We start from the raw sequence: 57,671 nt of genomic DNA, 5'->3' as shown, positions 1-57,671 counted from the left end.
AAATGAGCAACTTGCTAGTAGAGACACAAGCTACCACGGAACGAGTAGCCAACCCTGACGTTTCCGAGCCATTGAAAAAGCTCCAATACGTATTATTTGAGCTAATGGGCGTAGTGGATCATCGAAGCGAAGAAGGCAAACGTCTCGTGTTGCAATATGTGGTCATCAATCAAAGTCTATTAACTGTGCAATTACATAAACGCTATGAACTGCTGCCGGAAATCCGTGAACAGGTAGAGCAGCTTCTGGAAGCGTGGAGTAGCGCTCGTCAAAATCAGCGACGCCAGCGTTTTACGACGGATGTGCTGTGAAATGTTATACAATGAGAGATTTTGCTCTAACCGCGCGAAAGTACAGTAGAACCGAGCGAAAGTCTGCTCGCACCGCGCGAAAGTCTTGTTGAACCGAGCCAAACCTACATCAGACCGAGCCAAACCCAGCCCACACCGCTCCAAACATCAACTTTGAAACGATCAGAAGTAAAGAAGCTGTCCATAGAAGAAAGTCATTATTCATTGATTTTCTGGACAGTTACTTCATTATGGTGTCATCTCCCTTTATAAACAGGCGGACGCTTTTCTGCAAAAGCAGTAAGTGCCTCGATCCGATCTTCGGTAGGTAATGTCATTTCATACGCCTTTCGCTCGATCGCAAGCCCTGTCTGCAAGTCCGTATTCATCCCGTGCTTGATAGCGAATTTCGCTTGCTGAATGGCAACAGGTCCATTTACCAAAAATGAATTCACAAACGCTTCTACAGTTTCCATTAATTGGTCAGTGGGGGCTATTTGTGTTAATAAACCATACTGTAGGGCTTCCTCTGCCGTGAGTCGTTTTGCTGTTAAAATCAATTCTAACGCTTTCGCTTCTCCAATTAGCCGAGGCAACCGCTGCGTACCACCAGCGCCCGGAATAATAGCGAGCCCTGTTTCTGTTAGCCCCATTACTGCATGGTCTGCCGCAATCCGGAAGTCGCAAGCTAATGCAAGTTCCAATCCACCGCCAAATGCAAAGCCGTTGACAGCTGCGATTGTTGGCTGCGGTAGATGATCGATCATTGTGAAGACATCACCGATTTTGTTCAAATTACGCCTGACTTTTGCTTCTGTCAGCAGTTTTCGCTCCTTCAGATCAGCCCCCACACTAAAAGCACGGTCTCCACTCCCCGTAAAAATGACGGCACGAATGTCAGAATCAATTCGTATGGCCTCCACCACTTGTCCGAGTTCGGTCAACATTTTGTAGTTGAATGCGTTCATCGCGTCCGGTCGATTTAAGGTGATGTACGCGATCGCATTCTTTTGTTCATAATGAATTTCCTGCATCTTCAAAACCCCTTTCTGTTTTGGATGGACTATTTACAAGATAGCATGATTGGTAGTGGGATTACAGGATGAAAGATGAAAGAACCGAGCGTAACCCGTGACAAACGAGCGAAAGCTGCTCCTGACCGATCCATACCCACATCGAACCGATCCAAACCCACATCGAACCGATCCATACCTATTCCAAACCGATCCAAACTAACATTGCACCGAGCGTATACCTCAAAGAACCGCTCCAAAACAAATTTCTACCGAGCGAAAAACTCCTCTTCCGTCACCAAAACCAATCCACCTTACTCCAATTCACAGATGCCAACTCAACTAATTTCAGGTAGAATAGGAAACAGGAGTTGATCATGTGAAAACAGCGATTGTGACAGATAGTACGGCGTATGTGCCGGATGATATAAAAGAAGAACTTGGAATTCACACCATCCCTTTAGTGGTGACGATTGAAGGCAAAGCGTTTGCAGAAGAAGTGGATTTGACGACGGACGCATTCTATGAATTGGTGCGCGGAAAAGGCCCACTTCCGAAGACCTCTCAACCAGCCATCGGTGACTTCGAAGCATTATACGAACAGCTCAAGCAAGATTACGATGCGATTATTTCGATTCATCTATCAAGTGGTATTAGCGGCACGTATATGGGTGCGGTTCAGGCTGGTGAGATGGTAGAAGGAATCGACGTGATTCCGTTTGATTCCGAAATTTCTGCTTGCCCTCAAGGTTTCTACGTCATGCGGGCAGCGCAAATGGCAAATGAAGGTGCAGAGCCGGACGCCATTATAGAAGAATTAACTAAAATGAAAAAGACATTGAAGGCGTATTTCATGGTGGACGACCTCTCACATCTGCAACGTGGCGGTCGACTTTCCGGTGCGCAAGCGATTGTTGGCGGTTTGCTGCAAGTGAAGCCGATCTTACACTTCGAAGATAAAGTCATCGTGCCGTTTGAAAAAATTCGCACAACGAAAAAAGCAATGAAACGTATCGCGGATTTATTGGCGGAAGATGCGAAAGACCAGTTGCTCGATGCAGCGGTCATTCATGCGAATCGCTATGAAGAAGCGATAGAATGGAAAGAAATACTTGAGAAAAAACATCCGAACGTCGATTTCACGGTTAGCCATTTCGGCCCGGTCATCGGCACGCACCTCGGCGAAGGGGCCATGGGACTCGGCTGGGTGAAACGGCGCGGAACGTAAGGGAGGAATCTTATGGCCGTTTACGAAGAAATTCAGCAATTCTTGGCAGGCCGTATTTGGCTGCGTCATGTAATGCCGTTTCCAACAGAAAAGATCGACGAAGCCATTGATCAGGGATGGATTCAGACGATGAAAGGTGTTATTGAAAAGCCTACTTGGCACGGAAAACAGTATCAATGCAACCGTTGTCTAAATGAGAATCCATCACCATTCACAATATTCCAATGTGCGCAATGTGAAACAACGTGCGCATACTGTCGTAACTGCCTTAAAATGGGGCGTGTTTCTAGTTGCTCAGAACTACTTGTTTGGACAGGACAAGCGCCTGCCTATCCGACAGACCACCGCATGAACTGGCAAGGGAATTTGACACCGTCACAGGAGAAAGCAACAAACGAACTACTCGATAGTACAAAGCAAGGCATTTCCCATTTACTCTATGCAGTTTGCGGTTCGGGTAAGACAGAGATGTTGTTTCAACCAATTCATTACTTACTGAATGAAGGTAAACGGGTTTGTCTGGCGGCACCGCGAGTGGATGTCATTCTCGAACTTTTGCCGCGTCTACAAGCGGCATTTCCTGACACTGTAATCGAGGCGCTATACGGAGGGGCTGAAGTCGAACGTTTCGATGCACAGCTCATTCTTGCGACGACCCATCAACTATACCGTTTCCACGAAGCATTCGACGCAATCTTCGTAGATGAAGCGGATGCATTCCCATACACTGCAGACGAAACACTGCAACGAGCCGTGAAAAAAGCGGTAAAGCCAAGCGCGCCGATTCATTTCGTCACCGCCACGCCTTCTGCGCAACTACTCGCGATGAATAAAAAGCAAGGCAATATTTCCATCCTTGCGAGGCGTTATCACGGCAAGCCACTGCCCGAGCCACGTAACGAGACACTTTGGAATTATGAAAAGCAACTGAAAAAGAAACGCATACCTAAGAAACTATTGCAGTGGACGAAAGAACGTCTAGAAAATCAACAACCATTCCTGATCTTTTTCCATCAGATCGAGCTAATGGAAATCGCAGAACCGCTATTTCAGCAGCTAGACGAACGGATTTGCGCTGTCCACGCGGAGCACGCCGATCGGAAAGAGCGCGTGCAAATGTTGAGGAAGAAAGAGATCCCCGGGCTACTCACCACGACCATCTTGGAGCGCGGCATTACGATCCCGAACGTGCAAGTGGCGGTTGTCGGTGCAGAGCAAACTATTTTCAATAAAGGTGCTCTAATTCAGATCGGGGGCAGAGTGGGGCGCTCCGTTCCCCATACTGCTGGGGATTTCGTGCTGTTCCATCAAGGCATCACGAACGCAATGGACGAAGCAAAACGCGAAATCCGCAAGCTCAACAAGCAGGAGATTCTCCAATGAACGGCTGTTTATTATGCGAGAAACCGCTTGACGACCAGCCGACATGGCAACAGTTTCTTGGCATTTCGAAGTCGTCACCTGTCTGTCCACCTTGTCTAGCATTGTTTGAAAGAATCGACAGTACGGTAGAGGACGAATGGGTCGATTCCATTCATTCGCTGTATGCATATAATGAACAAGCACGCGAATTTCTGCATCAGTTTAAATTTCTGCAAGACATAGCATTAGCGCAAGTATTTGCGAGTGACTTACGAAATGTACTAAAGAATTCAAAAAAGATTATCGTGCCGATCCCAATGCACCCAGCGAATAAAGCAAAACGGACCTTTGCGCAAGTAGATGCATTGCTTGATGCAGCAGGCATTCCGTACGAACAACTCCTTCACAAAACGACTGAATCTGTGATGGGTGAAAAAACACGAGCTGAACGCCTCGCAATGACTGAATTATTTGAAGTGAAAGCCGATATACCTAGTAATGAGGCCATTTATGTGCTCGTTGATGATATCTATACGACTGGCACCACATTGCGACATGCCGCTCGGACACTAAAGCAAGCGGGAGCAGTGCGTGTGGAGGCAGTCACCTTATTTAGACCTACAGGAAAGAAGTGATGAACTATGGCGGAACTGAAACATTGTCCGACATGCGGAGAATTTTTTAATTATACAGGCGTCCGAGAAGTCTGTGCCAAGTGTCAGATGGATGAAGAAAAAATGTATGAAACAGTCTATCGATTCTTGCGTAAGCGCGAAAACCGTGCCGCAAATATTGACCGAATCGTCGAGGCAACAGGCGTGTCCGAAAGCTTACTGCATCGTTGGGTGCGCAAAGGAAGACTACAGCCCGCGTTATTCCCTAACCTTGGTTATCCATGCGATAAGTGTGGCGCGCTAACGAATACTGGGAAACTGTGTGCGAAATGTACGGACGAGATCAAACAGGAATTGAACACGCATGATGCGGCGGTCGAATTGCGAGAAGCATTAAAAGAACGCGATCGCGCAACTTATTATTCACAATCAGACCGCAAACGTTAAGTTAGCATAATATTTATCGTTGAGTTATTATGCCCTTATCAAGGGAATACGATAGTTGGTCGTTGTGGAAGGCAACCTAAGTTCGCCGCGTCCTGCGGCAACGGTTGCATGACTCACTTCGTGTGAGCCCGCGGCAAAGTTCACTCCAGGAAGATCAACGTTACTGATCCGCTTCCCATATCTTTTACTTACAAGCTAAAAACGAGCAGATCGTACTGCTCGTTTTTTCGTCCGAAAGACTCTAAACGTTTTTAAGAATCTGCCGAAATAAAGAGTAGTACCTATATAAAGTGTCAATACGAAAGGAGCGAGACCTATGAAAGTAGAGAGATTTAATACACCCGCGGTTAATCCATACCGCAATCAGCAAATGAAAGTCGATCAAGCGAAACAATCCAATCCGTTCAAGACAGATAAGCTAGAAATTTCATCGGAAGCGAAAAAGCTATCCGCTACGACTCCGATCGAAACGGAACGCCAGCAACGCGTCCAACAACTAAAATCACAAGTGCAGTCCGGCGACTATCAAGTAGACGCTAAGAAACTCGCTTCGAACATGCTATCTTATTTCAACAAGTTGTAATAGAAAGTAGGAAGATCCATGTCCATTGAACCGATTTTAACAACGCTCAATCACCTAGAAAAACTGCATATGAGCCTGCTCCGTCTTGCAAGCGACAAGACCGCACTGCTGAAAAGTGGAGATATCAACGGGATTGACCAACTGTTGAAAGAGGAGCAAGCCCATCTAGCGGCCATTGTGCAAATGGACCAACAACGCGTAAATACAGTGAAGCAGTATTTGACTGAACAAGGACGTCCAGTCCCTGCTGAACCAACAATGACGCAATTAATTGAACTGACCAACGAACCGGACAAACAACAGTTAGCAGAGGCGAAGGACCGTCTCCTGCATGCGATTCATGAGTTGAAACAGCAAAACGAACTCAACCAGCAAATGACCTATCAATCTCTTCAATTTGTGAATCTATCGCTGGACATGGTCCGTCCGCGTCCGGAAACCGTCAACTATTCAAAAAACGAAGTACAGGGTCAGTCGAACGGAGCGAAACCAAAGCTCTCCTCATTCGACTCCCAAGCCTAAGGAGGACACAACATGCGCTCGACATTTATGGGTTTAGAAACAAGCAAACGCGGATTGTACACACAGCAATCCGCTCTTTATACGACAGGACATAATATTAGTAATGCGAATACACTGGGATATTCAAGACAACGGGTGAATATGCAGGCTACTTCTGGATTTCCGGGGGTAGGTATTAATGCAGGGACGATGCCGGGGTTCCTCGGAACTGGTGTTGAGGCTGGGTCTATTCAGCGGATTCGGGATGGGTTTGTGGATAAGCAATATCGTGATGAGTCGAATAAGCTTGGTTATTGGGAATCTCAGACAAAAGCTATCTCTCAAATGGAAGATGTATTAGCGGAGCCATCTAAGTATGGACTTCAGCAATCGTTAAGCGACTTTTGGCAGGCGTTGCAGACGCTTGCAACAAACCCTGAGAATGGGGGAGCTAGAGCGGTTGTCGTTGAACGAGGTGTGGCAGTAGCAGACTCATTCAAATATATTCATAAATCACTATCTGAAATTAAAAACAATATAGGAACGGAAATAGACGTTTCTGCTACAAATATTAACTCCATTCTCAAGCAAATTGGTGAACTAAACCGCCAAATATCTGAAGTTGAACCGAACGGCTACTTACCGAACGATTTATATGATGCCCGTGACGGCTTACTGGATCAGCTAGCAACTTATGTGCCTATCGAAGTCAGTTATGAAAAGACTGGCGGACGTGCACTTGCAATTGCCGAAGGTACTGTGACAGTGAAAATCAAGACGAATGGTGAACCTATTACGGTAGTGCAGAAAAAAGAATTTGCAACAGTGTCTGTGGATGGTGTTGTTGACGGGGAATTTCCTGATCCGATAACAGGATTTACATTTAGTGGCGGTCCGGTCGCAGCAGGAACTGGTCAACTAACTGTTGCAAACATGCAGTCAAGTGGAGAATTGAAATCTCTTGTCGACTCCTATGGCTTTCAAGATGCAGACGGTAATGTCAAAGGACTTTATCCTGACATGCTCAAAAAGTTGGATAAGATGGCAGAAGAGTTTGCTAAGGAGTTCAATAAAGTTCATAAGGGAGATCCGAATGGTACTCCACCATCATATGCGACTGATTTAGAGGGGAAACAAGGAGAAGACTTTTTTGTTTCAAGTGGTGGGATTATTAGTGCAAGTGATATTCAAGTAAATATCAATATTGTAAAAAACCCTAACAAGGTAGCAGCATCATCTTCTGCACCATATGACCCGGCAGACCCAACAACCAATCCGGAAGTGGGAAATGGGGACAATGCCAAAAAATTAGGGGATGCCCTTTTCAATAAACTGGACGGCTTAGGCGGCTCAAGTGTACAAGGTTTCTACGCTCAGACTATTGGAGAGCTCGGAGTAAAAGGTGAACAAGCTATCAAAATGACGGAAAACTCTATGACGCTTTTAGGAGCCGTTTCTAACCGTCGAGACTCTATCAGTTCTGTTTCACTTGATGAAGAAATGACCGATATGATTCGTTTCCAGCAAGCATACAATGCATCTGCTCGTATGGTCACTGTGATGGATGAAACACTCGATAAAATCATCAACGGCATGGGCGTCGTCGGTAGATAATGAAGGAGGAATTACGATAATGCGTGTAACACAATCAATGTTATCCAATAATATGCTGCGTAACTTATCTAGTAGCTATAATAAAATGGGGAAACTGCAAGAACAGCTAAGCTCCGGGAAAAAAGTGAACCGTCCATCCGATGATCCAGTGGTTGTCATGAAAAGTCTTGGTTATGGTATGACTGTTGACAAAGTTGCACAATTCCAGAAGAACTTAGGAGAAGTGAATAACTGGCTAGATAGTTCGGATGATGCGTTAGATGGTGTAGGACAAGTACTACACCGTGCGAAGGAACTTGCGACGAACGCTGCGAATAGTGGTGCGATGACAAAAGAAGATCGAGATAAAATCAAGATTGAGCTTGAGGAAATGCAAAAACAGCTTCAAGACTTGGCAAACACGAAAGTTGGGGATAAGTATATTTTTAGTGGGAATATGACAGATAAGCCGTTGTACAATAAAGAGACCGATGAATATGAAGTTGGCGATTCGTTTAAAAAAGATGTTGAGATTGAAGTGTTCGATGGCGTAAGTTTGCGTGTCAACACGAAAGCTGCGGACACATTTAAAGCAATCGATGATATCTTTAAAGATATCAACGCAAAGGTAAATGATGAGTTCGAGGATAATGTAGATTTTGGTCAGGCGATTTCGAATATCGACAAATTAATGGATAGAGTGCTTACTAGTAGAGCAGATATTGGTGCCCGTTCGAATCGTGCAGAACTGATGGATAACCGTCTACAAGTGCAAGAAGGAGCAGCAAAGAAGCAACGGTCTGAAAACGAAGACATCGACTATGAAAAAGTTATCACAGAAATGATCACATCTGAATCGATTCACCGTGCATCTCTTTCAGTTGGCGCTAGAATTATTCAGCCTTCATTGGTCGACTTTTTAAGATGATAATAGGTGACAAGCACAGTGCAGGTCGTGTTTGTCGCTTTTTTATACGTAAGAATGGAAGGTGAATGATTTGAACATTCCACAGCTTCAAATTCAAACAACACCCGCAAAGCTTGGATTGCAGATTGATAAACCAGTACAAGAAATCGAACAGCCTAAAGCCACGCAGACTATAGAACAGCCTGCTGCCATACTAGAAATGTCCACCACTCGTCCACAGTTATCATTAGACACAACCGAAAATCGAGCGGATTTAGATTTAAAAAGTACATTGAGACGAAGTGCTGAAAACGCCCAATATGGCCTGCAGAAAGTTCAAGAAGGCACAGCTCGACGTGCGCAAGAAGGTCAGCAACTGATGGAAATTGAAAATGGTGCGACCATCGCGGACATTGTCAAACAGAATACGGATCGTCCGCAAGCTGACATCAACGTTCGATTTGTAGGTGACCGCACCAAGCTGAAAATGAGTTTCAGCGAAGGTTCACTCAACATCAACGTGACACCGCAAAAAGCCTACATTGATACCCAGATCAACCGTCCAATCCATAACTACACACAAGGAAAAGTGACAGGCGTCATGGAGCAGTATAATTCAATCGATATAGACTGGAAAATCTAATCATAACATCATCTCCTTCTCACAAATTTAGACTTCCACCTTCATTCAATGCTATTCTACTAGTAAGAAGTAGAATAGCATTTTGTATATCAAAAGGAGAGAATGGCCATGCAAATCGAAACAAAATTTCACGGCACCATCCAAATCAAACCAACCGAAACATGGTACTTCCCTAAAGGACTCCCAGGATTTGAAGAAGAAACAGAATTTGCCTTACTACCAATCGAAGGCAACGACGCATTCCAAGTGCTACAATCCACAAAACAAGCCAGCATAGCGTTCATTGTAGCCAATCCATACACACTAGTGGATAACTACACATTTGAAATTGATGAACCAACTATTGGCTTGCTTGAAATCACCAAACCAGAAGATATAATGGCACTCGGCATCGTGTCAATGAAGAAACCATTTGAAGATTCAACAATCAATCTTCAAGCACCACTCATCTTTCAACTGCATAATAAAAAAGCAAAACAAATGATCTTAAACGAAAATTGTTTTGATATCAGACACCCAATTGCTAAAGGAGGATACTAATATGCTCGTCCTATCCCGCAAAACAAACGATACTATCCAAATAGCAGATAACGTAGAAATACGCATCCTCGAAATAAAAGGCGAAACTGTGCGAATTGGAATCGAAGCACCAAAGTCAGTGGATATCCTGAGAGGAGAGTTAGTTCAATCCATAACTGAAATCAACACAGAAGCTGTCACGCTTGATACCGACCTATTCACGCAACTAACTAAGAAAGAGTGAGCTAGACTGAAAATTATAGCTTGATAACTTACCGACCTAGCGCCATCAGTTCTTCACATTTAAAAAGAATTGAAAAAAACTTCACAAGAATACTAAACTCTCTAGTTACCCATCCGATATTAGTAGTGTAAGCGGGAGAAAGAGTTCGGCCGGCTCTAGATACCGCAACAAAAAAATCAGGGTCACATGGACGTGAACCCAACAAACACTCAAGGAGGAAAATAAAATGATTATCAATCACAATATCGCAGCACTTAATACACACCGTCAATTGGGAGCAAACAATACACAAGCTTCTAAAAACTTAGAGAAATTATCTTCTGGTTTGAAAATCAACCGTGCTGGAGATGACGCAGCAGGTCTTGCTATCTCTGAGAAAATGCGTGGACAGATTCGTGGGTTAGACATGGCATCTAAAAACTCACAAGATGGTATTTCCCTCATTCAAACTGCAGAGGGTGCTTTAAATGAAACACATTCAATCTTACAACGTATGCGTGAACTTGCGGTACAATCATCTAATGATACGAACACTGGGGATGATCGTGCCGAGATTCAGAAAGAAATGGATCAATTAGGAAAAGAAATTGATCGTATTTCTGAAACTACACAGTTTAACACCAAAAACCTACTAGATGGATCGATGGGGAAAGGTGTAGATGCAGCTGTAGAAAATATTAATACAAACACAGGTTTGAAGGCTGATACAGCAGCTGCAGCATTAGCGACTGCACTAACAGACTCAAATGGTAATAACTTGGGGATAGTTTCAGGGGATACTATTGAAGTATCTTATGTAATTAATGGAGAAACAAAAACTGACACAATTAATGTTACTGCAGCTACTGATCTTGATGATATTTTTGGTGGTGCTGGCACTATTGCTTCAGGTTCCGGTGGTTTAACTCTTACAGCAGCAGCTGCAGGATTTAAAGGTGCTGTAAATGGAGTAACAGTTACTGTTAAAAATAGTGATGGGGATGTAAGAACTGCTGCTACAAATGCACTTTCAAGTTTTAATGAAACTACAGCAGCTGCAGATGTGCGTGCCGATGGACAAGCGACATTCCATATCGGGGCGAATACAAATCAAAATATTCAACTTTCGATTGAAAATATGAGTGCTTCTGCCCTTGGGGTAAAAGATTTGAAAGTTGGAAACCAAGGCCAAGCCAACGTGGCTATGAAAGTTCTTGATGGAGCACTTGCAAAAGTTTCTTCTGAACGATCTAAACTAGGTGCTACACAAAACCGTCTTGAGCATACAATTGCTAACCTTGATACTTCTTCTGAAAACTTGACTGCAGCTGAGTCACGTATTCGTGATGTAGATATGGCTAAAGAGATGATGGACTTCACTAAGAACAACATCTTGACTCAAGCCGCACAAGCTATGCTAGCTCAAGCAAACCAACAACCACAAGGCGTACTTCAATTACTACGTTAATTTGGTTGAAACGCGACCCAAAATTAGGGTCGTGTTTTTTTGGTTCTATAATATTTGTTGGGGTATCCGCACAATTTAGATAAAAAAGACACGTGATCACCGATTTCTTTTATAATTCAATTGTCGAGAAATAAGTATGAGAAAGATGATATATATGAATTTAAACATGAATATTCCCGGATTAAAAGAATGGAGCTTCGAAAAGGTAGAGGCGCTTGAGGGATTATGTACAGAATTATCTTTCCCTACTCCAATATAACGATGGTATCAGGTTCCCATATAATTCAAACTCAATTAGATGACGGAAATCATATATCTACTTTAAACTAATTGACAAACAGATAACCCCTGTTGCCGAATCTTAGCTAAAACTCCACCGCGAACCAAGTAGTAATAAATTGATAAGGGGTAGTATCAACAGCAACTGTTGATACTTGCTGACCAGTCAAATCCGCTTATTTGATGAATAAACTGAAGCCTGGGATCTTAATTCGTCTGTTTGGTTATACATCCATCCCGAAAAGCTTATCGCAAATACAAAAATATTCAAATTTAATCTCAACCATCAATCTTCACACGAATTTACAATAACCTCCAGTAAGCTCTCCCTTCAATATACAGATTCCCTACCGATATAAACTATATAAATATGTTACACTTTACATAAAACTATCAACTGGAGGCGTTCTCCTTGGAACTGATATTTCAACAGCAGACGACCACTTTCGACAATCCAACTGCTGACCATATTATTGAACAAATTAACAACTTACTGGCGAAGGATTATTATTTGAGTCATTTTATCGCAGACGGGATAGAAGTGTATGAAGATCATGAAAATTATCTGAATGAACATGCTGAGAAAATTGAAAAGCTGGAAATCGTTGCGAAGACAGTGAATGAATTCGTAAATGACCTGCTTCTTTCTGCTGAAGAATATACACAGCGAGCAATTCCGGAGTTGGCTCCTTTAGCGGAAGCTTTCTATGACAATCCACAACCTGAAACATGGACAACACTGGATCAGCTGCTTGGCGGACTTCAATGGATCAATGAAATGCTGATGACTATAGGAAAAAGCATGGCAGTTCCATCGAATTGGCAAGGATTTCTTATGGTTTCTGATAAAATGCAGGAAGATATTCAGAGTCTGGCCAAAGCAATAGAGAATGAAGATAATGTATTGATAGGGGACATCATTCAATATGAGCTATTGCTGAACTTTGAGGAATTAGAGAAGGAAATACAGTTGACTATGGACAATGAGGGTTTTCGCCATGATCTTAATTGATAATCGCAATGTGTTGCGTTTAAAAGACCGGGAACTATTGCAACGCCTTTCAAAGTGGGATGACCAGCCAGCGAGTGGAACGGTGTTCTCTGAACCGGCAAAAACAGGGGCACTTACAATAAAAGTGCTGTATGACGACAAGCTTCTCTATTTACAAAGCAAATATGATCCATTAAAGGAAGCACAGCGGTTTGCCGGTAAATTTGACAGTGAGTCCATTAAACATGTGCTTTTTGCAGGCATCGGCACCGGTGCGCATATCCAAGCGTTCATGGAGAAGCACCCTGACACAAAGTTTTCTATTTATGAACCAAACGAAGAAGTACTGCATATGTATCTGTCGAACTTCCGTCTGGATGACCTGCCTATTCGGCAGTTAGAGAAGATTTTCACTGGGACTGATGAAGAAATGGTCATGGCAGATGTCCAGCAAATACTGGCAGAGTCTAATAATGTACTAAAGATTATTACATTGCCAGTATATGAAAAGATTTATGGAGAGCAAATTCAAATTATCTTTCAAAAAGCACTTGAATCAGTGAAAGACAGGCACAGCGCTCTTGCAACGAATGTCGCTTTTCAAAAAAGATGGACCATTAACTCCATAAAAAACTTTCCGACTGTCTTGCAAACACCGAATATCTTGCATGATATTGATCGGAGCGCTTTTAAAGGGAAACCTGCAATCATTGTTGCTGCCGGGCCTTCGTTAAACGAAGAGTTTGAGAATCTGCGGTATATTAAGGAACATGGTCTGGCTTATATCTTTTCGGTTGGCTCTGCAATCAATGCGTTGATTGAGCAGGAGATTTTTCCGGATGCGGCTTGTACGTATGACCCACAAGATATTAACTATCGTGTTATACAAGTAATAAAGGATAAAGAGATTACTGAGATCCCGCTTATCTTTGGCAGCAGTGTAGGATTTGAAACGTTAGAAAACTATCCTGGTGAAATGTTACATATGATCGTCAATCAGGATACTGTCACCCCTACACTTTTGGAGCTTGATGATGAAGAACGACTAGATATTATAAATGATGCGCCTTCTATTGCAGTAATTACATTTCAGTTATTGGCAAAACTTCAAGTTAGTCAAATTATTTTGGTAGGTCAAAACTTGGCGTATATTAATAACCAACATTATGCCCTAGGGATTGATTATGGTTCAGGAAGTAGCATAGTAACTGAAGAGAAATTACAATCAGCGCTCGTTATTAAAGATGTCTATGGGAATGATGTCAAGACAACAGAAGGATTCAATAGAATGCGGACACAATTGGAAATGTATATTTCTCTTTATCCGCAAATTAAAGTATGGAACACGACTAAAGGCGGTGCAGTTATCCATGGTACTCTATTTAAAACGCTCGAAAGTATCATTACAGATGAATTGAAGTCTGATGAATATCAGAAGGGTTGGCAGAATTGTACCAATCAATACAATCTAGAAAATTTAGGACGAAAACTCACAGAGATGGGTATAGAGGCAAATATACTGGAATCGGCTATCAATAAAATATTTTCTACATTAAAGTCCATTAATCAAGAAGTGAACTTAAAGAGGACAGTACAGCTCGAGAAGAAATATCCGCAATTGGACCAGAAAATGAAGGAAGTTAAAAACAATATTTTCTTCAACACATTTGTTGAGCCAATGATTCGGGTACAACAAGAACGTCTATCAAAAAACATTCAAATTGTTAGGTATGAAAAAAATGCAATTAAGAAAGGCGAAGTCATTGTAGAAGAATTCACTATTTTCGTAGCTGAATGTGCTCAAAACTTCAATTTGGCATTTCAACTTTATAAAGAAATGACGGATAAAATAGAGACTATCTTAAAGTGAAAGTAGTGGTTATATGTTACAGGGAAAAACGATACTGATTACAGGTGGTACTGGCTCTTTTGGTAAGAAGTTCATCACAAGGATTCTAGCTGAAGACGTAAAAAAAGTTATCATCTTTAGCAGAGATGAATTAAAGCAATATGAAATGAAACAGGAGTTTACTGATTTCCGGCTTCGTTTTTTTATAGGGGATGTGCGTGATAAAGATCGCCTGTATCGAGCATTCGACGGAGTGGATATCGTCATTCACGCCGCTGCAATGAAGCATGTTGATGCCTGTGAATACAATCCATTTGAAGCAGTGAAGACGAATATACACGGTGCTCAGAATGTCATTGAAGCAGCAATTGACCGCGGTGTCGAGAAGGTCATCGCACTCAGTACAGATAAAGCAGCAAGCCCTGTGAATTTATATGGCGCAACTAAACTTGCTTCAGACAAATTATTTGTCGCGGCAAATTCCTATGTAGGGGAAAAACATACCATGTTCTCGGTCGTACGCTACGGCAATGTAGCAGGCAGCCGGGGAAGCGTCGTGCCTTTCTTCAAGAAAATAAAAAGCACAGGTAAGATACCTATTACTGATCCTCGTATGACAAGGTTTTGGATAACTTTAGAACAAGGTGTTCAATTCGTTTTAGATAACCTGGAACGAATGCAGGGGGGCGAAATCTTTGTTCCTAAGATACCGAGCATGAAGGTTACAGATTTAGCTGAGGCCATTGCGCCTGAGTGTGAGATAGAAATCGTTGGGATTCGTCCAGGTGAAAAATTGCATGAGGCAATGATTATGGAAGATGATGCGCGGCATACGAGAGAGTATGATACGTATTACGTGATCCAGCCGGAATTTTCTTGGTGGACGAACGAGGAGAGACAAAATTCTAAAGAGCTTTCAGATCAGTTTAAATATACGAGTGATACAAATGATGACTGGTTGACTATAGAGGAACTTCGGCAGTTTTCAGAAGAGTTGTGAAGGAGGTTGCAATAATGAAGATTGTAGCTACCATTCAAGCGCGAATGACTTCTACGCGTCTGCCTGGAAAGGTTTTAAAGAAAGTCATGGATAAAACATTATTAGAATATCAACTTGAAAGAGTCTCTAGAAGTCAGTTAATTAATGAAATCATTGTAGCTACAACTACTAATGAAACTGATGATCCCATAGTTAACTTGTGCAAGCAGCTTGGTTATACTACCTACAGAGGATCAGAAGAAGATGTGTTGTCCCGCTATTACGAAGCTGCGATGAATGCGAAAGCAGATGTGGTCGTTAGGTTAACCTCTGACTGTCCATTAATAGACCCAGCAGTTATCGATAAAGTGATTGAGTTGTTTATTGATAACTGTCCAAAGGTGGATTACGTATCGAATACTCTGGAGAGAACGTACCCACGAGGCATGGATACCGAAGTAATGTCTATGAATGCATTAATCAAAGCTTATAGAGAAGCAACGTTGAAGCGAGATCGTGAACATGTTACAGCCTATATTTATTCTAATAAAAATAAATACTCATTGCTCAATCTCAAGAGCCCAGAAGTTCTCTCTCAGTATCGATGGACAGTCGACACTATAGAGGATTTCGAATTAATCCAGCGAATACTCATGAAACTATACCCTTCTAATAATAACTTTTCACAAAAGGATATTATTGATTTGTTAAACAAGCATCGTGAATGGTCGTTAATTAACGCACATATAGAACAAAAAGAAATGTAAGGCGTGATCGTAATGAATATTGTTTTTCGCACAGACGCCTCAATCCAAATAGGAACTGGTCACGTAATGCGGTGCTTAACATTGGCTAAGCAACTACAACGTCACGGAGCAGAAGTGACGTTTATTTGTCGTGACTTAGTCGGTAATATTATCGCTTACTTGCAATCGCAAAAAGTAGAGGTCCTATCATTACCTAGAGCAGAAAACTTTACTAATGATTTAGAATGGATCTCAGAAAATTGGAAGCAGGATGCAATAGACACAGCTTCATTTTTGAAGCAGCTGGGTTGTAAAGTCGATGTATTGGTAGTGGATCATTATTCATTAGATAATAAATGGGAAGAAGAGCTCGATAATTTGGTCAGCTCTGTTTTTGTAATTGATGATTTAGCAAATCGGCATCATACATGTGATTTCCTACTTGATCAAAACTATTACAATAATATGCAAGAACGTTATATTGGTTTAGTGCCAGATGAATGTGTTCTTTTATTAGGACCGGATTATGTACTTTTGCGTGATGAGTTTATAGAAGTTGCTAAAAGGCCAAAAGTCCGCTCGGGAAAAGTGGAGAATTTAATAATATTTTTCGGAGGAACTGATCCGACAGGTGAAACAATCAAGGCGTTAGAGGCAATTCAGGAATTAGATCTGCAGTTTGAGAATATTGACGTGGTAGTAGGGGCATCTAATCTTAATAAAGAAAAAGTCGAAGAATTATGTAAGGTAATACCGAATGCTCAATTTCTCTGTCAGGTGAATAATATGGCAGAATTAATGAGGAAGGCTGATTTAGCTATCGGTGCTGGAGGAGCTACTACTTGGGAGCGATTTTATATGGGATTACCTTCTTTGGTAGTAATAACAGCAGATAACCAAAGAGAAACATCAAGAACTTTGTCAAAAGAAAAAAAAGTTTTTTTATTAGGTGAACATACTAAAGTGAAAGTTTCAGATTATAAAAAAGGAATACTTGACATCTCATTAGGATGCAATTTAAAGGGCGATTCCTTTAAAATATCTTCTAGAAGTAATGAAATTATTAAATTATTTATGGAGGTCGACAATGTATGACTATTCAACTTAGGAAAGTTGAAGAAAAAGATTTGAAAATGATAATGACTTGGAGGATGTTACCAGAGGTAACTAAATATATGTACACTGATCCACAACTATCGATGGATTCACAATTACAATGGTTTGAAAAGATAAATAGGAATTATGAAGAAGAGAAATATTGGATTATACAGTTGGAAAGCGGACAAGATGTTGGATTAATAAGCGTTAATAATATTGATTATAAAAACAAGACAGCAAATTGGGCTTACTATTTAGCAGAGATAGAAGCACGAGGGAAAGGACTTGCAAAAATATTAGAATGTAATTTATACGATTATATTTTTTTTGAACTGAAGATCAATAAAATTTGGTATGAAGTATTAGAATTTAATGAAATGGTAATACGACTTCATGAAAAGTTTGGTGGAAAAATAGAAGGTAAATTTATTGATCATATATATAAAAATGGAGAATTTCATAATGTAATAAGAATGGCTACTTTCAAAAAGGATTGGAAGAAACTTCGCGAAAGAATTAATTATACTAAAATATTATTTTCTTAATATTTATTTGGAGATGTTTAAATGAAAAATAAGCATATTAAAATAGGTAGAGAATTCAAACCCTTTATAATAGCCGAAATGTCAGGTAACCATAACCAGTCTTTAGAACGTGCTCTTCAGATAGTCGAAGCGGCTGCAAAGTCTGGGGCTGATGCGCTGAAAATCCAAACCTACACTGCAGATACCATGACACTTGATATTGAAAATCCTGACTTTCAAATAGATGATGAAAAAAATCTCTGGAATGGTCACAACCTTTATCAGTTGTATCAACAAGCTTATACTCCATGGAAATGGCACAAACCGATATTTGATCGGGCTCGCGAACTGGGAATGATTGCTTTCAGTACGCCTTTTGACGAAACTGCTGTCGATTTTTTGGAAGAGTTAGATGTACCTCTTTATAAGGTAGCTTCATTTGAAAATAATGATATTCCTTTGATAAAAAAAATTGCAGCAACTGGAAAACCAATGATCATTTCTACTGGCATGGCATCTGTAGCTGAATTGGATGAGGCTGTTCGGGCAGCTAAAGAAGAGGGATGTAATGACTTGATTTTACTTAAATGTACAAGTACTTATCCAGCGACTGCTGAAAATACGAATATCTCCACGATTCCGCATATGCGAGAATTATTTAATGTTCAAGTAGGTTTATCTGATCACACTATGGGCACTGGAGTAGCGGTTGCCAGCGTGGCGCTTGGCGCTACTGTAATAGAAAAGCATTTCACATTATCCAGAGCAGATGGCGGTGTGGATTCGGCATTCTCTATGGAGCCAGATGAAATGGCAACGCTGGTTGCAGAAACTGAACGTGCTTGGCAGGCTATGGGGCACGTAACGTACGGAGTCACAGAAGCGGAAAAAGAATCATTAAAATTTAGACGTTCTGTCTATGTTTCAGAAGACATTAAAGCTGGAGATCAGCTAACTACAGATAACATAAGAGTGATACGTCCGGGATACGGATTGGCTCCTAAACATTATAATAGGTTATTAGGGATGAAAGTTTCACAAGATATAGCTGCCGGTACTCCAGTGAGTTGGGAGTTGCTAAATTGATATGAAGAGACGTGAAAATTTTTTATCTTATGGAAAACAATCTATTGATAAAGAGGACATTGAAGCGGTCGTAAGCACTTTACGATCGCCTTTTTTAACACAGGGTCCCAAGGTTGAGGAATTCGAAAAGAGGATTGCAGACTATATGGGTGTAAAATACGCTGTAGCTTTTTCTAATGGAACAGCAGCTTTACATGGGGCATGTCATGCAGCAGGAATTCGCGAAGGCGATGAAGTGATTACTACACCAATTACATTTGCAGCCACATCAAATGCTGTTCTTTATTGTGGCGGCACACCTGTCTTTGCAGATATTGATGAAGTTACATATAATATTGATCCGAAAGAAATCAAGAAAAAGATTACATCAAGAACAAAGGCGATCATACCAGTCGATTTCACCGGCCAGCCTGTAGAAGTTGATGCAATCATGTCAATTGCGAGGGAACATAATCTTATTGTTATTGAGGATGGGGCTCATTCACTAGGAGCTGACTATAAAGGACAGAAAGTCGGTACACAAGCAGATATGACCATGTTCAGTTTTCACCCTGTTAAACCTATAACAACGGGGGAAGGTGGTGTTATAACAACTAATTCGGAAGAGTTTTACGAGAGCCTGAAATTATTTCGTAGCCATGGCATTCAGAAAACGCCTTATTCATTAGAACAAGGTGACTGGTATTATGAAATGACGGATCTAGGCTATAATTATCGTATGAACGATATACAAGCTTCTTTAGGATTATCGCAATTGAATAGGTTAGACGGCTTTATAGAGCGACGCAGAGAAATAGCTGCTTTATACGATGAGAAGTTGGCTGATATACCTGGCATCATCTTGCCGAAACAGCTTGAAGACACAGATTCTGGATGGCATTTGTATATTATACAGCTGGACGCACGTTTAGTGGAAAAGTCGAGAAAAGAAGTTTTTGATGAAATGCGAGCGTTAAATATTGGAGTGCATGTGCATTATATTCCGGTTTATTGGCATCCTTATTATCAGGAGTTGGGATATGAGAAAGGGATTTGTCCTAAAGCAGAGAAGTGGTATGCGCAAGCGTTGACGTTACCTATATTTGCAGAAATGAAAGATGAAGATGTAGAATACGTAGTAAATGCAATAAACAGCATTATTCACCACTATTGAGCCAGGCATTTAATTTGCTAGGCTTTTTCTTCATTCTCACAAATATAAGCCGATAATAGAATAAGAAAAATAACTTATTAAAATTGGAGATGAGACTGCATGCAGTCACTGCAAAAAAAACTTGAATATTATAAAGAGCTATCAAACCAAATTGAGAAGTCTATCAGTGATAATAATTTAGCTGAAGCGCAGATATTTATTAATGAATATAGTACTGAATTGGATAATAGCTCTGCATATGCTTTTAGATCGATTCTAGCTTTCCAACAAGGAGAACATGATAAAGCAGTTGATATCCTAACTGACGGCATTAAAAAGCATCCGTTTAGCTTCTCGCTTTATTATAATAAAGCGTTTATGACTGCAGCTTTGAAACGTTATGAAGATTCTTTAGAGTGCTATTTTTATGCTGTGAAATACCATGTGAACGATGAAGATAAACAACTAGCCTTAGATGGTATTCAAGAGGTCAGTAAGGCTGCAGTAAAGGCTGGATATACTCCAGCTTTACTGCAAGAGAAACTTAAAGAGTATGAAATTTTATTAACTCAGTTTGATGCCTGTGTGTTTCCTGTCGACTTGAATGGAGTAAGCACAATCAGAAAACCACAACAAGTGGGTAATACTGAAGAGTATATGATTAATATGTATAATGAATTGAAGTATGCAAATATTGATCTACAATCCAGAATGTTATTTAAAAGCGAATTGGTTAAAGGAAGTATCTTATCCAACAAAAAAGAGTGGACGACTAATGGAGCGGTGGTATTTCCAATTTCAAAGATGGAGACCAATGCGACTATTCAAATCAAAGTGAATGGAGAAACATTCAAATTCACAAAAGAACATCTCCCGATTAATCAATATCATTATATTCGAATTACAGAACCGGGTATTATTGAAATATCTTCAGACTCACCAATTTTTGTTGGACATCCTATAGAGTTGGAACCAGAAAAGAAACGAGTAAAATTGGTGATGAAGATATTTGTTGATGGCTTGTCGTATCAATTGTTGCAAGATAAAGGTTTACAAGAAGTTATGCCAAATACATATCAGTTTTTCAAGAATGGATTGATTGCTGAGAATTGCTATACAACAAGTGAGTGGACGCTACCAAGTAAGTCAAGTATCAATACAGGGATGTATGCAACGGAGCATAAAATGCTTCATCCGGAATATTTTTATGAATTTTCATCTGAAAATCAATTGTTGGCAGAGTATTTTAAAAAAGTAGGATATTATTGCACTAATATCTCAACTAACTGGAGAACTACACCTTCCTTAGGTTATTACAGAGGCTTTGACCGGATGATTTATCAAAACTTCTTAGGTGGTATGGATACTAAGGAAGTCATTGGAGAAGTTTTGGAACATTTAATGACATTTGGGAGTCAGAATAATTTTATGACAATCTCTTTAATGGATTTGCACAATGCTCCAGATGAGATTGAAAATCACTTATATAGTCAAGTAGGAACAGATATCAAGTTTAGAGTAAATAAAAATAAAAAAGGAACTACTTCAGTTCAGACTGCATACGACGAGAACAAAATTGAAAAGTATCTACGAGAAATTAGCAGGGTAGACCAACTTTTATCTACTTTGTATGATTTTGTGCTGAAAACTTATCCGAATGAAGATTTTTCAATAACCCTTCACTCGGATCATGGTCAGTCTTTTTTGGAAGATGATTTTAATCTATTAAGTGATTTAAGGTTGAAAATACCTTTCATGATGAGAGGAAGAAATATTCCGACAAAGTCTGCGGAAGAGTTGATTGAATCTGTTGATATATTACCTGCAATTTTAAAAAGTAGTGAGCTGCCAGTACCGTCTCAAATAAATGGTAAGCTACCAAAAGCCTTAGGCGGTGTAGAGTGTAGGGAAACTATAATTACACAAATTATCCACCCAAACCAGACCTATAAAGCAAAAGTAAAGAATAAACAAAGTAGTTTTTTTCTTGAGTCGGAAGAAAAAGTTGAAAAAGATCTTACTATTCCTTTAACAAATTATACTACTAAATTAGTTGATAATTTCACAGGCAAAGAACAATCGGAGAGTTATGAAAATCAAGTAGTAGAATATGAAAATATCGTATTTAACAAAGTAAGAAATTTTTTGAAATAAATTATTTACTATAGGGAGAATAATTATGAACGAACAAGGAGCCACAGTCACAAAGAAATATTGGAATACATTTTATAAACAAAATGTGAATTTACCGAAATCGTCATTTTGTTCTAAAGTACAAGAAACTTTAACTTCAGAATCTTTTGTAGTAGACATTGGATGTGGGTCAGCTAGAGATACTTTTGCATTCGCTTCCGGCGGTATAGATGCAATTGGCATAGACGGGTCTGAAGAAGCAATTAATTTAAACAAATCTAAAGCTAAGGAGTTACACTTACCAAGTGAAGTTTCGTTCGTTACTTTAGACTTATGTAAATCAAGCGATTTGAAAAGCTTATTTGAAGAATTAAAAATCCAGGGTCTAGAGAAACGAAAACATTTTGTTTTATATCTTCGATTCTTATTACATGCGGTTGATGATAAAACAGAAAAAACTTTACTAGATACTATCTCAGATGTCTTTCCCCAAGGAACAAGATTTGCAGCTGAATTCCGCACAAAAGAAGATGAACAGCTTAATAAAATATATGACAACCACTATAGACGTTTTGTAGACACTGACCGATTTATACCAGATTTAGAATCTAAAGGTTTTGAAATAAATAGTTTCTTTAAGGGTACAGGATTGTCTATTTACAAAGGAGAAGATCCTTTTTTAGCACGTGTATTTGCTACTAAGCGCTAATGCCGACTATACTGTAATAAAATTACGCGTCTTTTGATTTACCTCATATTGGCAGTCTCCTGTTTAACTCTTCATTTAAGCGATACAGGAATGGGACCACTGCACTGAGCTACTCTACTGCTAATATTTGCGCTATATAACGGCGGATAAAACTAAGCGAAGGTACCATGTCCCCACACAATTAATTTAGCAAGTGAAAAAGTTGTTACATGAATTGGATGAAAACTTAGTAAGCCTAGAATTGGGAAAAGCGCACCTTTAGGGTACGCTCTTTTCTATTTTAGGCTTACAAAAGCTTTAAAGAAATTTTAATTTTTACAACCATTTTTATCACATGTAATCTTTGCACTAGTGTTTTCCCAATGGCTTGCTTTTTCGTTCGTATTAGTACCGCATCCAGTTGTTCCGCCTTTTGTGCCACTATGAACGACCTTCGTGGGGATGTGCTCAACAGCCATATGACATACCTCCTTTCATTTATACTATGAAATTAACAGTTGATAGATTGTATATAACCTAACTAATACCAACGTTAAAATCCCTATCCTATCATTCTTTCAGATTATTGATGACAAAGATAGTATATTATTTGAATTTATAAATTAAATTATACAGCAATTACAAAACTTTTCCAAACTTAAAGATTATGCGTGCTATACGAATAAGTCACTAGCGATGCATAAGCATAGAAATAGTTTTAGCTTGCCTGTACACTACAAATTTAAAACATGCCCCTGAATTGTTTTGTGCTCCGACAACCATAACAAATCACACTCAAAAAGAAAAACCTCTAACGAAACACCCCTCATATATGGTAAACTAATGTGCTTACCATACAAGATAAGAAATTGAGGAATAGATATGTCAAACAACACCATGAAAAAAGGAAGTCTTCTTTCGTTTTTACCGCTCATTGTTTTTGTAACTCTTTTCATCGGCTTAGGGATTGTTACAAAAGATTTTTCCTTCATGCCGCTGAACGTAGCCATTCTCATTGCGGCAGCAGTCGCGCTAGTGATGAATCGAAAGGAGTCTTTTAGCACCAAGGTTGATATTTTCATGAAGAGCGCGGGGCATCCGAATATCCTTTTAATGGCGGTCATCTTTCTTTTGGCAGGTGCTTTTGCAGGTGTCGCCAAGGGAATGGGTGCTGTTGAATCAACGGTTAATCTCGGGTTGTCGTTGTTGCCGGCGAATTTACTTATGGTCGGTTTGTTTATTATTGGCTGCTTCATCTCTATTTCGATGGGGACTTCGATGGGAACGATTGTCGCGTTGGCACCGATCGGAGTGGGTATTGCCAGTCAGACGGATATTCCGGTGGCGCTTGCCATGGCGACGGTTATTGGTGGCGCGATGTTCGGGGATAATTTGTCCATGATTTCGGATACGACGATTGCAGCGGTCCGGACGCAGCATACGAAAATGAAAGATAAGTTTAAAGTGAATTTTTTTATTGTCCTACCGGGTGCGATCTTGACGATGATTCTTCTTGCCATATTAACGCACGGCAATACAGCAGAACTAACTGGCAACTATCCTTACCAATTCGTAAAAATCCTGCCGTATCTGGCTGTTTTAGTCGGTGCACTGGCTGGCACACATGTGTTAATCGTGTTAGCGGGTGGGATTATTTTTGCTGGTGTGATTGGTTTGATGGACGGCTCCTACAACTTGCAAAGCTATCTGCAGGCAATCGCTGACGGTGTTGTCGCGATGGAGGATTTAGCGATGGTGTCGATTTTAATTGGCGGCATCGTTGGGATTATTCAGCATAACGGCGGCATTGATTATTTATTGCGCATGATTACGAGTAAGATTCGAACGAAAAAGGGTGCCGAATTTGGTATTGCAGGTTTAGTGAGTGCAGCGGATATTGCAACCGCGAATAATACCATCGCTATTATTATTACTGGGCCGGTTGTAAAGCATATTGCGGATGAATATGAGATCGATCCCCGCAAGTCGGCTAGTTTGCTCGACACGTTTTCTAGCGTCTGGCAAGGCATTTTGCCATATGGTGTACAAATGCTTGCTGCTGCAGGGCTCGCTGCCATTTCACCGATGAGCATTATCATGTATTCATTTTATCCTGTATTGATGGGAATTTGTTGCGTCATCGCGATTTTGGTTGGTTTTCCGAGGTTTAAAGGGGCGGAGAAATAGAAGTAAGGAGTACGATTTTTTGTTCCAATCCATAAAGTAGGACTGCCAACAGAGCAGTCCTTTTTTGAATGAATTAACTTCTTCTGAGAGCGGCCTATGTTTTCTTATAAAGAATTTTATTACACTGATCAATTTGCTCTTGTAATGGTTTAGAAGCTTTTGTATATAAAACTAGATCAAGTTTTAAAAGAGTGTCTAACTCTCTTTCCATTCGATCTGTTAACTGAAGCCATTCTATTTTAGATAGTCCTGGTGCTTGGACAGCTAAGTCGATATCGGATAAATCGGTATGATCGCCATGAGCACGCGAACCAAATAATAGGATAGACTGTATTACAGGATAATCTTGTGCAATATTGCTGAGCTTGTTAATGAGCATTTCATTCATTTGCATCTAGCTCATTCACATAGTCTTGTTTAAGTTGTTGAAACGTGCTTTTAAATTCTGGAAAGTATTGGTTGATATGTTGTAAAATCTGGCGTGCTATTTCTTCATCATAGGCATAGGAAGTTGTATTTCGATCTTTTAGCATTTGCAACCATGCTTGTTCATTTGTAAGCCATCCCGCCTGATAGGCTTCTTTTAATGTTTCGCGCGGTGTTTTAGTTTCTATCCCTTCCCAGGCTAATAATCTTTTTAATGTTTTCCAATAAATTTCAAATGTGAACTCAAAACGTTGAATAGTTCCATCAACGATCAGACTGTTTCCCTGATCTTCATGCAAAGCCTCTTCTAAGCGATCAAGTGCTCTTTTCAGATTAGCAAAGCTTTGGATTAATTTGCGGGCATTTGGTTCCATTTCGTTTCCCTTCTGACAAAAATAATCATGCTTTCAGTATAACATCAATTATGTAAACGACACCTCAAACAGCACGGTATGCTTCATAAACATATCACCACAACTATTTCCCTGTTATTTAGAAAGTTCCGTAGTGACGCAGTTGAGTGCTGACGGAATCGAACCGAGACTGTCCCCGGATGGTAAATTAATTTCATTTTCAGCTGTATCGAAAGAGAGTCATGATGCAGGACTGTTCATCATGAATGGGGATGGTACAGGAAAAACGGACATCACGAGTAAGATGGATACTGCCAGTTGGCACAATCATAATATTTATCCAGAGTGGTCGCCTGATGGGAACTAAGTTGCTGAAGTGAGTACTTAAAATCTCTACATCCTCCAACATGACAACCCTCACATTCCATGATAGCCTATACATCATACAAGCTATTACAAAGGATGACTGATGATGACTCATTTGATTATTTTCATAGCAGCTAGTATTCTATCTCTCATTATCCTAGTGTTCTTCGTTCGGAAGCTCTACATAAAAGAACTGAAACGAAAAGGCATCTACGATAATTTCTATTTCAAATACCAATCGGTGGAATGCCCGCATGATAAAAAAATTAAGTATTCAGAGACAACATGGAAAGATCATTTCACAGTGAAGCGGGAGATAGGTGGAAGTGTAAAAAAGGGGCTTGTGGAGGTTGGTGTTGCGCGGACGCAGCACCGGCTGTTTTGTGAGGAATGTGGGGAAAAACGATGGTTCGCTCAGGCGAATTCGACAAAAGAGACCTGGCAGTATGTATTGATCATATTGAAGTATATGCTGCTTGCATTACTGGGGTTTGTGGTGTTGGCGAATATTTTTGTGACATTTGGAAAGTGGTGGTTTTAGCTTGTGAACTCATTGGCTTCAATTTTTTACGGGATAAATTTCTTCGTATGTCAAAATAATCCTAAATTATTTTTTGAGCTGGCTTTTATTACGTGTGATACTATGCGAGAGGTTTATCACACAGTATAATTATCCTTTTACGGAATTCATAGAAGTAGTTCATTTATCTAGAATTCTCACTTTCGCCATTCTCCTAATTTTCAGTTTAACATTATTTAAAGAGTGGTTGTGCACGAAACTTGTTTAGACTACCTAACTATTTCAAATTCAATACAACGCAAAAGGACTGCCAGTCGGGCAGTCCTTTTCCATCACTTACACGTTAAACCGTGCAATCGCCAGGTTTAGTTCGTCACTTAAGTCGGTCAATGTTTCAGCGGCATCCGTTACGGACTGGATGGCGCGCTGCTGTTCTTCGGTCGATGCGCTCACTTCTTCGCAGGCGGCTGCGGTTTGCTGGGAGGTGGCGGCCATGGTTTGAATGATATTTGTGACATCGTCTTTATGTTTGCCGACGAGGTCGATTTCTTCTGTGATCGCATGAATCGACTGGCGCATATCTTCCATGAGGGCAGACAGTTCACCAAAGGTTTTTTCGGTATCCTGGACGACGAGTCCCTGTTCACGGAATGTGGTGATCGTTTCGTCCATCTGTTTCGTCACGGCAACCGACTCATTCTGCAGTCGTTCCACGGTGTGACGGACATCTTCCGTCGCCTGTGCGGATTGCTCCGCGAGTTTCCGTACTTCATCCGCGACGACTGCAAATCCTTTGCCGTGTTCACCTGCACGTGCAGCTTCGATACTGGCGTTGAGTGCCAATAAATTTGTCTGTGCAGAAATGTTGGTGATCGTATCCATGACGGTGCCGATTTCTTTCACTTTGTAACCGAGTGACGCGATGGCTTCGTTCATGGACCGTAAATTTGTTCCGGACGACTGGAAGGTCTGTGCTAGATTCTCCATCTGGGTCTGTCCTTCTTCGTTCATCTGTCCTGTCCGCATGGCGATATCGTTCATCGTGACGGCACGTTCCGTAATGTCGTTGATCTGACGGCTCAGTTCATCAGCATTTTCCGAAACGGTTTCCGCGTCTTCTGCGGAACGCTGGGCACCTTCTGCAATTTCATTCACCGCGTGGGCGACTTCGGAGCTTGATGCGTTTGTTTGTTCCGCCACCGCGCTTAAGCTTTCGGAATTCATACGGACATTCCCTGCGGATTCATGGACGACCGTAATGATGTCGTGCATACTGGCGATCATGCCGTTGAAGTTGTCGCTCAGCTGGCCGATTTCATCCTGTGATTTAATATCGGACTGCACGGTCAGGTCGCCTGCGGATACTTTGTCCATCGATGCCCTGAGCTTGGCAATAGGCTTCAGCATGTTACCTATCAGGTAGTAAAGGATTGCACCGACAATGATCACCACGATGCCAGAAATGATCAAAATTGACATGCGCAGCTGTTTAGCCATGCCCATCAGATTGTCCTGCTCATAAATGACGCCGATTTTCCAATTGAATTCCGGCATGGTCGAGAATGCGGCCATTTTTCTAATGCCAGTTTCAGCCGTATAATAGACGGATCCAAATTCGTTCTGCTGCATTTCTTTCACGTATTCCAAATCACTGATATTTTCACCGGAACGTGTCGGATGGGAGAGAGCCAGACCGGTCTGATCGACCAATACAGGTGCGCCTTTAAAAGGAATATCGAGTTCGTTTAGCATATTGGTGAGAGCAGTCAGTTCGATATCCATTGCAATGACCCCTTGCAGCTGCCCATTCTTCTCGATTGCCTGCGAACCTGTGATCATATAGGCTCCTGTCGAGGAATCAGGATAGGGCGGAGACCAGACAGCTTTGCCGGCATTTTCAACAGCAAGCTTGTACCAGTCTCTTTCAGTCGGATCATAGCCTTCTACAGTGCTGCGAGGGTACATATTTTTATTAGGAAGCGTGTAATAAATGGAAGAAGCATCTGAATAAATGTCAAGATTGTCCATAAGTTTGTCGGTCAATTGCTTTTCGGTGACAAGTTCACCAGCGGCACCGGTGAAGTTTTCAACAGAATAGGATTCACCGATTGCTTGAAGACCTTTCGTGTATTGTCCAATAAAATTTTCTATCGTATATGTCATCTGATCCGCCAGCGTCTCACTCGATTCCTGGACTTCCTGCAGCGAACTTTTCTTTACCTGGCCGTTTACCATCCAGACCATCAGCAAAATGCCGAGAGCAAAAAGCAGGATGGCCGAACCGATGATTCTCGTCTTCAACGATTTTTGCATGATTCAGTTCCTTTCCTTACTAGATAATTTGATTTCTATTTTTATTTCGGAAAGAATGATGGAGATTCAATAAAATTAGTGAGATACCAAATATTTCTTATATGTAAGCGGTTAATTTTTTCATATATCAGACACAATTCTGATTTGTATGCATTTCCTGCATGACGTCATTAAAACAAATCCTCAACCGGTACGCTATACTCCTGATAAATATTCCTAAAAAACGTCTCATCAATCAATGCCCGTAAGACGCCACTAAAATAACCCGGCAAATTGCGGATTTTCTTTTTCTTTGTTGCCATCACACTAATATACATGGCACGGTACCCTAACTCCTCAAAGGCTTCCGTTGAATCTCGATAAATCTCAAACTTCAGCATACGTCCCGTCATGGCACGATAAATTCCGAAAAATTCTCGTGTCTTTGAATTATTTCCGGTCAACGATAAGAGATCCTTCATTTTCGTAAATAAACTTGTGGATAACTTTTCACCAGTAGGGTGAGACGTCTTGATAGGATCTTTTATGTTTTGAGATTTATAGAAAGAAGGTTCATTTTCTGCAACGGGTCTAGAAACCGCTTCACTACTAGGCTTGTCCACTTGCTGCGCACTGTTCATTTTCCCCTGGTCAAGAACAGGTAAAATACGATAAATATTCGCTCCAAGGCCGCTCATGACAGGTCTGATGTAATGAATTCTTTCAATGATTTGCAACTTCTCTAGTTTGCGAAGAGTGCGTCTGACAGTGGAATTCGACAGGCTGAGTTTTGTTTCGATTGTCTGGTGCTTCAAGTGTGCAGCCAGATACTTCACCGAATAGCAACGGATCATTTCAAGAATAGCACGGTCTGTCTTGTTCATTGCATGCCAGTGCATATCTACATGTTGGCGTGCGGCCGTGTCCATTTCAGTTTTGTTTTGGAACTTTGCATAGTTTGAAAGATAATGTGTCATGAGAAAAACCCCTTTTTTCCTCTATATAGAGGGGAGGGGGCAAAAGGAATACAGTGTAGTCGAAAAGATAACTGGTTCATGCAAAATACAGGCATGTGGATAAAGAAAAAATACAGTCTATGTTACGATAATTGTTTAATAAATTATATATTAAGAATAATTTGACTTTAATTTGAGGTTATTGTATTATTAATAGAAACGTATGTTCTTATAGAGGGGAAGCGATAACGAGAACAAGAACAAGAGTTGGAGTATGGAAGAGTAGGTTATCCGAAATTGTTGTTGGAATAATTACAAATGTCTTAGGGCGTACATCAAAATGGTTGTTTCGTGGTATACTGTAGGGACAAAATCGCCGAGTACAAAAAAGAAGGGGTGAATTTGATGAATAATGAATTAAAAGAAATGCTGACGTCAGTAATTCAAGAAGCAATTCAGCCGATAAAAGAGCAATTGGATAGATTGGAAACAAGAATAGACAAATTAGAATCAAGGTTTGATAAATTAGAATCAAGGTTTGATAAATTAGAATCAAGGTTCGACAATTTAGAATCAAGGATGGATAATTTAGAGTCAAGGTTTGATAAACTAGAATTAAGATTTGACAAATTAGAAACAGAAATGCACACAAGATTTTCAGAAGTGGATCAAAAACTGGCTTCTATTTCTCAACAAGTGGCGGCTAATTCAGAAAGTATCGCAGAGTTGCAAGAGAAAATGGCATTGAAGCCGACTTGGGAAGTTCCGATGGAGTCGCTGAATGCTCGAGTGGACGAGCTTTGCTTAGATGTGAAGATTTTAAAGAAAGCAATTGGTTGAAGCATTGACTAGAAATTATATGTGATCACTATACGATGTAAAGGTGAAATCCTGAAAATCATCTAGCCTACTTATCCCAGCTAGATGATTTTTCTTTTTTGAAGATAACGAGTTTTCAAACGTTAACAGTATCATCATGATTCCGATTCACTCTACCCTGTTTTTCCTCGCTGATATACACACTTCCCATCAATATAAGTACCCTCCACCCGACTACGTAAATCAAAAGGATCATCATTCCATATAACAAAATCCGCATCTTTCCCAATTTCAATGGACCCTACCTGATCTGCTATTCCTAAATGTTTCGCTGCGTTCCATGTGATTGCCTGTAATGCCTTCTCTTCTGATAATCCATTTTTGACTGCCAAAATGGCACTCGTCATTAAATGTTCGATGCTTATTACAGGATGGTCAGTCGTCAAAGAGAAAGGAACATTCCCTTTGTCTAACGCACGGACAGTTTCCCAGCTTTGTTCCGCCAATTCGAATTTGGGCCGGCTAGACATGGTCGGACCGACTGCAACTCGCACATTGCGTTCAGCTAATAAATCCACAATGAGATGCCCTTCAGTAGCATGCTCGATCGTGATATCGATTTGAAATTCTTTTTGTATCCTGAGCACCGTAGCAATGTCGTCTGCTCTATGTGCATGAACTCGCAAAGGAATCTCACTACGTAACACTTTTACGAGGTTGTCCAGACCTAGATTAGGCGGACATTTTTTGTTCTGTCGTTGTTCCGCATAGTATTTTGCTTCTATTAGTTTTTCACGTAAACGAGCAGCGATGCCCATTCTTGTTTGAATGGTTTGCCGATGAATATTCTTTGGATTTTCTCCCATGGCGGCTTTAAGACCGGATGGATTACGGACGATGCAATCATCAACGATATTTCCTGCTGTTTTGATGACGACCATTTCTCCACCGATGACGTTTGCACTCCCAGGCATAATTTGGACAGTCGTGACACCTGCTCGGCGTGCGTCTTCAAAGCCACTGTCTTTCATTGTGATGGCGTCGATGGAATTGACTTCGGGGGTGGTGTTTGAACTAGATTCATTGAAGTCGTGCCCAGCTTCTCCTACGCCTTGTTGGTTAATACCGAGATGTGTGTGTACGTCGATCAGACCTGGTGTAACCACTTTTCCTTTTGCATCGATGATGGTTGTATTTGGATGTGTGACCTCACCTGGATCTACAAATTTTCCTTTAGCTACTCCTATTGATTTAAAGGAAGGTGGTTTATCTTGCCCTGTGTATATGAGGGCATTCTTTATCAGGATCATATATATTCCTCCTTTATTAATATCCAGTAAATCCATTTTAAACTACTAGACTTCAGTTGAAGTTAGAAGATCTTACAAAATGTTAACGCTTACTTTTGGAAGAAACTCTATATTATTTAGTGCTTTCGTCAATTAAACTAAAAATAGTTAGATAATTTGAAAAAGGAGTGGGTTTATATGAAGAGGCTAGTCGGCTTGTTTGGGGTTGTTTTATTATTGTTGTTAGCGGCGTGTTCTGGGAATCAGGGATCTACGTCTGAAAATGAGGAGAAGCCAAATCCGAATGATCAGTTGGAAAGCACCGGAGAGCCAATTGAAGGTGGAAAATTAACGATAGTGGATTTGAATGATGCGCAAGGGTTGGACCCACATAGTGAAACCAATGCGCAATCGATGCATTATATAGAAAATATGTACAATACGCTTTTTAAATACAAAGAAGGAACGTATGGTGAAATTGAAGGTGATCTGGTAGAAGAATATGAGATTTCGGAAGATGGAAAAGTGTACACGTTCACGCTTCATGAAGGAGTGAAGTTCCATAATGGAGATGACTTGACGTCTAAAGACGTGAAATATTCAATTGAACGGATTGTGGAACAACTCGTTCGTGCGCCTCAGTTTGAAGATGTAGAGTCAATTGAAACACCTGATGACAAAACTGTGATTGTCAACTTGAAAAAGCCGGTCGCTCCATTTTTGACGTTTCTTGCTTATCCGATGAATGCGATTGTCAATCAAACAGTCGTAGAGGAGAATGGTGGAAAATTGGATAATGCAGATGCGGGAAGTGGTCCATTCCAATTGGTGCATTGGAAGAAGGACCAAGAGATGGTACTTGATAAATTTACGGATTATTTTAAAGAAGGATTGCCGTATTTAGATCAAGTCACTTGGAAAGCTGTACCTGATGAGACCTCAAGAACGACTGCGATCCGAAATAAAGAGATTGATATTATTTTACAGTTATCACCAAAAGATATTCAATTGCTTTCAAAATCAGAGGATCTAACAGTTGAGCCTGTAACAGGAACTTATTGGGAATATATAGGGTTAAATGTGACAGCTGGACCGTTGAAAGAGAAAGCTGTGAGACAGGCAATTGCGACTGCAATTGATCGGGAAGCGATGAATAAGTCGGTGAAGTTTGGACAAGCGACGATTTTGACGGGAGGTCCGATACCTGAAGGTCACTGGGCAGATGCAAAGTTAGACACATACTCGAAATCAGATATTGAAAAGGCTAAATCTTTATTGAAGGAAGCCGGATATGAGGATGGTTTCAATATAACATTGAAGGTCGGACAGAACAAAGCACAAGTGGATGCCGCACAAGTGGTCAAACAGCAATTGCAGCCAATCGGAATCGATGTGGAAATACTACAACAGGAGGACAGTATCTTCTTTGATGCGCTAGGTAAGAAAGATTTCGAGATGTCCATTGTCGGATGGGTTGGATTTGTAGATCCAGATGAATTCCTGTATAACATTTTCCATACAGAGGAAGTGTGGAATCAACAAGGCTACTCTAATCCAGAAGTTGACCGTTTATTGGAAGAAGGTAGAGAAACGGCGGATCAAGATGAACGTTTTGAAATTTATAAAAAAGCTCAGTCCATTATTGTTGACGAAGCTCCCATGGTATTCTTGTACGCTAATCAGCATGCCTCTGCAATACAAAAGGGGGTACATGGTTTTGATGTGAATCCAACAGTCTCCACTAAATCATTAGAAAATACATGGATCGATCGCTGATAACTAGTATAGGGGTGAATAAAAATCACCCCTTTTTACATAAGGAGGTGTCTATTTGTTTGCATATATCTTACGTCGTTTACTCATTGCAATCCCAGTGCTGTTTGGGATATCTGTACTTGCTTTTTTTATGGTGAGATTGGTACCGGGAGATACGGTAACGGCTATGTTAGGAACAAATTATAATGAAGCTCAGGCTGAAATTTTACGGCAAAAGTATGGCTTGGATCAGTCATTACTCGTTCAATATGGAATTTGGATCATGAGTGTTTTAAAAGGAGATCTAGGCATCTCTTCGCTTACAAATGAGCCGGTTATAGAAATACTTATCAATCGTCTTCCTATAACGTTAGAACTCACTGTGATTAGTATTCTTTTTGCTTTGTTGATTGCGATACCACTAGGAACGATTGCGGCTTTGAAACGGAATACACCGGTCGATTATGGTGCGAGCTTTTTTGGTATGTTCGGCATTTCTGTTCCGAATTTTTGGCTAGGTACATTGATGATCTTATATTTTTCCCTTCATTTAAGTTGGTTGCCCTCTAGTGGTTTCGTGCCACTCTCAGACGGAATTTGGATGAATCTTAAAACAATGATTATGCCGGGTATTGCGCTAGGTACTTCAGTTGGAGCCGTCACGATGAGAATGACCCGCTCGTCCATGTTGGAAGTGCTAGGTGAGGAGTATATGAAAATGGCAAAAGCGAAGGGGGTCACGAATTCCCGTCTTATCTGGAAGCATGGCTTGCGAAATGCTCTTGTACCTGTAGTGACAGTGCTAGGTATTCAAGCGGGATATTTATTGGGCGGTTCTATCATTATTGAGCAAATCTTTTCATTGCCGGGAATCGGTCAGCTGGCTTTGCAGGCTATCACTAACCGTGATTACAGTTTGCTACAAGGAGCCATGCTGTTTATAGCGAGTGCCTTTGTATTGATTAATCTAGCAGTGGATATTATTTACGCCTTGATCAATCCGAAAATCAGATACAGTTAAGGTGAGGTGGGATGATAATTGAAAGAAACTTGGAGAAGGTTTAAGAAAAATCGTTTTGCGTTCGTTGGCTTCTTGTTCATCGCTCTCATTCTAGTTGTGGCGATACTGGCGAAATGGATTGTGCCTTTCGATCCGTATTACATGGATACGAACAGCACACTTACAGCACCGAATAGCGAGCATTGGTTTGGAACTGACCAATTTGGACGTGATATTTTCAGTAGAATTTTATATGGAACGCAAATATCATTGAAAGTAGGTTTAATCGCGGTTGGTTTTTCGTTGTTCTTTGGAACGATTATAGGAATTGTTGCAGGTTATTTTGGAGGGAAGATCGACCAGATTCTCTCAAGGATAACGGATGTCTTGTTTTCATTTCCAGATATTTTATTGGCGTTGGTCATTATGGCGATTTTAGGGCCAAGTTTGACGAACCTGATGATTGCGATAGGAATTGTCTATACACCGATTTTTGCTAGAATCGCTCGAGGGGCGGTACTTAACATTCGAGACTCATTATATATTGAGGCTGCGCGTTCGATGGGGGTCAACTCTTTTCAAATTATGTTGCGGCATATTTTACCCAATTCATTAGCGCCGCTCATCGTGCAAGTAACACTTTCATTTGCATTTGCAATCTTGGCGGAAGCCGCACTAAGTTTCTTAGGATTGGGTGTTTCGCCTGATACGCCATCTTGGGGGATCATGTTGAGTGAAGCGAAGGATTGGATGGAGATTTCTTGGTGGACGGCGATTTTTCCTGGGATTGCCATAACGCTGGCGGTACTGAGTTTCAATATTATGGGAGATGGATTACGTGATGCACTTGATCCAAGGTTGAAAAATGAAAGATAAAAAAGGGAGGTCAGCTACTATGCCTGATGTGAAAAAGCCGCTACTTGAAGTGAAATCATTGACCACGTCTTTTCGTACGGATAGAGGAGTGGTAAGACCGGTTGACGATGTCTCCTTTACGATAGAATATGGTCAGATTTTGGGTATAGTCGGAGAGTCTGGATCGGGTAAAAGCATGACTTCTCAATCAATTCTACGACTAGTGGGTAATCGGAAAAGTGAGAAAGTGGCCGGTGAAGTACTGTTCGAAGGTCAGAACTTACTTGAATTGAAAGAGAAACAGATGCAGAAGATCAGAGGGAAAGAAATCAGTTTGATTGCACAAGACCCGATGACATCATTAAATCCAGTCTATTCAGTAGGGAATCAAATTGCGGAAGTACCATTTATTCATGAGAAGAGTTCTAAGAAGAACTCCTGGGAAAAAGCAGTGGCAATGATCAAACGAGTAGGGATTCCTTCTGCGGAAGTTCGAGCAACACAATATCCGCACGAGTTTAGCGGAGGCATGAGGCAACGTGGAGTGATTGCTATGGCACTTGCAGGTAATCCAAAGCTTCTTATTGCGGATGAGCCGACTACTGCGCTTGATGTGACGATTCAAGCCCAAATTTTGGAGTTAATTCGTGATTTGCGTGATGAAACGGGTGCTGGAATAATGTTAATCACTCATGATCTAGGAGTAGTTGCAGAATTATGTGATCAAGTAGCGGTCATGTACGCGGGAAAGATTGTGGAAAAAGCACCTGTGGAAGATTTGTTTTCGGAGCCAAAGCATCCGTATACGAAAGGACTGTTGGCTTCTCTTCCGAAATTGGGTGATAAAGCACGATTGACCCCTATTCCGGGTCAGCCACCTAATCTGCATCATTTGTCTACAGGTTGTGCGTTTGCAGATCGGTGTCCGTTTGTTATGGATGTATGCAAAGTGGTTCATCCTAATTTGCAAGAAGACGGTCCTGAACATGAAGTCGCCTGTTATCTTTATGGAGAGGAGGAAAGACATGCTAACGAATCATGAGGAGCTTGTTCGAGTAGAAAATCTGACGAAACATTTTAGTTTAGGTGGATCATATTTTACTAAAAATAAAGAAACGATCCGTGCAGTGGAAGACTTATCGTTTTCTGTCTACAAGGGAGAGACACTAGGAATTGTTGGAGAATCGGGCTGCGGAAAGTCGACTACGGGACGTCTTCTTCTGCGACTAATGGAAGCGACTTCTGGGTCAGTGTTTTTTGAGGGTGATAACATTCTGGACCTTTCAAAGGAAGAGCTTCGCGCAAAGAGGCAGGATTTTCAGATGATTTTTCAAGATCCTTATGCCTCGCTGAATCCGCGGATGACAGTTGAAGAACTGATCAGCGAACCACTAAGAACGTACAAAGTGAAAGATCGAAAAGACAGACTTCTAAAGCTAGTAGATGCGGTCGGAATTCCGAAAGACTATTTGACCCGATATCCACATGAATTTTCCGGTGGACAGCGTCAGCGGATCGGAATCGCTCGTTCTCTCGCATTGAACCCGAAATTCATTGTCGCTGATGAACCAGTCGCTGCATTGGATGTATCGATTCAAGCACAAATTATCAATTTAATGAAAGATCTACAGGATGAGTTTGACTTGACCTATTTGTTTATCGCCCATGATTTAAGTGTAATCGAATATATTAGTGATCGGATCGCGGTCATGTACCTTGGGAGTATTGTAGAATTAACTACGAGTGATCGATTATATGAGAACCCATTGCATCCTTATACGCAAGCTCTCATCTCAGCCATTCCTATACCCGATCCATCATTTTTACGAGAAAAGATAAAATTGAACGGAGATATCCCCAGCCCGATGAATCCGCCTGCTGGGTGTAAATTTCACACGCGTTGTCCTTTGGCAAAAGATATTTGTAAACAGATCGTTCCACAGCTTATAGAAGTAGAACCTGAACATTTTGTCGCGTGTCACATAGTGGAGGAGAGTTTAATATGACGTATTCAATCATCGCTCGTTGTCCTGACACAGGAAATTTTGGTGCTGCAATCGCCTCGTGTTTTCCAGCGGTAGGCGCACATTCCCCGGCAATTCAAGCAGATGTAGGAATCATTGCAACACAAGGGTGGGTGAATCCTTCACTTGGAGGGAAAGGTATGCACTATTTGAGCGCGGGCCAAACTGCCAATGCAACATTAAACACATTGCTTCATGGAGATCCGGGACGGGAATTGCGTCAATTAGCTATTTTGGATCGCTTTGGCAACAGTGCGGTATATACAGGAATCGAAAATGATGAGGAAAAAGGACATATTATTGGCAATCAATATGCCATTTTAGGTAATCTTTTAGCAAGTAGAGATGTCTTAGATGGAATGGCATACGCATTCGAACATACAGAAGGGAAATTGCAAGATAAGTTGCTGGCGGCATTGGTGAAAGGCGATCAGTTGGGAGGAGATCGAAGAGGGAAGCAGTCCGCGATACTCAAAGTAGTTGCGTTGGAAGGTTATCCTTATGTGGATTTCAGAGTGGATGATGCGAAAGAGCCGGTACTTGAATTAGAACAGATATACTTGAAAAACAAGCATATTTTAATTGATCGTTATGATGAGTGGGTAGAAACGATTGAAGCAGGTATTCGACTGACATAGACCGAAAAAGTGGGTGCTGATGTGAATAGTTCTGAAACCAACGTAACTGAAAATAGTTTATACGAAGTTCTTGATCATGCGACATTCAACATCTTGAAGGCGGTGGGAGAGAACTGTTTTTTTAAGACTGTACTTGAAGAGATGATCGGTGCGTTTGTGCAGTTTGACACAGGATTTTTGTTCATTTTCAGCGAAAAAACGAACAAGCTGATCGTGAAATATGCGATCGGCTATGTGGAAGAGAATTACCGCAAGACGCAATTGAAACCTGGCGAAGGAATTACCGGTCTGGCGTTTGAAACGAATGAGCCACAATTTTTCACTTCAAGGGAAGACATCATGAAAGCCATGAGGACAATGACCCCTTTCAATTTGTCACACTATATTCAGTCAACCATCCAAGCAGAATATCCTCATCAAACGTTGGCGCTTCCATTAAAGGATGGTCAAGGAACGATGGGGGTAGTGACGATGAACGGTCATGACCCATCCGCTCCATATCCAGACGATTTGCTAAAGAAACTTCAGGCGTTCGCCTCTGTCGTTACGATGACGTATCGCTATCACCTGCTGATAGATAGAGCAAATCACTTGGAAAAAGAGCTGGCATTAACAACGAAAGCTTTACATAAAGAACATGACCAGCAACAGAAGACAGCTGATTTGTATAATGAATTAACGATGCTCAGCAACCAAAAGAAAGGAATCGGGAAAATGGTTACTGCGTTGCAACAATATGTCGAAGTACCTGTCGCGCTTTATGATAGCCTCTTTAATTTGATTGCGCAACACGGCTCCCATTCGGTCCCTCTTCCACCAGGCATGATTTCAACAAAAGAAGTTCAGTATGTGATCGCTACAAAAAAATGGCAAGTATATACTGGTGAAAATGGTGTATCCATCATTATTACACCAATTGTCGGATCTGATTCTGTCATGGGCTTCCTATTGGCCTTTATGCAAGTTGAAGAAGTTCATCAAGTGAATCGAATGTTACTAGAATATGGTGCTTCGTTGTTGTCGCTGGAAATGATTAAACAACATTCCATCAAGGAAGCACAGCAAATGTTTTATGGAGAGTTGTTCGACAAGGTTTTGTTAGGTGTTTATGATAACCAATTAGATGAACAAGCGAAGAATTTAGGCCTCTTTCCGCGTGACTTCTATGTGGCGCTCATTTGTAGTGACTCAGAACAGGCGGCTGTGAAAGATTCACGATATGTACGGGAGAAATGGATGCAGTGGATTGAAGAGGCGCTAGAATTTCATTATATCAAGGGAATTGTGACCGAACGAAATCAACAGATCATTGCGTTCATGTCTTTTCCTGAATTGGAAGGGAAAGAGAGGGCAGTTGAAAAATTGACGACGTTTTCTGAATATTTATGCGAAATGAATAAGCCGATATTCATTGGAATAGGAAGAGTATACGACAGTTTTCGTGATATTCAAAAGTCGTTTGATGATGCGGAAAAGAGCTTGGTCTTGTTGCAAAAGAAGAAGAATGCACGTGTTCATTTGTTTTCAGAAAGTGGCGTAAATCGAATATTGCTAGACATGAAACGCAATGAATTAGAACTATTTTTGGTTGACCATTTAGGTGTCTTGATGGACGAATCAAATCAAGAGTTTTTAGAGACTTTACTTGTATACGTGGCAAATAATAAAGCGTTGAAACTCACTACGGAAAAATTGATGATTCATCAGAATACGCTTTACTACAGGTTGAAACGTATTGAAACACTTTTGGATATCAAGCTCACTGATCCCGAAAGATGGTTTGATGTCCAACTGGCCTGTAAGATCTATGAATATTTGAATTGAAGTGTGCTTGTGCAAAATGAATGTTAGACCGAAGCACCTTTCACTCTCTCCTCACCTAATAAAATTCCTCCACCTAAACAGTTTTTCATGATAGATGATTCGTCGGTAACCATTCTAATCAGTCACTATTGAAAGAAGGTGCCAGCGTACCACTATGTTGAAACAAATCATTGAGGAAAGAAAAAATCGGCATGCACTTTATGAAAGATCTTCGTTAGTCTCTTCCTTAATTCGAAAAGATGAAAAAGTAGAACTATGAAATACCCGATAGCGTAAATACTGCATTAGTAAAAAGCGTTCCCCTTATTGGCGGAACGCTTTTCGCTATAATGGGTTTCAACAATTGGGGATTATCACGAAAAAGAGAAAAAGTAGAAATTAATGTGCACGTTTTAGTAGTGCTTCATGCTCAATGGAACGTGAGGAGAGGACATCGATGATGGCATGTTGATTGTCTTGTCGATCTGTCAATAATTTGACGCGCTCATTTGTTTCAAGGACAGCTTGTTTAATTTGGGCTTGTTCATCCTTAAGGAACTGAATATCCTGTTTCATCTCGCAAATATCCTGTTTCATCTCGGAAATATCTTGTTTCATCCCGGAGATATCCTGTTTCATTCCACCAATTTCTGATAGGATTTCGCGTAGTAATGTTTCGCTCAATGTTTTCACCTCTCTTAATGTGACATCTATTATATCACGGAAGCTTGTCGAAAAGTATCGAGATCTAGAAGTGAAATATTGATAGGAGAATGGACTATCAGCAACGTCTGGTTAGATTACTTCTCTCAAAACAGGGTAACAAGTTAAATAGTGTATTACTTATTAAAAGGCCGAGCAAATATTGTAGATAGCCTTTAAAAAGGAGAATGAAAAATGAAGCCGCTGATTGGAATTACATCAGACTTGGATCAAAATGGAGAAACATTAGTGCAATCAAATTATAGCCGAGCGATTTTACGAGCAGGTGGTTTGCCTGTCGTGTTGCCAGCTGGCTTGGAAGATATCGAAGAAATTTGCGAGCGATTAGATGGTTTGCTGTTGACGGGAGGAGAGGATGTCAATCCGCTCGTCTATGGTGAAGAGCCACATCAGAAGCTAGGCAAGTTATCACCTGAACGCGATAACATGGAATTAAAACTGACTAGATGCATGACGGGAAAAGACAAACCGGTGCTTGGAATTTGTCGAGGTCATCAAGTATTGAACGTGGCGTTTGGAGGTACCATCCATCAGCATATTTATTCCAACATTCCGGGTGAGTTGCTTCAACATAAGCAGCAGGCGGATCGAGAATTTGCAACGCATTCTATTGATATAGTCGATGATAGTAAACTAGCGGAAATTGCGGGAACTTCTGAAATTCAAGTGAATTCATTGCACCATCAAGCGGTTAACCAAATTACGTCACCCCTTGTTGTGACGGCTGTCGCGAAGGATGGGATCATCGAGGCACTTGAAAGTACAGAACATCGTTTTGTGATGAGTGTGCAATGGCATCCTGAAGCGTTGGCCAATCGTCAAGATCGCACATCACTACGCCTATTTGAACAATTTATTAACGCGTGTAATAAGGCGTAAATGATGAATACAAAAGAGGACCAGTCCATTCGACAGGTCCTCTTTTCGTTCGTTTACACTTTAAATTGCTCAATTACATCTGATAGTTTTTCACTCAGTTCAGTCAATATCTCTGCAGCGTCTGTGACGGATTGAATCGCACGTAACTGCTCTTCTGTTGAAGCACTCACTTCTTCACAAGCTGCCGCTGTCTCTTCAGAGGTGGCAGACATCGTCTGGATCGTCAGTGTGACTTCGTCTTTATGCGTTGCAATTAATTGAATTTCTTCTGTCACCGTATGGATGGATTCTTGCATGTCTTCCATTAGAGAGGAGAGTTCCTGGAAGGTCTTTTCCGTTTCTTGGACGACCATTCCTTGGTCGCGGAATGTCTCAATCGTGGTTTTCATTTGACGAGAAACGATCCGTGAATCTTCCTGTAATTCTTCTATGGTTACTTTGACATCATCTGTTGCTTGTGCAGATTGTTCAGCAAGCGTTCGGACTTCATCCGCAACTACCGCGAATCCTTTTCCATGTTCTCCGGCTCTAGCTGCTTCGATGCTTGCATTCAGTGCCAACAAATTCGTTTGTTTTGAAATATTCATGATCGTTTCCATGACGATACCGATCGCTTGTACTTTTTCGGATAAAGAATGTATATCTGACGTCATCGTTTCTAATGTAGTTCCAGTTGTGGTAAATGAACTTTTTAGAGCGTTCATTTGTTCTTGTCCATTTGTGTTTTGGACACCTGTCTTCGTTGCGATCTCTAACATGGTACTTGCTTTTTCTCTAATTTCATTGATTTCATGACCGAGCAAATCAGTACGTTCCGTGACTATTTCTGCGTCTTCTGCTGATTTGGCTGCACCTTCTGCAATTTCACCAACTGCTTGCACTACTTCAGTGCTCGCTGCATTCGTCTCTTCGGATACGGCACTCAGACTTTCTGAGTTGATGCGCACATCGTCTGCAGACGAGCGGACGACGGTGATAATCTCGTTCATATGTTCCACCATTTGGTTGAAGTCTTGGCCGAGTTCTCCCACTTCATCTTTTGTTTTTATCTCTGAGCGGACAGTTAAATCACCAGCCGACACCTTGGCCATTAATGCTTTGATCGTTTCTATTGGCTTGATCATTCGACTGATTGCAAAGAACAGACCAATAAACGTGATGATGAGTGTAATCATAGCGATGATTAGCATGGAATTTCGTAGAGAATGAGCTAGACCGTTTAGTTTATTCTCTTCATAGACAGCGCCTACTTTCCAGTTAAATTCAGGTAGTGTTGTATAAATATTACGTTTAGCAATTCCTTTGTCATCGGTATATTTGATCACGCTAGAATCCTGATCATACATTTGTTTGAAGTAAGGCAGCGTGCTCAAATTCTCTCCGCTCTTTGTAGGATGGGAAATGGCCACTCCTTGTGTATCAAGCAAAATAGGGTAGCCTTCAAAGCCGATATCTCTGCTGGTGATGGCGTCTGTTAAAGCTGTCAGTTCGATATCCAAACCAACGACTCCAGCCAATTCGCCATTGACTGTAATCGCTTTTGAAGCAGTGATGACAAATTGCTTTGTCGTATGATCTTGATATGGCTCTGTCCACTGCACTTCATCTGGGCTCTCTACGGCTTGCTGATACCACGGTCTAGTGGTCGGATCGTACCCTGTTAAATCAACATTTGGTTTTATGACGGAATATTTTGACACTAATGAATAATAGACAGCCGATGAATCAGGGTAGATGGATAAAAACTCATCAAAAGTTGATTCGAGTTCTTTTACGGTAACTTCTTTGCCGTCTTCACCCGTAAAAGAAGTGATCTCGTCTTTCGTTGCTAGTAATTGTAAGCCTGTTTCGTACTTATCTAAAAAATTGAATACCCCAAAACTCATTTCATTGACGATCGCATTGCTTGAGTCAATAGTGTTCGCAATGGATTGTTTCTTTGCCTGGTCATTCGTCATAAATGTCATTAAAGATATTCCAAGTATGAAAAGAATCATGACGATCAGAATGATTTTTGTTTTAATTGATCTGAACATATGAAGCTCAGTCCTTCCTGCGTAGTATGTGATATGTCTGTTATCGTCAAGAAAACACTTTTATTTATTAAAAATAGTAGAGAAAATGATAAAAACCCGTCGAATGTTCTCGACGGGCTTCCTTCTTATTCAAGGTTCCTTCTCGGACTTATAAGCAAGCAGCGCCTACAATAATAAGAAGGATGAATAACACTACAATTAACGCAAATCCGCGACCTGCACCGTAACCGCCACAGCCAGCTCCTGCAACTTCACCGCCGCCGCAGCCTCCGTATCCATATCCGCCAAATCCGAACATCATTTCGCCTCCTCTTTTATATTATTAGGGAACGATTAATAACCATACCCTGCAAAACCTGCACCTACAATGATCAATAAGATAAAGAGAACAACGATCATTGCAAAACCGAAGCCTCCGCCGTAACCTGCTCCTCCGACTGCCTCACCCATAGCTATTTCACCTCCAAATGTGGAACTACCCTTATCGTATGCAAAGATTTTCAGAGTGCCTTTGCTTCTCGGAAGAAATTATGATATTTATTTTGGAACCTATATGTACGGATGCATCAAGCCTGTCTATTTTAAGCGCATACGTTAGTAGATAGGAATGTGGAAGGAGGTGAGAATATGTCAGGTTGTAGACATTATGAAATGTGTCAGCAGTATCGAGGCAGGGCAGTTACGATTCAAACTCGGGATGGAGGTGTTCATCGCGGATACATTCGAAACGTCGATCGAAACCATGTGATGATCCAGTCGATCAATGGGAATAGAGGGTTAGGTGGTTTTGGTTATGGTGGCTATGGTTTCGGAGGATATGGTGGCTACGGGTATGGCGGAGGCTACCGGATTGCGTTAGGAGCCATTGCGGGAATTGCGTTGTTGTCTTTGTTCTTCTGGTGAGGTGAAAAAAGAGGAGGTGTCATGACTCATGACATCTCCTTCATTATTTGTTCAGCAGAAATACCTAGTAATCCCGCAGTTGCTAAACCTGAAGCTTTCATGTATCGATGTATTAAATGGTAGCCGACAGCATAGCCACCCAAGCGTGGATTGCCGGCTGTACCGTACACTAGATGTCCGTGGGTATGTGCAGATTTCGGTAGCTGCCGGTTCGGGTAAAACAACGTCTTCCAAAATTCATCCAGCTGGCTGGGCGTATACCATTTTGTCCATTCTGCTACTAGTTCATGACCAAGTCGTTCACGGACTGCATGTTCTGCAAGTCCTTCCATGATGATGACGTCGAGTAGGGTATAATCAGATTCATTCTTGCGGATTCTTGAAAGTCTACATACGTGGTGGTATTCATGGGTAACGACCGCTTTGATTTCTGATGCAGTACAGTCTGCTGTGATAAAGATAAATAATTTATCATGAAAAGCTAGGCCAGATTTGGTGGACTGAGCTGGGAGGATAAAAATAGGGATTTTGGGACCATGCCATTCTTTTTGAAGAAGCTGTATTTCTTTCTGTACCATCTTCCACACATCTATTCGTCGAAACTCAGAAACAATTTGTACTGTTGATAAAGTTGGGTAGCTGTAGAGTCCATGAGACGTGAGATGCTGATAAATTTGCCCAGCAGAAGCGTCTTTAAAATAGCTTGTTAATTTTTTGCAAAGTTCAATTGGTCGTTCATAACACTCTAGTAGCCATTGATCTGTTTGAATAATTGTCATTAGCAACCGCCTTTCTAACTTCCATTTCATTCTATGCAGCGGTTACGAAAGATGTCAGATCGATTGGGGGCTAGTCTATGTTGTGTATCAGACTTAGGACCCCCTGGTAAAAGTAAAGTCGTTTTTGATAAAGTAAGATAGGGAATTAAAACCCATATGAATGACTATTCATTCATGATACCGTAATAATACTACTTTGGTAATTATGTCAATATAGTAAAGGGGGATGTATGGTGAATATTGAACAACTAAAGCAGGATGACTGGATACAAAAGAATAAGATTATGGGGTTGGGGTTCGGAATAGCTGCTAGTTTAGGTTTGATCGCACAATTCATTCAGCAGTCTGCTATGGCGATCATTTTATCTGTAGCCATTCCATTTGCTTTCGCTACTCTGTTTTTCTGTTATTTTCTGTTTACTAAGCAGTCAGTAATTACGAAAATCTTGCCGGTCTTATTGTTGTTGATGAATTTCGCGATTGCAATCGGTGTAATTTATTTCTCAGAAGCTAATTTAGGTTCTCTAGGTATTATCATTTTGCTACTCGTGCTGGGGGGCATTCATGGCAAAATGAGTATTATGGCATTTGGTTATGTGCTGAGTTTGATCGCGTTACTACTGAATAATGCGTATTTTGTAGATCCTGAGTTAGTGGCGGCAAGCGGCAAGAATTTGATTTTGCTTCATTTCTTAGGTGGAATGGTATTATTTTTAGTCGTTCGTCAAAATGCTCGTAATTTTAAACAAGTAGAAGATTATGCTGCACTGACAGCAGAGAAGATGCTGAAGGAAGAACAGTTAGCTCGAAAACTGGACCAGGCAGTTGAGAAGATCACCAATAATTTATCACATCTTCAAGTGAGTTCTGAGACTTCGGTATCTTCACAAAGAGAAATGCTTTCCGCAATTAATGAAGTAAGCAGTGCGAGTCAAAATCAAGCCGATCATATTATGGATATCGCAGAGAGTACAGAAACGACCCATGCATCTGTCACACGAATTTCTAAGCAAATGGGTAAATTGGCAGTACGTACTGATGAGGCTGGAGTGAAGGCCGAAGAAGGAACACATCGCATCCATGAATTAAAACAGCAGATCGACCGTTTTTCCAAATTCTTTGAAGAGTTGGATGAAACATTTGCGATCTTGTCCAATAAAATTAAGGAAACCAATACATTCGCCAGTACGATAAAGGAAATAACGGAACAGACGAATCTTTTAGCTTTGAATGCTAGTATCGAAGCTGCACGTGCGGGAGAGAAAGGAAAAGGCTTTGCAGTGGTAGCAGATGAGATTCGGAAACTTGCAGGTTTGACCGATGAAACGCTGAAGAAAATCGATTTGAATTTATCAGAAGTAAATACGTTTAATCAATTATCTGTTGGCAAACTTGCAGACGGATTACAGCAAGTTACCGAACAAGTAAGAATTGCGGATAGCTCCAATCAATCTTTCACTGAACTGTTCGGCACGATGACGACATTGCAACATGCACTGCATGCTTTCATGAAAGACTTCGAAACCATTTCTGAAAGTAGTGAAGCCGTCTCAGAGCGAACGGTAGAGTTTGCATCAATTATCCAAGAAAGTACCGCAGCGATTGAGGAAATGAACGCTACGCTGACGGACCTGACGAATGAGCAAGAACAGATCGCTACGTATATTCAGGAAACCCATGAGGAAGCCGTGCAGTTAAGGATGTAAAGTGGTTAATTTACGTGATGTTCTTTGTCTTGGGTTTTACTCATAAAACAGGCTTAACCTTTATCAAAAACAAGTGAGCCTGTCCGAAAAGTCGTTTTCATCTGACTTTTCGTGCGGCTCTTATTTTTGCATAGATAGGAAAATTTCTGTTTATCATAGGCTGTTTTTAAGAAGGTGTACTATGCGGTGAACGGCTCGTCTGGCTGGTTGTGTTCGGTCGGAAATCTCACCCGACCGCTCATAGAAACCACATGCGCGATCATAAGATCCTGTCAGCCGCTCATAGAAACTCCATACGCGATCATAACCCCCGCACAACCGCTCATAGCTGCAAAAAACTGCCACTGAAAGATATTTCACTTTCAGGACAGCTCCACTTGTTTCTAATTACTTCTTCATTACACCTTAAAACGTTCAACCGCCAAGCTCAAATCCTCACTAAGCCGCGTCAATGTTTCTGCCGCTTCGGCCACATTTCCGATGGCGTGTAATTGTTCAGCAGTGGAGGCATTAACTTCTTCACAAGCGGCAGCGGATTCCTCTGTCGTTGCTAGTAAGTTCTGTATTTGATCAGAGACATCGTTTTTATGAATATCCATTTCTTGAAGGGCTTCTGTGACACTTTGAATCCGCGTTTGCATGTCATTAATGAAACTAGAAATTCGCTCGAAGATACCTTCTGTGTCTTGTACAACCCCACTCTGACGCTCGAATGTTTCCCTTGTTCCCGTCATTTGCTGCGTAACAAGCTGTGTGCCTTCCTGTAATTCCTGAATTGTAAAACGTACTTGTTCTGCAGAACGGGCAGATTGTTCCGCGAGTTGGCGGACTTCATTGGCAACAACCGCAAAGCCTTTTCCATGCTCTCCGGCTCTAGCTGCTTCGATACTTGCGTTAAGCGCCAATAAATTAGTTTGGGAAGAGATATCAGTTATCGCGTCTATGACCGAACTGATTGCTTTTACTTTCTCTTCCAGCGTACCGATCACGCCACCCATCTGCTCAAGATCTTCGTTCCAATCATGGAAAGAGTGCTTCAGAATTCCCATTTGGGAGCGTCCATCTGCGTTAAATGAAACCGCTTCTGAAGCAAGATTCGCCATTTCAGCAGCCGTTTCATTAGCTTCTTTAATTTGCTGATTAAGCAAGTCGGCACGCGTTGTAACGATTTCGGCATTTTCTGCTGACTTGGAAGCGCCTGTCGTAATTTCTTGTAATGAATGGGCGATTTCCTCACTCGTCGCATTTGTTTCTTCAGAGATCGCACTTAAGTTTTGCGAACTGGCGAGCACATTGGATGCGGAGTTCGTAACAGTCGAGATTAAGCCATTCATCTGTTCTAACATCTGATCAAACCCTTTGGCTAGTCCACCAATTTCATCATTTGATTGGATACCGCTTCGTACAGTCAAATCACCGTTCGCAACATCTTGTACTTTTTCCTGTAAGCGGAAAATTGGCTTCAATACACGGCTAATGAAGATAAATAGCACAATGGTCAGAATAGACAACGTAATGACTGCAGCCATGATCATGACATTTCGCAAGCCTGCTGCTAACGCTTGCATATTGGATTCCTCATAAACTACACCGAGTTTCCAACCGAAGTTAGGAATCGTTGTGAACATATCCACTTTTTCTGTACCATCTTGATTAAAATTGTGATGACCTTGTTCTTGTTGATACATTTTGGCTACATAATCCCGCTCCATTAAGTTCTCGCCAACTAAAGAAGGATGTGCAATCGCTGTTCCATCGGCGTCCAAGATAAATGGATAGCCTTTATAAGGAATGTCGCTAGCAGAAATGTCAGAAGTCAAGGTAGATAATTGAATATCCAATCCCAAAGCGCCTACAAGTGTTCCTTCATTCATCACAGCCTTCGAAGCACTAATGACAAAATTCCCTGTTGCTTCATCTACATAGGGCTTTGTCCAATGTACTTGGTCTGGCTGTCCTACCGCATTTTGATACCATTCACGTGTGGTAGGGTCAAATCCTGTCAAGTCAACATATGGACGAATCGTCGTCTCTTTTGTTGTGAAGGAGACGTAGGTACTAGATACATTCGGATAGACGGACAATACATGATCAAGTGCATTCACCAATTCAGCTTGTCCTTGCGTCGCGGTAGCACCGTTTATTTCCTCGGAATCAGTCAGCAACTCAAGTCCTTTACTATATTGTAGTAAATCTGCTTCGATGGCACTGCTCATTTCATTTAAGAGTGTGCTGCTAGATTCGATAATAGTTTTCTCGGTACGTTCTTTAACAAGCCAACTGCTGACGGCAGTCATTGTGAAAACGCCTCCACTGACAAGTACAATAACGAGTAAAATCATCTTGGTTTTAATGGAATGAAACATTTTTCACATGCTCCTTTTTTCGTATATGTGTTCACTATCATACAATACTTTTGGCTTCTATAGATGTTAATATTGTGGGATAAAACTAGTTGTAATTTTGAAAATAATAAATTTATTTAGGTTTATTATTCTACCCTATAGATTCTGTTGCACTAATAGATGTGCATCGTAAATAGGAACTAGACAGTCTGATGTGGAAGTTTTTCATTTGGAATGCTCAACATCTATGGTTTGAAACCGATAGAATAAGTAACGAATGTTGATTTGAAGACGGGGGGTTCCGTGTATGGTAAGCCGAATAGGCAGTGGACCAACGCCGCAACCAGTGCAGACAACTTATGAGAGTGCGTCCATTGAAAATGAAAGAGCAATACCAGAAGTCCAGCCAATTAAAGACTTCAGGCAACAACCGTCGCCTGAAGAACAGAAAGAACTAACGAAGGCTGAAGCACAGCAGTTGACCGACGGCATGAATAAGTTTTTGGAAAGTGTCAATACCCAACTACGATTCAAATTTCATGATAAGCTAAATGAATACTATGTAACAATTGTAGATTCCAAGACAGATGAAGTCGTACGTGAAATTCCACCAAAAAAATTGATGGATATGTACGCAGCAATGAAAGATTTCGTCGGATTATTAGTGGATCGAAAAATTTAACGAAGAGGTGTTACGCATATGAGAATCGGTGGTTTAGCATCCGGAATGGATACAGAAACAATTATTAGGGATATGATGAAAGCGCACCGGATCCCACTTGATAAAATTACACAAAAGAAACAATATACTACATGGCAGATGGAAGATTATCGTAGTACGAATCTGGATTTACGGAAGCTTAGTGATAAGTTGTTAGATAATGTGATATTGCAGAAAAATTATATGTATAAGAATGTGAACGTTTCGGATGAAAATGCAGTAAGTATTCGGTCAGTGAGTGGTTCAAGCGATTTTTCTGGTACGTTAGAAGTTAAGCAATTGGCTAAACAAGCCAATTTGCAAGGTGGAGAAATTCATCTTAATGGTAAAACAGATAAATTGACAGATGCTGAAATTAAAACAGTTAAATTAAGTGAATTAAGTGACGGTCTGTCAAGCGGAGAAATTATTATTAAAGTGCCAGGCAAAGAAGAAGTAAAGATCGAATTGGATGCTGAAGACACAATCGAGTCGGCTTTAAAGAAAATTAACAAAGATGGAAATGTTAACGCGTTTTATGATTCACATACCGGTACAATTTCTATGTCTGCAAAAGAGAGTGGCGAGGGATACATTGAGGTTAGTGGAAGTTTAGCTAAAGCTTTGAAAATAGACGCTGAAGTTATTGTTACCGGAGATAAGGCTGAAACAAAAGGAAGTGTTAAATCCAACAATAATGGAGAGAACGCTATATTTGTTTTTAACGGCCTTGAAACACAACGTACATCCAACACATTTCAAATTAGTGGATTCGAAGTTACGTTAAAACAGAAGACTGATGCACCAGTTACGTTTAGTTCGTCTACGGATTCAGACAAAGTAGTAGACACAGTTACGCAATTCGTAAATGACTACAATGAATTAATTGCGAATCTAAACAGCAAAATTAAAGAGAAAAATTATAGAGATTTCCCCCCTCTTTCAGACGAACAGAAAAAAGATATGAAAGAAAAAGAAATCGAGCTGTGGGAAGAAAAGGCGAAAAGTGGTACGTTACGGAATGATCCCGCTATCTCTAGTATGCTTACAAATCTTCGTTCTATCATGACGAAGGTTGTGGAAACAACGGATAAGGATGGAAATAAGATCAAAATGAGTCTTAAAGACTTGGGAATTGAGCCTTCTAAAAGCTATTCAGATAATGGAAAGTTAACTATCAATGAGGATAAATTGCGTGAAAAGATAGCTGAAAATCCAAACGCTGTATATGATCTAATCGGACGAGAAGATAAAGAAAATCCTAAAAACTCTGGTATTGCACAGGATTATCGAAAAGAGATACAAACCGCTCAAAAGAGTATTACAGAAAAAGCAGGCACATCTACAGCAGTCAACGACACCTTCGCATTAGGACGTTCCTTAAAAAACTTTGACAAACAAATCGAACGGTTCGAATATAAATTGCAAATGATGGAAACTCGTTATTGGAAACAGTTCAATGCAATGGAGAACGCTATCCAGCGAGCAAATGCACAATCTGCACAGTTAATGCAATCGTTTGGCGGCGGAATGTAATGAAACTTTGTAAGAAAAAAAGGAGAATGACTTAAAATGGCTAGTAACAATCCTTATGCAGCATATCAAAACAACTCGGTGACGACTTCTACGCCTGGCGAATTGACATTGATGCTTTACAACGGATGCCTCAAGTTTATTCAACAGGGGAAAAAAGCATTGGAACAAGGTAAACTTGAAGAAAAGAATATAGCAATCCAAAAAGCGCAAGCCATTGTGACAGAATTGATGTTGACGTTGGATACATCTTATCCGGTTGCGAAGAATATGTTAGTGCTGTATGAGTTTGTCAACAGTCGTCTAATCGATGGCAATATCAAAAATGACCCAGCTTTGTTCGATGAAGCAGCAGGCATTATAACTGAATTCCGCGATACGTGGAAGCAGGTCATCCAAGTGAACCGTCAAAAACAATATGCCAATGTGAGCGAGATATGATCCGTCCTGCCATGACGGCTTGGCGTGAACGGTCACTAAAATTAATAGCACTGACGAAACAAGTGGAAGAATCACAGCGAGATGACGTGATTTTACAGATTGAGCAGTTGCTAGATGATCGCGACAAGCTACAAGCACATATCGCTAAGCCTTTCTCACCTGAAGAAGAAGAGGCTGGTCAAGAATTGATGGAACTTGAAAAAGAAGTGCAAGTATCTCTCTCTCGCTTTACGAAAGAAATACGCATGAATATTTCAGAAGCCCAATCAAAAAAAGAAAATATCAATAGCTATGTAAACCCGTATGGCAAGATGATTCAAGACGGTGCCTATTATGATACAAAGCAATGAAGACCGGAAGAGAGTGTCTCTCTTTCGGTTTTTTACATATCCGGTTTGAAAGAAAGGAGAAACCAGAATGCGCTACAATCGGCATGATTACTTTAGATACGAATTCAATCCACATCTTCCCGCGAGATTTCGGATTCAGTTACAAAATAAAGACAAAACATTGTCCAATGAAGGGGAATGCGAATTATTGGATATCAGTACAGGTGGCGTGAAGTTTTTTACATTTCTTGATCTACCTCTTCAATCCCAAAAGCTCGACCTACAACTGGAGTTCACTCTCTATCAGCATCCGTTTGAGATTATAGGTCATGTGGTTTGGAAACATGCTTTTGAACGCGGCTTTCAATATGGGTTCGAATTCGGCGAGGAACAGCAAGTAGATGACCTAATCGTGCAAGAATTGAAACAGTACACACGTGCGGGGAAAAATGTAGAGTAAGTAGTACATTGAACGATTTACGGGGATAGGATGTAGAGAATTAGAACTTAGATGTGACTGATTTTCTATTTATACAAAGATTCCAGGAATTTCACCAAATTTCTCAAGTTTGTAGAAGGTATTTAAGGGTACTATGAAGAAGTATACTAATAAGGTTCAATTAAAGGAGGAGTTCATATGTTAGACTTCAATATCCGCGGTGAAAATATCGATGTCACTCCAGCAATTCGGGAGTATGTTGAAAAGAAAATTGATAAACTGGAGCGTTATTTTACAGAAAGTACAAACGCGACAGCTCATGTAAATTTGAAAGTGTACAATGATAAGCAAACAAAGGTGGAAGTAACGATTCCAATGAAGAATTTGACACTTCGTGCAGAGGAGCGTCACAACGATATGTATGCTGCTGTAGACTTGATCGTCGACAAGCTCGAGCGTCAAATTCGTAAATATAAAACACGTGTTAACCGAAAAGCACGTGAGCGTGAAGGTATAGCCGCATTTTTCCAAGCGGTTGAAGGTAACAACAACGCGGAAGAACAAATTGAAGACGAGAATGACTTCGATGTAGTACGCACGAAGCAATTCGATTTGAAACCAATGGATCAAGAAGAAGCCATCCTTCAAATGAACATGCTGGGCCACAACTTCTTCATCTTCACAGATGCAGAATCCGATGGCACGCATATTGTTTACAAACGTAAAGACGGCCGCTACGGTCTGATTGAAACAAACTAATATGGCGATGTATACAAGCTCAGCTACGCTGGGCTTGTTTTTTTATATGACGGACCATTTGCACCAGGCTTTTTACAGTGTTAAAATGGAGTGTGACTCAAATCCGTCTTATTGAAAATTGCAAAGAACTAACAACTGGCGGGAATTCCTGCTGATTGATGAAGTTATGAGGATGTGACATAAATGCTTGGCGTATTGAATAAAATGTTTGATCCGAATAAACGTGACTTGAAGCGTCTTGAAAAAATTGCTGATCAAGTAGAAGCATTGGCTTCTCAAATGGAGCAGCTTTCTGATGAACAACTGATGGCCAAGACAGATGAATTTAAAGCGCGCTATCAAGAAGGCGCAACAGTAGAAGACTTGCAAGTCGAAGCATTTGCCGTCGTTCGCGAAGCCGCTCGTCGTGTGCTCGGGCTCTACCCGTTCCGTGTGCAGATCATGGGCGCAGCCGCACTGAATGAAGGAAATATTGCGGAGATGAAAACGGGTGAAGGGAAGACATTGACTTCGACACTTGCCGTTTATTTGAATGCTCTGACGTCAAAAGGCGTTCATGTCGTGACGGTTAACGAATACTTAGCAAGCCGAGATGCTGCTGAAATGGGACAATTGTATGAATTTCTAGGGATGACAGTCGGCTTGAACTTGAACAGCATGGGCAAAGAAGAAAAACGAGAAGCGTATGAAGCTGATGTGACGTATAGTACGAATAATGAACTAGGTTTTGATTATTTACGCGACAATATGGTGCTATATAATGAGCATAAAGTTCAGCGGCCACTTCATTTCGCTGTCATCGATGAAGTTGACTCTATTTTGGTCGATGAAGCCCGTACACCGTTAATCATTTCGGGCCAAGCTGCGAAAGCTCAAGAGTTGTACCGCTTGGCAAATCGCTTCGTCATTACTTTGAAAAAAGAGGAAGACTACTCATTTGACGAATCGACAAAAGGTGTCGTTTTGACAGAGGCAGGTATTGAAAAAGCAGAGAAAGCGTTCAGTATTGACAACTTGTTTGATCTGCAACATGTCACGTTGAATCATGCGATCAATCAGTCATTAAAAGCGCATGTCAGTATGCATAATGACGTAGACTATGTTGTGGAAGAAGGCGAGGTTGTCATTGTTGACTCCTTCACCGGTCGTTTAATGAAAGGTCGTCGTTATAGTGACGGTTTACACCAAGCAATCGAAGCAAAGGAAGGCTTGGAAGTTCAGAACGAATCGATGACACTTGCGACCATTACATTCCAGAACTATTTCCGTATGTATGAAAAGCTTGCCGGTATGACAGGTACAGCGAAAACTGAGGAAGAAGAATTCCGTAATATTTACAATATGAATGTCATTGCCATTCCAACAAATAAACCGATTGCGCGTGACGACCGTCCAGATTTAATCTATGCCTCAATGGATGGAAAGTATAAAGCGGTGGCAGAAGATATTAAACAACGCCACGAAAAAGGACAGCCCGTGTTGGTTGGTACGGTCGCGATTGAAACGTCAGAAATTATTTCGAATTTCTTGAAAAAATATGGAATTCCGCATAACGTTTTGAATGCCAAAAACCATGAGAGTGAAGCACAAATTATCTTGGACGCGGGTAAAAAAGGTGCGGTCACGATTGCGACGAATATGGCGGGTCGTGGTACCGATATTAAACTCGGCGATCATATTCAAGATGTCGGAGGACTTGCGGTCATTGGTACAGAACGACATGAGTCGAGACGTATCGATAACCAGCTACGTGGTCGTTCCGGACGTCAAGGAGACCCTGGGGTGACACAGTTTTATTTATCACTCGAGGATGAGTTGATGCGCCGCTTCGGTTCGGAACAAATGAAATCAATGATGACGAAACTCGGTATGGATGATACGACGCCAATCCAATCCAAAATGGTGTCGCGTTCTGTGGAATCAGCTCAAAAACGAGTAGAAGGAAATAACTTCGATGCTCGGAAACGTTTATTGCAGTACGATGATGTGCTGCGTCAGCAACGTGAAGTCATCTATAAAGAGCGTAATGAAGTGTTAAGTTCCGATAATATTCGTCCTGTTTTAGAAGGAATGCTGGACTCTGTCATTGCACGTGTGGTCGCTCTTCATACAGAAGAAAATCACGTCAATGCAAAAGGAATGAAAGATTATTTAGAAGCGAATCTACTATCTGAAGATCGGGTGACGATTGCTGATTTGGAAGAGAAATCTCCTGAAGAGCTGCAATCCTTTATTCACGATTTGGTGATAGAGCGCTATAATGAGAAAGAAGAAGAAATGTCCGAAGAACGCATGCGTGAATTCGAGAAAGTGGTTTTATTGCGCGCAATTGATACGAAATGGATGGATCATATTGATGCGATGGATCAACTTCGAAACGGAATTCATTTACGTGCATATGGACAGACTGACCCATTGCGTGAGTACCAGGCAGAAGGGTTTGCGATGTTTGAGGATATGCTGACGTCTATCGAAAATGATGCGACGAAGTATGTGATGAAGGCAGAAATCCGCAACAACTTGGAGCGAGAAGAAGTAGCAAAAGGGCAAGCGAACAACCCGAAAGAAGGCGGAGAGCCGGTTCGTAAAAAACCAGTTCGACGTGCAGTCAATATTGGTCGCAACGATCCTTGTCCGTGTGGTAGCGGTAAAAAGTATAAAAACTGTCACGGCAAAGCGTAACTAGAAACAATCACTCAGGAGGAAACAATTATGATGGAATTATCCGATGTTCGGAACGAGCTCGACAAAACAGCTAAGAAATTAGCGGACTTTAGGGGGTCTCTTTGACTTAGAAAACAAAGAGGCTCGGATGCAGGAGTTAGATGAGATTATGATGGAGCCAGGGTTTTGGGATGATCAAGACGCTGCGCAAAAAGTGATTTCAGAATCCAATGCATTAAAAGATATTGTCGGCGAATACAACGATTTGAATGACACGCAAGAAAATTTAGAAATGACGTTGGAGTTACTGCGTGAAGAAGCAGATGAAGAGCTGCAAGAAGAGTTGGTTTCCGAATTAAAAGAGTTTAAAGGACGAATGGATAAATTCGATCTGCAGATGCTATTGAGCGATGAATTCGATAAGAACAATGCGGTGTTGGAAATACATTCAGGCGCTGGCGGTACCGAATCTCAAGACTGGGCATCGATGTTGCTTCGCATGTATACTCGCTGGGCTGAACATCATGGCTTTAAAGTCGAAACACTTGATTATCAAGCAGGTGATGAAGCAGGCGTGAAATCTGTGACACTTGGAATCAAAGGGCATAATGCTTATGGATACTTAAAAGCGGAGAAAGGCGTCCATCGATTAGTCCGAATCTCACCATTCGACTCTTCAGGCAGACGTCATACTTCCTTCTCATCCATCGAAGTGATGCCAGAATTTGATGGCGATATCGATTTGGATCTTAAAACAGAAGATATTAAGGTCGATACGTACCGTTCAAGCGGTGCCGGTGGACAGCACGTCAACACGACAGATTCTGCTGTACGGATGACGCACATCCCAACAGGCGCAATCGTCACGTGTCAGACGGAACGTTCGCAGATCAAGAACCGCGAACGCGCGATGAATTTATTGAAAGCAAAAATTTATCAAATCAAGGTAGAAGAAGAGGAAGCACGTCTAGCTGATATCCGTGGTGAGCAAAAGGAAATCGGTTGGGGCAGTCAAATCCGCTCCTACGTTTTCCATCCATACTCAATGGTGAAAGACCACCGAACCAACGAAGAAACGGGAAATGTCAGTTCCGTCATGGATGGGGAATTAGATCCATTTATCAATGCTTATCTCCGTTCAAGAATTTCCTAATTAGAAAAAGTGCAGAAATGCACTTTTTCTCAGACTGTAGACAAAAGGGTTGGAAATCGTAACGATTTCCAACCCTTTTGTCATTTCGGTACTAAAATCAGAG

At 41.0% G+C, this 57,671-nt stretch carries 58 protein-coding genes and 1 pseudogene (1 of these 59 running past the window's edge); 45 read left to right on the top strand and 14 right to left on the bottom strand.

The genetic code is table 11. The features are described from left to right. On the top strand, window positions 1-311 hold the 3' portion of the coding sequence (locus GD002_RS11000; RefSeq protein WP_153732414.1) for a flagellar protein FliS. Its footprint begins 88 nt before the window's first position; only the last 311 of its 399 coding nucleotides appear in the window; the start codon falls outside the window, past its left edge; its stop codon occupies window positions 309-311. 236 nt (window positions 312-547) lie between these two features. Here GD002_RS11000 and GD002_RS10995 read toward each other — a convergent pair whose 3' ends face one another. After that, window positions 548-1,324, bottom strand: a complete 777-nt coding sequence (locus GD002_RS10995; RefSeq protein ID WP_153732413.1) for an enoyl-CoA hydratase-related protein — start codon at window positions 1,322-1,324, stop codon at window positions 548-550. Between the two features lie 29 nt (window positions 1,325-1,353). Further along, entirely contained in the window at window positions 1,354-1,521 is a 168-nt protein-coding gene (locus GD002_RS10990; RefSeq protein ID WP_153732412.1) for a hypothetical protein, read from the bottom strand. A 161-nt stretch (window positions 1,522-1,682) separates the two neighbouring features. Between GD002_RS10990 and GD002_RS10985 the strand changes: the two genes are divergently transcribed. The 22 genes from GD002_RS10985 to GD002_RS10880 all read left to right on the top strand — a co-directional run bounded on the left by GD002_RS10985 (window position 1,683) and on the right by GD002_RS10880 (window position 22,917). Beyond that, the gene (locus GD002_RS10985) at window positions 1,683-2,531 is read left to right on the top strand and encodes a DegV family protein (protein ID WP_153732411.1); all 849 of its coding nucleotides are present in this window, start codon (window positions 1,683-1,685) and stop codon (window positions 2,529-2,531) included. A 12-nt stretch (window positions 2,532-2,543) separates the two neighbouring features. After that, window positions 2,544-3,914, top strand: a complete 1,371-nt coding sequence (locus GD002_RS10980) for a DEAD/DEAH box helicase (RefSeq protein ID WP_228548353.1) — start codon at window positions 2,544-2,546, stop codon at window positions 3,912-3,914. Continuing rightward, window positions 3,911-4,528, top strand: a complete 618-nt coding sequence (locus tag GD002_RS10975) for a ComF family protein (protein WP_153732410.1) — start codon at window positions 3,911-3,913, stop codon at window positions 4,526-4,528. Before GD002_RS10980 ends, GD002_RS10975 begins: the two co-directional genes overlap by 4 nt. 6 nt (window positions 4,529-4,534) lie before the next feature. Further along, window positions 4,535-4,954 carry a TIGR03826 family flagellar region protein gene (locus GD002_RS10970; RefSeq protein WP_153732409.1) on the top strand — a complete coding sequence of 140 codons (420 nt, stop codon included), beginning with the start codon at window positions 4,535-4,537 and terminating at the stop codon, window positions 4,952-4,954. Between the two features lie 316 nt (window positions 4,955-5,270). Continuing rightward, window positions 5,271-5,537: a flagellar biosynthesis anti-sigma factor FlgM gene (gene flgM, locus GD002_RS10965; RefSeq protein WP_153732408.1), complete on the top strand. Its 267-nt coding sequence runs from the start codon at window positions 5,271-5,273 to the stop codon at window positions 5,535-5,537. Between the two features lie 18 nt (window positions 5,538-5,555). Then, entirely contained in the window at window positions 5,556-6,059 is a 504-nt protein-coding gene (locus GD002_RS10960; protein ID WP_153732407.1) for a flagellar protein FlgN, read from the top strand. 12 nt (window positions 6,060-6,071) lie between these two features. After that, complete coding sequence (gene flgK, locus GD002_RS10955) at window positions 6,072-7,652, top strand: flagellar hook-associated protein FlgK (RefSeq protein ID WP_153732406.1); 1,581 nt, start codon at window positions 6,072-6,074, stop codon at window positions 7,650-7,652. Window positions 7,653-7,671: 19 nt separating this feature from the next. After that, on the top strand, window positions 7,672-8,559 hold the full coding sequence (flgL, locus tag GD002_RS10950; RefSeq protein ID WP_153732405.1) for a flagellar hook-associated protein FlgL: 888 nt from the start codon (window positions 7,672-7,674) through the stop codon (window positions 8,557-8,559). A 70-nt stretch (window positions 8,560-8,629) separates the two neighbouring features. Further along, entirely contained in the window at window positions 8,630-9,181 is a 552-nt protein-coding gene (locus GD002_RS10945) for a DUF6470 family protein (protein ID WP_153732404.1), read from the top strand. 108 nt (window positions 9,182-9,289) lie between these two features. Next, window positions 9,290-9,721, top strand: a complete 432-nt coding sequence (gene fliW, locus GD002_RS10940; protein WP_153732403.1) for a flagellar assembly protein FliW — start codon at window positions 9,290-9,292, stop codon at window positions 9,719-9,721. Window position 9,722: 1 nt separating this feature from the next. Further along, entirely contained in the window at window positions 9,723-9,944 is a 222-nt protein-coding gene (gene csrA / locus GD002_RS10935) for a carbon storage regulator CsrA (protein WP_153732402.1), read from the top strand. Between the two features lie 226 nt (window positions 9,945-10,170). Then, window positions 10,171-11,391, top strand: a complete 1,221-nt coding sequence (locus GD002_RS10930; RefSeq protein WP_153732401.1) for a flagellin N-terminal helical domain-containing protein — start codon at window positions 10,171-10,173, stop codon at window positions 11,389-11,391. A 691-nt stretch (window positions 11,392-12,082) separates the two neighbouring features. After that, complete coding sequence (locus GD002_RS10925; RefSeq protein WP_153732400.1) at window positions 12,083-12,682, top strand: hypothetical protein; 600 nt, start codon at window positions 12,083-12,085, stop codon at window positions 12,680-12,682. After that, window positions 12,669-14,531, top strand: coding sequence for a motility associated factor glycosyltransferase family protein (locus tag GD002_RS10920; RefSeq protein ID WP_194841567.1), 1,863 nt, complete (start codon window positions 12,669-12,671; stop codon window positions 14,529-14,531). The genes GD002_RS10925 and GD002_RS10920 overlap by 14 nt, the downstream gene beginning before the upstream one ends. Window positions 14,532-14,544: 13 nt before the next feature. Beyond that, entirely contained in the window at window positions 14,545-15,510 is a 966-nt protein-coding gene (pseB, locus tag GD002_RS10915) for a UDP-N-acetylglucosamine 4,6-dehydratase (inverting) (protein ID WP_153732398.1), read from the top strand. Between the two features lie 14 nt (window positions 15,511-15,524). Further along, window positions 15,525-16,256 (top strand): cytidylyltransferase domain-containing protein, encoded by a 732-nt coding sequence (locus GD002_RS10910; RefSeq protein ID WP_153732397.1) that lies wholly within the window; start codon window positions 15,525-15,527, stop codon window positions 16,254-16,256. A gap of 12 nt (window positions 16,257-16,268) precedes the next feature. After that, window positions 16,269-17,330, top strand: coding sequence for a UDP-2,4-diacetamido-2,4,6-trideoxy-beta-L-altropyranose hydrolase (gene pseG / locus GD002_RS10905; RefSeq protein WP_153732396.1), 1,062 nt, complete (start codon window positions 16,269-16,271; stop codon window positions 17,328-17,330). Then, window positions 17,327-17,878 carry a UDP-4-amino-4,6-dideoxy-N-acetyl-beta-L-altrosamine N-acetyltransferase gene (gene pseH / locus GD002_RS10900; protein WP_153732395.1) on the top strand — a complete coding sequence of 184 codons (552 nt, stop codon included), beginning with the start codon at window positions 17,327-17,329 and terminating at the stop codon, window positions 17,876-17,878. The genes pseG and pseH overlap by 4 nt, the downstream gene beginning before the upstream one ends. Before the next feature lie 21 nt (window positions 17,879-17,899). Continuing rightward, complete coding sequence (gene pseI, locus GD002_RS10895) at window positions 17,900-18,943, top strand: pseudaminic acid synthase (RefSeq protein ID WP_153732394.1); 1,044 nt, start codon at window positions 17,900-17,902, stop codon at window positions 18,941-18,943. A 1-nt stretch (window position 18,944) separates the two neighbouring features. After that, a complete protein-coding gene (gene pseC, locus GD002_RS10890; RefSeq protein WP_153732393.1) occupies window positions 18,945-20,096 on the top strand; it encodes a UDP-4-amino-4,6-dideoxy-N-acetyl-beta-L-altrosamine transaminase in 1,152 nt (383 codons plus the stop codon). 99 nt (window positions 20,097-20,195) lie between these two features. Then, window positions 20,196-22,229, top strand: a complete 2,034-nt coding sequence (locus GD002_RS10885) for a sulfatase-like hydrolase/transferase (protein ID WP_153732392.1) — start codon at window positions 20,196-20,198, stop codon at window positions 22,227-22,229. A 25-nt stretch (window positions 22,230-22,254) separates the two neighbouring features. Then, entirely contained in the window at window positions 22,255-22,917 is a 663-nt protein-coding gene (locus tag GD002_RS10880; protein WP_153732391.1) for a class I SAM-dependent methyltransferase, read from the top strand. A gap of 308 nt (window positions 22,918-23,225) precedes the next feature. Here the strand turns inward: GD002_RS10880 and GD002_RS17795 are convergent, their stop codons facing one another. Then, window positions 23,226-23,375 (bottom strand): hypothetical protein, encoded by a 150-nt coding sequence (locus tag GD002_RS17795; protein WP_194841566.1) that lies wholly within the window; start codon window positions 23,373-23,375, stop codon window positions 23,226-23,228. Window positions 23,376-23,778: 403 nt separating this feature from the next. Between GD002_RS17795 and GD002_RS10875 the strand changes: the two genes are divergently transcribed. Next, window positions 23,779-25,083, top strand: coding sequence for a Na+/H+ antiporter NhaC family protein (locus tag GD002_RS10875; RefSeq protein WP_153732390.1), 1,305 nt, complete (start codon window positions 23,779-23,781; stop codon window positions 25,081-25,083). Window positions 25,084-25,177: 94 nt separating this feature from the next. On the opposite strand, the gene GD002_RS10870 is transcribed toward GD002_RS10875, so the two are convergent. Next, window positions 25,178-25,471 (bottom strand): nucleotidyltransferase domain-containing protein, encoded by a 294-nt coding sequence (locus tag GD002_RS10870; protein WP_153732389.1) that lies wholly within the window; start codon window positions 25,469-25,471, stop codon window positions 25,178-25,180. Continuing rightward, window positions 25,464-25,883 carry an HI0074 family nucleotidyltransferase substrate-binding subunit gene (locus GD002_RS10865; RefSeq protein ID WP_153732388.1) on the bottom strand — a complete coding sequence of 140 codons (420 nt, stop codon included), beginning with the start codon at window positions 25,881-25,883 and terminating at the stop codon, window positions 25,464-25,466. The genes GD002_RS10870 and GD002_RS10865 overlap by 8 nt, the downstream gene beginning before the upstream one ends. 133 nt (window positions 25,884-26,016) lie before the next feature. Here GD002_RS10865 and GD002_RS10860 point away from each other — a divergent pair, with 133 nt between their 5' ends. Both GD002_RS10860 and GD002_RS10855 read left to right on the top strand, forming a co-directional pair. Further along, window positions 26,017-26,229, top strand: coding sequence for a TolB family protein (locus GD002_RS10860; RefSeq protein ID WP_194841565.1), 213 nt, complete (start codon window positions 26,017-26,019; stop codon window positions 26,227-26,229). 105 nt (window positions 26,230-26,334) lie between these two features. Further along, window positions 26,335-26,769 carry a hypothetical protein gene (locus GD002_RS10855; RefSeq protein ID WP_153732386.1) on the top strand — a complete coding sequence of 145 codons (435 nt, stop codon included), beginning with the start codon at window positions 26,335-26,337 and terminating at the stop codon, window positions 26,767-26,769. A gap of 315 nt (window positions 26,770-27,084) precedes the next feature. Here GD002_RS10855 and GD002_RS10850 read toward each other — a convergent pair whose 3' ends face one another. Together GD002_RS10850 and GD002_RS10845 are read right to left on the bottom strand one after the other, a co-directional pair. Next, window positions 27,085-29,061, bottom strand: coding sequence for a methyl-accepting chemotaxis protein (locus GD002_RS10850; RefSeq protein WP_153732385.1), 1,977 nt, complete (start codon window positions 29,059-29,061; stop codon window positions 27,085-27,087). Between the two features lie 170 nt (window positions 29,062-29,231). Then, on the bottom strand, window positions 29,232-30,017 hold the full coding sequence (locus tag GD002_RS10845; RefSeq protein ID WP_153732384.1) for a hypothetical protein: 786 nt from the start codon (window positions 30,015-30,017) through the stop codon (window positions 29,232-29,234). 384 nt (window positions 30,018-30,401) lie between these two features. Between GD002_RS10845 and GD002_RS10840 the strand changes: the two genes are divergently transcribed. Then, entirely contained in the window at window positions 30,402-30,836 is a 435-nt protein-coding gene (locus tag GD002_RS10840) for a hypothetical protein (protein WP_153732383.1), read from the top strand. Window positions 30,837-30,988: 152 nt separating this feature from the next. Here GD002_RS10840 and GD002_RS10835 read toward each other — a convergent pair whose 3' ends face one another. Continuing rightward, a complete protein-coding gene (locus GD002_RS10835; protein WP_153732382.1) occupies window positions 30,989-32,125 on the bottom strand; it encodes an amidohydrolase in 1,137 nt (378 codons plus the stop codon). 177 nt (window positions 32,126-32,302) lie between these two features. On the opposite strand from GD002_RS10835, the gene GD002_RS10830 reads away from it, so the two are divergent. The 7 genes from GD002_RS10830 to GD002_RS10800 are packed head-to-tail and all read left to right on the top strand — an operon-like array spanning window position 32,303 to window position 40,200. Continuing rightward, entirely contained in the window at window positions 32,303-33,880 is a 1,578-nt protein-coding gene (locus GD002_RS10830; RefSeq protein ID WP_153732381.1) for an ABC transporter substrate-binding protein, read from the top strand. 55 nt (window positions 33,881-33,935) lie between these two features. Beyond that, window positions 33,936-34,880, top strand: coding sequence for an ABC transporter permease (locus tag GD002_RS10825; protein WP_153732380.1), 945 nt, complete (start codon window positions 33,936-33,938; stop codon window positions 34,878-34,880). An 18-nt stretch (window positions 34,881-34,898) separates the two neighbouring features. Next, window positions 34,899-35,735 (top strand): ABC transporter permease, encoded by an 837-nt coding sequence (locus tag GD002_RS10820; RefSeq protein WP_153732379.1) that lies wholly within the window; start codon window positions 34,899-34,901, stop codon window positions 35,733-35,735. Window positions 35,736-35,754: 19 nt separating this feature from the next. Beyond that, window positions 35,755-36,756, top strand: a complete 1,002-nt coding sequence (locus tag GD002_RS10815; RefSeq protein ID WP_153732378.1) for an ABC transporter ATP-binding protein — start codon at window positions 35,755-35,757, stop codon at window positions 36,754-36,756. After that, window positions 36,740-37,720, top strand: coding sequence for an ABC transporter ATP-binding protein (locus tag GD002_RS10810; protein WP_153732377.1), 981 nt, complete (start codon window positions 36,740-36,742; stop codon window positions 37,718-37,720). The genes GD002_RS10815 and GD002_RS10810 overlap by 17 nt, the downstream gene beginning before the upstream one ends. After that, complete coding sequence (locus GD002_RS10805) at window positions 37,717-38,376, top strand: DUF1028 domain-containing protein (protein ID WP_153732376.1); 660 nt, start codon at window positions 37,717-37,719, stop codon at window positions 38,374-38,376. The genes GD002_RS10810 and GD002_RS10805 overlap by 4 nt, the downstream gene beginning before the upstream one ends. Before the next feature lie 21 nt (window positions 38,377-38,397). Further along, window positions 38,398-40,200 carry a helix-turn-helix domain-containing protein gene (locus GD002_RS10800; protein ID WP_153732375.1) on the top strand — a complete coding sequence of 601 codons (1,803 nt, stop codon included), beginning with the start codon at window positions 38,398-38,400 and terminating at the stop codon, window positions 40,198-40,200. 378 nt (window positions 40,201-40,578) lie between these two features. Here the strand turns inward: GD002_RS10800 and GD002_RS10795 are convergent, their stop codons facing one another. Continuing rightward, entirely contained in the window at window positions 40,579-40,863 is a 285-nt protein-coding gene (locus tag GD002_RS10795) for a hypothetical protein (protein WP_153732374.1), read from the bottom strand. 213 nt (window positions 40,864-41,076) lie between these two features. Between GD002_RS10795 and GD002_RS10790 the strand changes: the two genes are divergently transcribed. Then, a complete protein-coding gene (locus GD002_RS10790) occupies window positions 41,077-41,781 on the top strand; it encodes a gamma-glutamyl-gamma-aminobutyrate hydrolase family protein (protein WP_153732373.1) in 705 nt (234 codons plus the stop codon). A gap of 53 nt (window positions 41,782-41,834) precedes the next feature. Here GD002_RS10790 and GD002_RS10785 read toward each other — a convergent pair whose 3' ends face one another. The 3 genes and pseudogenes from GD002_RS10785 to GD002_RS10775 all read right to left on the bottom strand — a co-directional run bounded on the left by GD002_RS10785 (window position 41,835) and on the right by GD002_RS10775 (window position 44,267). Beyond that, entirely contained in the window at window positions 41,835-43,817 is a 1,983-nt protein-coding gene (locus GD002_RS10785) for a methyl-accepting chemotaxis protein (RefSeq protein WP_153732372.1), read from the bottom strand. Between the two features lie 148 nt (window positions 43,818-43,965). Further along, window positions 43,966-44,049 (bottom strand): annotated as a pseudogene (locus GD002_RS18175) (YjcZ family sporulation protein); the annotation flags it as partial. 101 nt (window positions 44,050-44,150) lie between these two features. Beyond that, entirely contained in the window at window positions 44,151-44,267 is a 117-nt protein-coding gene (locus tag GD002_RS10775; RefSeq protein WP_153732370.1) for a YjcZ family sporulation protein, read from the bottom strand. Between the two features lie 177 nt (window positions 44,268-44,444). On the opposite strand from GD002_RS10775, the gene GD002_RS10770 reads away from it, so the two are divergent. Then, window positions 44,445-44,720 carry a DUF2642 domain-containing protein gene (locus GD002_RS10770; protein ID WP_153732369.1) on the top strand — a complete coding sequence of 92 codons (276 nt, stop codon included), beginning with the start codon at window positions 44,445-44,447 and terminating at the stop codon, window positions 44,718-44,720. 26 nt (window positions 44,721-44,746) lie between these two features. Here GD002_RS10770 and GD002_RS10765 read toward each other — a convergent pair whose 3' ends face one another. Continuing rightward, complete coding sequence (locus tag GD002_RS10765) at window positions 44,747-45,499, bottom strand: DUF2268 domain-containing protein (protein ID WP_194841564.1); 753 nt, start codon at window positions 45,497-45,499, stop codon at window positions 44,747-44,749. A 233-nt stretch (window positions 45,500-45,732) separates the two neighbouring features. On the opposite strand from GD002_RS10765, the gene GD002_RS10760 reads away from it, so the two are divergent. Continuing rightward, window positions 45,733-47,205, top strand: a complete 1,473-nt coding sequence (locus GD002_RS10760) for a methyl-accepting chemotaxis protein (protein WP_194841563.1) — start codon at window positions 45,733-45,735, stop codon at window positions 47,203-47,205. 398 nt (window positions 47,206-47,603) lie between these two features. Here GD002_RS10760 and GD002_RS10755 read toward each other — a convergent pair whose 3' ends face one another. Beyond that, a complete protein-coding gene (locus GD002_RS10755) occupies window positions 47,604-49,571 on the bottom strand; it encodes a methyl-accepting chemotaxis protein (protein WP_153732366.1) in 1,968 nt (655 codons plus the stop codon). 286 nt (window positions 49,572-49,857) lie between these two features. Here GD002_RS10755 and flaG point away from each other — a divergent pair, with 286 nt between their 5' ends. From flaG to prfB, 8 genes are all read left to right on the top strand, one after another. Next, window positions 49,858-50,232 carry a flagellar protein FlaG gene (gene flaG / locus GD002_RS10750; RefSeq protein ID WP_153732365.1) on the top strand — a complete coding sequence of 125 codons (375 nt, stop codon included), beginning with the start codon at window positions 49,858-49,860 and terminating at the stop codon, window positions 50,230-50,232. An 18-nt stretch (window positions 50,233-50,250) separates the two neighbouring features. Continuing rightward, on the top strand, window positions 50,251-51,786 hold the full coding sequence (gene fliD, locus GD002_RS10745; protein WP_153732364.1) for a flagellar filament capping protein FliD: 1,536 nt from the start codon (window positions 50,251-50,253) through the stop codon (window positions 51,784-51,786). Window positions 51,787-51,822: 36 nt separating this feature from the next. After that, the gene (gene fliS / locus GD002_RS10740) at window positions 51,823-52,224 is read left to right on the top strand and encodes a flagellar export chaperone FliS (RefSeq protein WP_153732363.1); all 402 of its coding nucleotides are present in this window, start codon (window positions 51,823-51,825) and stop codon (window positions 52,222-52,224) included. Continuing rightward, the gene (locus GD002_RS10735) at window positions 52,221-52,574 is read left to right on the top strand and encodes a hypothetical protein (protein ID WP_153732362.1); all 354 of its coding nucleotides are present in this window, start codon (window positions 52,221-52,223) and stop codon (window positions 52,572-52,574) included. The genes fliS and GD002_RS10735 overlap by 4 nt, the downstream gene beginning before the upstream one ends. Window positions 52,575-52,641: 67 nt before the next feature. Further along, the gene (locus GD002_RS10730; RefSeq protein WP_153732361.1) at window positions 52,642-53,013 is read left to right on the top strand and encodes a PilZ domain-containing protein; all 372 of its coding nucleotides are present in this window, start codon (window positions 52,642-52,644) and stop codon (window positions 53,011-53,013) included. A gap of 177 nt (window positions 53,014-53,190) precedes the next feature. After that, window positions 53,191-53,751 (top strand): ribosome hibernation-promoting factor, HPF/YfiA family, encoded by a 561-nt coding sequence (gene hpf, locus GD002_RS10725; RefSeq protein ID WP_153732360.1) that lies wholly within the window; start codon window positions 53,191-53,193, stop codon window positions 53,749-53,751. A gap of 183 nt (window positions 53,752-53,934) precedes the next feature. Beyond that, window positions 53,935-56,433 (top strand): preprotein translocase subunit SecA, encoded by a 2,499-nt coding sequence (gene secA, locus GD002_RS10720; RefSeq protein WP_153732359.1) that lies wholly within the window; start codon window positions 53,935-53,937, stop codon window positions 56,431-56,433. Between the two features lie 33 nt (window positions 56,434-56,466). Continuing rightward, a protein-coding gene (prfB, locus tag GD002_RS10715; protein ID WP_153732450.1) for a peptide chain release factor 2 occupies window positions 56,467-57,568 on the top strand; the annotation gives its coding sequence in 2 pieces (ribosomal slippage) (window positions 56,467-56,538 and window positions 56,540-57,568; 1,101 coding nt in all). Window positions 57,569-57,671: the final 103 nt, after the last annotated feature.

The organism is Sporosarcina obsidiansis (genome assembly GCF_009651005.1).
Classification (GTDB): Bacteria; Bacillota; Bacilli; order Bacillales_A; family Planococcaceae; genus Sporosarcina; species Sporosarcina obsidiansis.
This window is presented reverse-complemented; position numbering and strand designations above follow the sequence as displayed.

What these genes read in the sequence shown, in the direction of transcription:
- GD002_RS10995 (WP_153732413.1), bottom strand. Translation starts at nt 1,324, where the DNA reads ATGCAGGAAATTCATTATGAACAAAAGAATGCGATCGCGTACATCACC.
- GD002_RS10980 (WP_228548353.1), top strand. Translation starts at nt 2,544, where the DNA reads ATGGCCGTTTACGAAGAAATTCAGCAATTCTTGGCAGGCCGTATTTGG.
- GD002_RS10975 (WP_153732410.1), top strand. Translation starts at nt 3,911, where the DNA reads ATGAACGGCTGTTTATTATGCGAGAAACCGCTTGACGACCAGCCGACA.
- GD002_RS10970 (WP_153732409.1), top strand. Translation starts at nt 4,535, where the DNA reads ATGGCGGAACTGAAACATTGTCCGACATGCGGAGAATTTTTTAATTAT.
- flgM (WP_153732408.1), top strand. Translation starts at nt 5,271, where the DNA reads ATGAAAGTAGAGAGATTTAATACACCCGCGGTTAATCCATACCGCAAT.
- GD002_RS10960 (WP_153732407.1), top strand. Translation starts at nt 5,556, where the DNA reads ATGTCCATTGAACCGATTTTAACAACGCTCAATCACCTAGAAAAACTG.
- flgK (WP_153732406.1), top strand. Translation starts at nt 6,072, where the DNA reads ATGCGCTCGACATTTATGGGTTTAGAAACAAGCAAACGCGGATTGTAC.
- flgL (WP_153732405.1), top strand. Translation starts at nt 7,672, where the DNA reads ATGCGTGTAACACAATCAATGTTATCCAATAATATGCTGCGTAACTTA.
- fliW (WP_153732403.1), top strand. Translation starts at nt 9,290, where the DNA reads ATGCAAATCGAAACAAAATTTCACGGCACCATCCAAATCAAACCAACC.
- csrA (WP_153732402.1), top strand. Translation starts at nt 9,723, where the DNA reads ATGCTCGTCCTATCCCGCAAAACAAACGATACTATCCAAATAGCAGAT.
- GD002_RS10930 (WP_153732401.1), top strand. Translation starts at nt 10,171, where the DNA reads ATGATTATCAATCACAATATCGCAGCACTTAATACACACCGTCAATTG.
- GD002_RS10920 (WP_194841567.1), top strand. Translation starts at nt 12,669, where the DNA reads ATGATCTTAATTGATAATCGCAATGTGTTGCGTTTAAAAGACCGGGAA.
- pseB (WP_153732398.1), top strand. Translation starts at nt 14,545, where the DNA reads ATGTTACAGGGAAAAACGATACTGATTACAGGTGGTACTGGCTCTTTT.
- GD002_RS10910 (WP_153732397.1), top strand. Translation starts at nt 15,525, where the DNA reads ATGAAGATTGTAGCTACCATTCAAGCGCGAATGACTTCTACGCGTCTG.
- pseG (WP_153732396.1), top strand. Translation starts at nt 16,269, where the DNA reads ATGAATATTGTTTTTCGCACAGACGCCTCAATCCAAATAGGAACTGGT.
- pseH (WP_153732395.1), top strand. Translation starts at nt 17,327, where the DNA reads ATGACTATTCAACTTAGGAAAGTTGAAGAAAAAGATTTGAAAATGATA.
- pseI (WP_153732394.1), top strand. Translation starts at nt 17,900, where the DNA reads ATGAAAAATAAGCATATTAAAATAGGTAGAGAATTCAAACCCTTTATA.
- pseC (WP_153732393.1), top strand. Translation starts at nt 18,945, where the DNA reads ATGAAGAGACGTGAAAATTTTTTATCTTATGGAAAACAATCTATTGAT.
- GD002_RS10885 (WP_153732392.1), top strand. Translation starts at nt 20,196, where the DNA reads ATGCAGTCACTGCAAAAAAAACTTGAATATTATAAAGAGCTATCAAAC.
- GD002_RS10880 (WP_153732391.1), top strand. Translation starts at nt 22,255, where the DNA reads ATGAACGAACAAGGAGCCACAGTCACAAAGAAATATTGGAATACATTT.
- GD002_RS17795 (WP_194841566.1), bottom strand. Translation starts at nt 23,375, where the DNA reads ATGGCTGTTGAGCACATCCCCACGAAGGTCGTTCATAGTGGCACAAAA.
- GD002_RS10875 (WP_153732390.1), top strand. Translation starts at nt 23,779, where the DNA reads ATGTCAAACAACACCATGAAAAAAGGAAGTCTTCTTTCGTTTTTACCG.
- GD002_RS10870 (WP_153732389.1), bottom strand. Translation starts at nt 25,471, where the DNA reads ATGAATGAAATGCTCATTAACAAGCTCAGCAATATTGCACAAGATTAT.
- GD002_RS10865 (WP_153732388.1), bottom strand. Translation starts at nt 25,883, where the DNA reads ATGGAACCAAATGCCCGCAAATTAATCCAAAGCTTTGCTAATCTGAAA.
- GD002_RS10855 (WP_153732386.1), top strand. Translation starts at nt 26,335, where the DNA reads ATGACTCATTTGATTATTTTCATAGCAGCTAGTATTCTATCTCTCATT.
- GD002_RS10850 (WP_153732385.1), bottom strand. Translation starts at nt 29,061, where the DNA reads ATGCAAAAATCGTTGAAGACGAGAATCATCGGTTCGGCCATCCTGCTT.
- GD002_RS10845 (WP_153732384.1), bottom strand. Translation starts at nt 30,017, where the DNA reads ATGACACATTATCTTTCAAACTATGCAAAGTTCCAAAACAAAACTGAA.
- GD002_RS10840 (WP_153732383.1), top strand. Translation starts at nt 30,402, where the DNA reads ATGAATAATGAATTAAAAGAAATGCTGACGTCAGTAATTCAAGAAGCA.
- GD002_RS10835 (WP_153732382.1), bottom strand. Translation starts at nt 32,125, where the DNA reads ATGATCCTGATAAAGAATGCCCTCATATACACAGGGCAAGATAAACCA.
- GD002_RS10830 (WP_153732381.1), top strand. Translation starts at nt 32,303, where the DNA reads ATGAAGAGGCTAGTCGGCTTGTTTGGGGTTGTTTTATTATTGTTGTTA.
- GD002_RS10815 (WP_153732378.1), top strand. Translation starts at nt 35,755, where the DNA reads ATGCCTGATGTGAAAAAGCCGCTACTTGAAGTGAAATCATTGACCACG.
- GD002_RS10810 (WP_153732377.1), top strand. Translation starts at nt 36,740, where the DNA reads ATGCTAACGAATCATGAGGAGCTTGTTCGAGTAGAAAATCTGACGAAA.
- GD002_RS10805 (WP_153732376.1), top strand. Translation starts at nt 37,717, where the DNA reads ATGACGTATTCAATCATCGCTCGTTGTCCTGACACAGGAAATTTTGGT.
- GD002_RS10790 (WP_153732373.1), top strand. Translation starts at nt 41,077, where the DNA reads ATGAAGCCGCTGATTGGAATTACATCAGACTTGGATCAAAATGGAGAA.
- GD002_RS10785 (WP_153732372.1), bottom strand. Translation starts at nt 43,817, where the DNA reads ATGTTCAGATCAATTAAAACAAAAATCATTCTGATCGTCATGATTCTT.
- GD002_RS10775 (WP_153732370.1), bottom strand. Translation starts at nt 44,267, where the DNA reads ATGGGTGAGGCAGTCGGAGGAGCAGGTTACGGCGGAGGCTTCGGTTTT.
- GD002_RS10770 (WP_153732369.1), top strand. Translation starts at nt 44,445, where the DNA reads ATGTCAGGTTGTAGACATTATGAAATGTGTCAGCAGTATCGAGGCAGG.
- GD002_RS10765 (WP_194841564.1), bottom strand. Translation starts at nt 45,499, where the DNA reads ATGACAATTATTCAAACAGATCAATGGCTACTAGAGTGTTATGAACGA.
- GD002_RS10755 (WP_153732366.1), bottom strand. Translation starts at nt 49,571, where the DNA reads ATGTTTCATTCCATTAAAACCAAGATGATTTTACTCGTTATTGTACTT.
- flaG (WP_153732365.1), top strand. Translation starts at nt 49,858, where the DNA reads ATGGTAAGCCGAATAGGCAGTGGACCAACGCCGCAACCAGTGCAGACA.
- fliD (WP_153732364.1), top strand. Translation starts at nt 50,251, where the DNA reads ATGAGAATCGGTGGTTTAGCATCCGGAATGGATACAGAAACAATTATT.
- fliS (WP_153732363.1), top strand. Translation starts at nt 51,823, where the DNA reads ATGGCTAGTAACAATCCTTATGCAGCATATCAAAACAACTCGGTGACG.
- GD002_RS10735 (WP_153732362.1), top strand. Translation starts at nt 52,221, where the DNA reads ATGATCCGTCCTGCCATGACGGCTTGGCGTGAACGGTCACTAAAATTA.
- GD002_RS10730 (WP_153732361.1), top strand. Translation starts at nt 52,642, where the DNA reads ATGCGCTACAATCGGCATGATTACTTTAGATACGAATTCAATCCACAT.
- hpf (WP_153732360.1), top strand. Translation starts at nt 53,191, where the DNA reads ATGTTAGACTTCAATATCCGCGGTGAAAATATCGATGTCACTCCAGCA.
- secA (WP_153732359.1), top strand. Translation starts at nt 53,935, where the DNA reads ATGCTTGGCGTATTGAATAAAATGTTTGATCCGAATAAACGTGACTTG.